54 protein-coding genes (1 of these 54 running past the window's edge) are annotated in these 57,671 nt (G+C 35.6%); 16 read left to right on the forward strand and 38 right to left on the reverse strand.

From position 1 onward, the window contains the following. Positions 1-111: 111 nt before the first annotated feature. From DRF57_RS19690 to DRF57_RS19710, 5 genes are all read right to left on the reverse strand, one after another. A complete protein-coding gene (locus DRF57_RS19690; protein ID WP_047489261.1) occupies positions 112-1,629 on the reverse strand; it encodes an FMN-binding glutamate synthase family protein in 1,518 nt (505 codons plus the stop codon). 52 nt (positions 1,630-1,681) lie between these two features. Further along, the gene (mtaB, locus tag DRF57_RS19695) at positions 1,682-3,028 is read right to left on the reverse strand and encodes a tRNA (N(6)-L-threonylcarbamoyladenosine(37)-C(2))-methylthiotransferase MtaB (protein ID WP_047489264.1); all 1,347 of its coding nucleotides are present in this window, start codon (positions 3,026-3,028) and stop codon (positions 1,682-1,684) included. 67 nt (positions 3,029-3,095) lie between these two features. Then, positions 3,096-3,686, reverse strand: a complete 591-nt coding sequence (locus DRF57_RS19700) for a DUF1572 domain-containing protein (protein ID WP_047489545.1) — start codon at positions 3,684-3,686, stop codon at positions 3,096-3,098. Between the two features lie 98 nt (positions 3,687-3,784). Further along, positions 3,785-5,890: a T9SS type B sorting domain-containing protein gene (locus DRF57_RS19705; protein ID WP_115920441.1), complete on the reverse strand. Its 2,106-nt coding sequence runs from the start codon at positions 5,888-5,890 to the stop codon at positions 3,785-3,787. Between the two features lie 158 nt (positions 5,891-6,048). Next, complete coding sequence (locus DRF57_RS19710; RefSeq protein WP_047489269.1) at positions 6,049-6,846, reverse strand: hypothetical protein; 798 nt, start codon at positions 6,844-6,846, stop codon at positions 6,049-6,051. A 204-nt stretch (positions 6,847-7,050) separates the two neighbouring features. On the opposite strand from DRF57_RS19710, the gene glgP reads away from it, so the two are divergent. After that, on the forward strand, positions 7,051-8,715 hold the full coding sequence (gene glgP / locus DRF57_RS19715) for an alpha-glucan family phosphorylase (protein ID WP_047489272.1): 1,665 nt from the start codon (positions 7,051-7,053) through the stop codon (positions 8,713-8,715). A gap of 77 nt (positions 8,716-8,792) precedes the next feature. Here glgP and DRF57_RS19720 read toward each other — a convergent pair whose 3' ends face one another. Next, complete coding sequence (locus tag DRF57_RS19720) at positions 8,793-8,981, reverse strand: DUF6496 domain-containing protein (protein WP_047489275.1); 189 nt, start codon at positions 8,979-8,981, stop codon at positions 8,793-8,795. An 11-nt stretch (positions 8,982-8,992) separates the two neighbouring features. Next, positions 8,993-9,466, reverse strand: coding sequence for a hypothetical protein (locus DRF57_RS19725; RefSeq protein WP_047489278.1), 474 nt, complete (start codon positions 9,464-9,466; stop codon positions 8,993-8,995). Positions 9,467-9,588: 122 nt separating this feature from the next. Here DRF57_RS19725 and DRF57_RS19730 point away from each other — a divergent pair, with 122 nt between their 5' ends. Beyond that, positions 9,589-11,718, forward strand: a complete 2,130-nt coding sequence (locus tag DRF57_RS19730; RefSeq protein WP_047489549.1) for a S9 family peptidase — start codon at positions 9,589-9,591, stop codon at positions 11,716-11,718. A 69-nt stretch (positions 11,719-11,787) separates the two neighbouring features. Here the strand turns inward: DRF57_RS19730 and DRF57_RS19735 are convergent, their stop codons facing one another. From DRF57_RS19735 to DRF57_RS19750, 4 genes are all read right to left on the reverse strand, one after another. Continuing rightward, positions 11,788-12,612: a GLPGLI family protein gene (locus DRF57_RS19735; protein ID WP_047489281.1), complete on the reverse strand. Its 825-nt coding sequence runs from the start codon at positions 12,610-12,612 to the stop codon at positions 11,788-11,790. Positions 12,613-12,620: 8 nt separating this feature from the next. Continuing rightward, positions 12,621-14,183 carry a vitamin K epoxide reductase family protein gene (locus DRF57_RS19740; protein ID WP_115920443.1) on the reverse strand — a complete coding sequence of 521 codons (1,563 nt, stop codon included), beginning with the start codon at positions 14,181-14,183 and terminating at the stop codon, positions 12,621-12,623. 70 nt (positions 14,184-14,253) lie between these two features. Further along, the gene (locus tag DRF57_RS19745) at positions 14,254-14,442 is read right to left on the reverse strand and encodes a hypothetical protein (protein WP_047489288.1); all 189 of its coding nucleotides are present in this window, start codon (positions 14,440-14,442) and stop codon (positions 14,254-14,256) included. Positions 14,443-14,573: 131 nt separating this feature from the next. Next, a complete protein-coding gene (locus DRF57_RS19750; RefSeq protein ID WP_123863361.1) occupies positions 14,574-14,756 on the reverse strand; it encodes a hypothetical protein in 183 nt (60 codons plus the stop codon). Between the two features lie 152 nt (positions 14,757-14,908). Here DRF57_RS19750 and DRF57_RS19755 point away from each other — a divergent pair, with 152 nt between their 5' ends. From DRF57_RS19755 to recG, 7 genes are all read left to right on the forward strand, one after another. Then, on the forward strand, positions 14,909-15,271 hold the full coding sequence (locus DRF57_RS19755) for a helix-turn-helix domain-containing protein (protein ID WP_047489296.1): 363 nt from the start codon (positions 14,909-14,911) through the stop codon (positions 15,269-15,271). A 189-nt stretch (positions 15,272-15,460) separates the two neighbouring features. Further along, a complete protein-coding gene (locus DRF57_RS19760) occupies positions 15,461-17,116 on the forward strand; it encodes a peptide MFS transporter (protein ID WP_047489299.1) in 1,656 nt (551 codons plus the stop codon). A gap of 133 nt (positions 17,117-17,249) precedes the next feature. Further along, on the forward strand, positions 17,250-19,004 hold the full coding sequence (locus DRF57_RS19765; RefSeq protein WP_047489302.1) for a peptide MFS transporter: 1,755 nt from the start codon (positions 17,250-17,252) through the stop codon (positions 19,002-19,004). Between the two features lie 62 nt (positions 19,005-19,066). Continuing rightward, the gene (locus tag DRF57_RS24150) at positions 19,067-19,435 is read left to right on the forward strand and encodes a DUF1016 N-terminal domain-containing protein (protein ID WP_115920445.1); all 369 of its coding nucleotides are present in this window, start codon (positions 19,067-19,069) and stop codon (positions 19,433-19,435) included. A 120-nt stretch (positions 19,436-19,555) separates the two neighbouring features. Next, the gene (locus tag DRF57_RS19775) at positions 19,556-21,031 is read left to right on the forward strand and encodes a peptide MFS transporter (RefSeq protein WP_115920446.1); all 1,476 of its coding nucleotides are present in this window, start codon (positions 19,556-19,558) and stop codon (positions 21,029-21,031) included. A 46-nt stretch (positions 21,032-21,077) separates the two neighbouring features. Beyond that, on the forward strand, positions 21,078-21,611 hold the full coding sequence (locus DRF57_RS19780) for a thioredoxin family protein (RefSeq protein ID WP_047489311.1): 534 nt from the start codon (positions 21,078-21,080) through the stop codon (positions 21,609-21,611). Positions 21,612-21,726: 115 nt separating this feature from the next. Beyond that, positions 21,727-23,811 carry an ATP-dependent DNA helicase RecG gene (recG, locus tag DRF57_RS19785; RefSeq protein ID WP_047489314.1) on the forward strand — a complete coding sequence of 695 codons (2,085 nt, stop codon included), beginning with the start codon at positions 21,727-21,729 and terminating at the stop codon, positions 23,809-23,811. Positions 23,812-24,415: 604 nt separating this feature from the next. Here the strand turns inward: recG and DRF57_RS19790 are convergent. The 4 genes from DRF57_RS19790 to dapA all read right to left on the reverse strand — a co-directional run bounded on the left by DRF57_RS19790 (position 24,416) and on the right by dapA (position 27,234). Continuing rightward, the gene (locus DRF57_RS19790; protein ID WP_084086741.1) at positions 24,416-24,862 is read right to left on the reverse strand and encodes a response regulator; all 447 of its coding nucleotides are present in this window, start codon (positions 24,860-24,862) and stop codon (positions 24,416-24,418) included. Then, the gene (locus DRF57_RS19795; RefSeq protein ID WP_084086742.1) at positions 24,855-25,436 is read right to left on the reverse strand and encodes a helix-turn-helix domain-containing protein; all 582 of its coding nucleotides are present in this window, start codon (positions 25,434-25,436) and stop codon (positions 24,855-24,857) included. Before DRF57_RS19795 ends, DRF57_RS19790 begins: the two co-directional genes overlap by 8 nt. Positions 25,437-25,725: 289 nt before the next feature. Beyond that, positions 25,726-26,229: a GNAT family N-acetyltransferase gene (locus tag DRF57_RS19800; RefSeq protein WP_084086743.1), complete on the reverse strand. Its 504-nt coding sequence runs from the start codon at positions 26,227-26,229 to the stop codon at positions 25,726-25,728. A 132-nt stretch (positions 26,230-26,361) separates the two neighbouring features. Further along, positions 26,362-27,234 (reverse strand): 4-hydroxy-tetrahydrodipicolinate synthase, encoded by an 873-nt coding sequence (gene dapA, locus DRF57_RS19805; RefSeq protein ID WP_084086744.1) that lies wholly within the window; start codon positions 27,232-27,234, stop codon positions 26,362-26,364. Between the two features lie 107 nt (positions 27,235-27,341). Between dapA and DRF57_RS19810 the strand changes: the two genes are divergently transcribed. From DRF57_RS19810 to recO, 4 genes are read left to right on the forward strand one after another with little or no spacing between them, the layout of a single operon-like run. After that, positions 27,342-28,100, forward strand: a complete 759-nt coding sequence (locus tag DRF57_RS19810; RefSeq protein WP_115920447.1) for a 5'-nucleotidase C-terminal domain-containing protein — start codon at positions 27,342-27,344, stop codon at positions 28,098-28,100. Continuing rightward, positions 28,100-29,050 carry a bifunctional metallophosphatase/5'-nucleotidase gene (locus DRF57_RS19815; RefSeq protein ID WP_115920448.1) on the forward strand — a complete coding sequence of 317 codons (951 nt, stop codon included), beginning with the start codon at positions 28,100-28,102 and terminating at the stop codon, positions 29,048-29,050. The genes DRF57_RS19810 and DRF57_RS19815 overlap by 1 nt, the downstream gene beginning before the upstream one ends. Position 29,051: 1 nt before the next feature. Next, positions 29,052-31,307 carry a type IX secretion system anionic LPS delivery protein PorZ gene (gene porZ, locus DRF57_RS19820; protein WP_047489334.1) on the forward strand — a complete coding sequence of 752 codons (2,256 nt, stop codon included), beginning with the start codon at positions 29,052-29,054 and terminating at the stop codon, positions 31,305-31,307. Beyond that, positions 31,307-31,993, forward strand: a complete 687-nt coding sequence (gene recO / locus DRF57_RS19825; RefSeq protein ID WP_115920450.1) for a DNA repair protein RecO — start codon at positions 31,307-31,309, stop codon at positions 31,991-31,993. Before porZ ends, recO begins: the two co-directional genes overlap by 1 nt. A gap of 29 nt (positions 31,994-32,022) precedes the next feature. Here the strand turns inward: recO and DRF57_RS19830 are convergent, their stop codons facing one another. From DRF57_RS19830 to DRF57_RS19845, 4 genes are all read right to left on the reverse strand, one after another. Beyond that, on the reverse strand, positions 32,023-34,677 hold the full coding sequence (locus tag DRF57_RS19830) for an MGH1-like glycoside hydrolase domain-containing protein (RefSeq protein ID WP_115920452.1): 2,655 nt from the start codon (positions 34,675-34,677) through the stop codon (positions 32,023-32,025). Between the two features lie 75 nt (positions 34,678-34,752). Continuing rightward, complete coding sequence (locus DRF57_RS19835; protein WP_047489343.1) at positions 34,753-35,562, reverse strand: glucose 1-dehydrogenase; 810 nt, start codon at positions 35,560-35,562, stop codon at positions 34,753-34,755. A gap of 73 nt (positions 35,563-35,635) precedes the next feature. Further along, entirely contained in the window at positions 35,636-36,109 is a 474-nt protein-coding gene (locus tag DRF57_RS19840) for a GNAT family N-acetyltransferase (RefSeq protein ID WP_115920454.1), read from the reverse strand. A gap of 8 nt (positions 36,110-36,117) precedes the next feature. Beyond that, positions 36,118-36,735: a DUF1684 domain-containing protein gene (locus tag DRF57_RS19845; protein WP_115920456.1), complete on the reverse strand. Its 618-nt coding sequence runs from the start codon at positions 36,733-36,735 to the stop codon at positions 36,118-36,120. Between the two features lie 133 nt (positions 36,736-36,868). On the opposite strand from DRF57_RS19845, the gene DRF57_RS19850 reads away from it, so the two are divergent. Next, positions 36,869-38,449 (forward strand): GMC family oxidoreductase N-terminal domain-containing protein, encoded by a 1,581-nt coding sequence (locus DRF57_RS19850; protein WP_115920458.1) that lies wholly within the window; start codon positions 36,869-36,871, stop codon positions 38,447-38,449. A 1-nt stretch (position 38,450) separates the two neighbouring features. Here the strand turns inward: DRF57_RS19850 and DRF57_RS19855 are convergent, their stop codons facing one another. The 4 genes from DRF57_RS19855 to DRF57_RS19870 all read right to left on the reverse strand — a co-directional run bounded on the left by DRF57_RS19855 (position 38,451) and on the right by DRF57_RS19870 (position 42,624). Further along, positions 38,451-39,317 (reverse strand): AadS family aminoglycoside 6-adenylyltransferase, encoded by an 867-nt coding sequence (locus DRF57_RS19855; RefSeq protein WP_115920472.1) that lies wholly within the window; start codon positions 39,315-39,317, stop codon positions 38,451-38,453. Positions 39,318-39,322: 5 nt separating this feature from the next. Continuing rightward, positions 39,323-39,721 (reverse strand): hypothetical protein, encoded by a 399-nt coding sequence (locus DRF57_RS19860; RefSeq protein WP_115920460.1) that lies wholly within the window; start codon positions 39,719-39,721, stop codon positions 39,323-39,325. Between the two features lie 76 nt (positions 39,722-39,797). Next, positions 39,798-41,303 (reverse strand): malate dehydrogenase (quinone), encoded by a 1,506-nt coding sequence (mqo, locus tag DRF57_RS19865; RefSeq protein WP_115920462.1) that lies wholly within the window; start codon positions 41,301-41,303, stop codon positions 39,798-39,800. Positions 41,304-41,601: 298 nt separating this feature from the next. Continuing rightward, complete coding sequence (locus tag DRF57_RS19870; protein WP_052188629.1) at positions 41,602-42,624, reverse strand: NAD(P)H-dependent glycerol-3-phosphate dehydrogenase; 1,023 nt, start codon at positions 42,622-42,624, stop codon at positions 41,602-41,604. Positions 42,625-42,868: 244 nt separating this feature from the next. On the opposite strand from DRF57_RS19870, the gene DRF57_RS19875 reads away from it, so the two are divergent. Continuing rightward, complete coding sequence (locus DRF57_RS19875; RefSeq protein ID WP_047489554.1) at positions 42,869-43,903, forward strand: M23 family metallopeptidase; 1,035 nt, start codon at positions 42,869-42,871, stop codon at positions 43,901-43,903. A gap of 154 nt (positions 43,904-44,057) precedes the next feature. On the opposite strand, the gene DRF57_RS19880 is transcribed toward DRF57_RS19875, so the two are convergent. The 5 genes from DRF57_RS19880 to DRF57_RS19900 form a co-directional block, all read right to left on the reverse strand. Continuing rightward, positions 44,058-45,233 carry an MBL fold metallo-hydrolase gene (locus DRF57_RS19880; RefSeq protein WP_084086752.1) on the reverse strand — a complete coding sequence of 392 codons (1,176 nt, stop codon included), beginning with the start codon at positions 45,231-45,233 and terminating at the stop codon, positions 44,058-44,060. 18 nt (positions 45,234-45,251) lie between these two features. After that, entirely contained in the window at positions 45,252-45,905 is a 654-nt protein-coding gene (locus tag DRF57_RS19885) for an NAD(P)-dependent oxidoreductase (RefSeq protein ID WP_047489365.1), read from the reverse strand. A gap of 59 nt (positions 45,906-45,964) precedes the next feature. Beyond that, positions 45,965-46,375, reverse strand: coding sequence for an Rrf2 family transcriptional regulator (locus DRF57_RS19890; protein ID WP_047489369.1), 411 nt, complete (start codon positions 46,373-46,375; stop codon positions 45,965-45,967). Positions 46,376-46,441: 66 nt separating this feature from the next. Next, on the reverse strand, positions 46,442-47,392 hold the full coding sequence (locus tag DRF57_RS19895; RefSeq protein WP_047489373.1) for a hypothetical protein: 951 nt from the start codon (positions 47,390-47,392) through the stop codon (positions 46,442-46,444). Positions 47,393-47,549: 157 nt separating this feature from the next. Beyond that, positions 47,550-47,984 (reverse strand): FKBP-type peptidyl-prolyl cis-trans isomerase, encoded by a 435-nt coding sequence (locus DRF57_RS19900; RefSeq protein ID WP_115920464.1) that lies wholly within the window; start codon positions 47,982-47,984, stop codon positions 47,550-47,552. A gap of 223 nt (positions 47,985-48,207) precedes the next feature. Here DRF57_RS19900 and DRF57_RS19905 point away from each other — a divergent pair, with 223 nt between their 5' ends. Beyond that, complete coding sequence (locus tag DRF57_RS19905) at positions 48,208-49,218, forward strand: catalase family protein (protein WP_115920466.1); 1,011 nt, start codon at positions 48,208-48,210, stop codon at positions 49,216-49,218. Between the two features lie 47 nt (positions 49,219-49,265). Here the strand turns inward: DRF57_RS19905 and DRF57_RS19910 are convergent, their stop codons facing one another. The 10 genes from DRF57_RS19910 to DRF57_RS19955 all read right to left on the reverse strand — a co-directional run. After that, positions 49,266-49,679: a nuclear transport factor 2 family protein gene (locus DRF57_RS19910; protein ID WP_084086755.1), complete on the reverse strand. Its 414-nt coding sequence runs from the start codon at positions 49,677-49,679 to the stop codon at positions 49,266-49,268. Between the two features lie 3 nt (positions 49,680-49,682). Beyond that, positions 49,683-50,210: a TetR/AcrR family transcriptional regulator gene (locus tag DRF57_RS19915; RefSeq protein WP_084086756.1), complete on the reverse strand. Its 528-nt coding sequence runs from the start codon at positions 50,208-50,210 to the stop codon at positions 49,683-49,685. 131 nt (positions 50,211-50,341) lie between these two features. Continuing rightward, positions 50,342-51,382, reverse strand: a complete 1,041-nt coding sequence (locus tag DRF57_RS19920) for a TerC/Alx family metal homeostasis membrane protein (protein ID WP_047489384.1) — start codon at positions 51,380-51,382, stop codon at positions 50,342-50,344. 87 nt (positions 51,383-51,469) lie between these two features. Continuing rightward, the gene (locus tag DRF57_RS19925) at positions 51,470-52,078 is read right to left on the reverse strand and encodes a TerD family protein (RefSeq protein ID WP_047489388.1); all 609 of its coding nucleotides are present in this window, start codon (positions 52,076-52,078) and stop codon (positions 51,470-51,472) included. 73 nt (positions 52,079-52,151) lie between these two features. Next, complete coding sequence (locus DRF57_RS19930) at positions 52,152-53,099, reverse strand: hypothetical protein (protein ID WP_084086757.1); 948 nt, start codon at positions 53,097-53,099, stop codon at positions 52,152-52,154. Between the two features lie 16 nt (positions 53,100-53,115). Beyond that, positions 53,116-54,285 (reverse strand): toxic anion resistance protein, encoded by a 1,170-nt coding sequence (locus DRF57_RS19935; protein ID WP_174772382.1) that lies wholly within the window; start codon positions 54,283-54,285, stop codon positions 53,116-53,118. A gap of 2 nt (positions 54,286-54,287) precedes the next feature. Further along, positions 54,288-54,845, reverse strand: coding sequence for a TerD family protein (locus DRF57_RS19940; RefSeq protein WP_047489391.1), 558 nt, complete (start codon positions 54,843-54,845; stop codon positions 54,288-54,290). Continuing rightward, positions 54,835-55,659 (reverse strand): phosphoribosyltransferase family protein, encoded by an 825-nt coding sequence (locus DRF57_RS19945; RefSeq protein WP_084086758.1) that lies wholly within the window; start codon positions 55,657-55,659, stop codon positions 54,835-54,837. The genes DRF57_RS19940 and DRF57_RS19945 overlap by 11 nt, the downstream gene beginning before the upstream one ends. Before the next feature lie 7 nt (positions 55,660-55,666). Beyond that, positions 55,667-56,335: an HAD family hydrolase gene (locus tag DRF57_RS19950; RefSeq protein ID WP_115920468.1), complete on the reverse strand. Its 669-nt coding sequence runs from the start codon at positions 56,333-56,335 to the stop codon at positions 55,667-55,669. A 330-nt stretch (positions 56,336-56,665) separates the two neighbouring features. After that, positions 56,666-57,671: the 3' portion of a SulP family inorganic anion transporter gene (locus DRF57_RS19955; RefSeq protein ID WP_115920470.1), read on the reverse strand. It continues 533 nt past the right edge of the window; the window shows 1,006 of its 1,539 coding nt (coding positions 534-1,539); its start codon lies beyond the right edge, outside the window; the stop codon is at positions 56,666-56,668.

Below are 57,671 nucleotides of genomic sequence, written 5' to 3' on the forward strand. Positions count from 1 at the left end.
AAAACCTATAAAAACAAAAACCAAAGCAAAAACAAATTTGCTCTGGTTTAATTATTTATTTTTGTCCTTTAATCTGTATCGGATTTTCAGGACTAGTCATCTGTTTTACATTTAAGATCTGGCTTTTTGCTTTACATTACCCAGAATATCCGGGAAATATAAGTCGGCAAGATGGTCAAATTCATCACCTCTCATAAACATGGTAGCATCTACTTCTTCATAAGAACTTCTTCCGGCAGCAGCAATCAATTCATTGCAGGTATGAAGTGTATTTTTGTGGAAGTGATATACCCTCTCGCTTTTATCGGTAACATCCAATCCTTTAATCAGCATTTTATCCTGAGTAGCCACTCCGGTAGGACAGTTATTGGAATTACAACGTAAGGCCTGAATACATCCTAAAGAGAACATAAAACCTCTGGCGTTGTTACACATATCAGCTCCCATAGCAACAGCTCTTAAAATATCCAGACTGGTAAGTACTTTACCACTGGCAATTACTCTTAATTTATTTCTTACGTTGTAGCTATTCAGTGTTCTGTTTACAAAGATCAGTGCCGGCTCCAAAGGCATTCCTACACCATCTGAAAATTCCGGCGGAGCAGCTCCTGTTCCCCCTTCTGCTCCATCAATAGTGATAAAGTCAGGATAGATTTTCAGTACGTTCATTTGTACACAGATATCTTCAAATTCTTTAGTATCTCCTATACAAAGCTTAAACCCGATCGGCTTACCTCCGGAAAGCTCTCTCAGATGCTGTACAAATTTCAGCAATCCTGCTGCATCATGAAAAGAAGAGTGTGATGGTGGCGAAATAACAGTCATCCCCGGTGTGACGTGGCGGATTGCTGCAATTTCCGGAGTATTTTTCACTCCCGGAAGCACCCCTCCATGTCCTGGTTTAGCACCTTGAGACAATTTGATCTCAATCATTTTCACATTCGGCAAGTTTGAGTATTTCGTGAATAACTCAGGATTAAATTTTCCTTCTTCATCACGGCATCCAAAATAACCTGTCCCAATCTGCCAGCATAAATCGCCTCCTTCCATATGGTGGGGAGATATTCCTCCTTCTCCAGTATTGTGGTAAAAATTACCTTTTTTAGCACCTCTATTTAAAGAGATCTGAGCTCTGTCGCTTAATGCACCAAAACTCATTGCTGAAATATTAAATAAAGAAGCATGGTAAGGCTGTGTACATTGTTCTCCACCTACCCAAACTCTTGGAAGCTCTTCTGATGGTGACTTTGCATAAATAGAATGCTTAATTCCTTCATATTTTCTATGATTAACCTCCAGCTGTGTACCAAAAGCAACAGTATCACTTAAATTTTTGGCACGTCTGTATACTGCAGAACGCTGATTTCTTGGAAATGGCTTCCCATCTGTCTCCCTCTCGATGAAGTACTGCTGCATTTCCGGTGAAATACTTTCAAAGAAGTACCTGAAGTACCCTAATACAGGAAAGTTCCTCAGAATAGCATGTTTAGACTGGTACGCATTGTAAACACCTAATGCATAGATGGCGGACAGCAGGATGGGTATCCAATAGTGCGCTCTGATCAGTAACGCTACAATCCACGTAGCAGTTACTAATACAATTCCCCAAGATAAAAACTTATCTCTCATGAATGTAGTATTTAAAGTTAAAAATAAATTTAGTAGAATTTTTGCAAAGAGCCTATGCTTTTGCTAAAAAATTTTGGTAAGAAGATTGCACAGAAACCGTGCCATCTGACAGGATTTTTTCTAAATTTAGAAATTCTATTTGATTTACAAAGGCAGGATCAAAGTCTTTCTGGACTCTCACATAGTTTTCTGTGAAGCCAAACATTTTTCCGTCTTTATTTTCATGCTCCCAAAGTACAGGAAGCGTTTTACCCAATTGAGTCTGATAAAATGCCATTTTCTTCTTTTCAGAAAGAATTCTCAACATTTTATTACGTTTTTTTCTTTCAGCTACAGGAACTACTCCTTCCATGTCAGCCGCTTCTGTATTTTCTCTTTCAGAATAAGTAAATACATGAAGATAAGTAATGGGAAGTTCATTCAGGAAATTATACGTTTCCATAAATCTTTCCTCAGTTTCGCCCGGGAATCCAACGATAACGTCCACTCCGATAGCAGCATCAGGCATTACTTCGCGAATCTTATTCACCCTGTCATTATAGAGCTTGGTAAGATAACGGCGTTTCATTTTTTTCAACAAATCATCACTTCCGGATTGCAATGGAATATGGAAATGCGGAACAAAACTTTTACTTTTCGAAACCAGTTCTATACTTTCATCTTTTAAAAGATTAGGCTCAATAGATGAGATACGGATTCTTTCTATTCCTTCCACTTTATTAAGTTCGGAAATAAGATCCAGGAACGTATGTTCATGTTTTTTGTTTCCAAACTCTCCTTTTCCGTAATCCCCAATATTTACTCCTGTAAGAACAATTTCTTTAATATCTTTTGCCGCAATTTCTGTAGCATTTTTAAGGACATTTCCAATAGTATCGGAACGTGAAATCCCTCTTGCTAATGGAATGGTACAGTAAGTACATTTGTAATCACATCCGTCCTGAACTTTAAGAAAGGCTCTGGTCCTGTCCCCAATTGAATAACTTCCGATAAAAAAGTCGGTTTCTTCAATTTCACATGAGTGAACAATTCCTTCGTTTTCTGTTTTCTCCAGATCATCCAGGTAACTTAGGATATTGAATTTTTCTTTCGCTCCCAATACCAAATCTACTCCGTCAATCTGTGAAATCTCTTCGGGTTTCAGCTGTGCATAACATCCTACAATAACAACCAGCCCTTCCGGGTTAGCCTTCATTGCTCTTTTTACGTGAAGTTTACATTCACGGTCTGCATTTTCTGTTACCGAACATGTATTGATTACATACACATTAGCCTTATCATCAAAGCTTACCTTATCATAACCTGCATCTGTTAATTGACGGGCAATAGTAGATGTTTCTGCAAAGTTTAATTTGCAGCCAAGTGTGTGAAACGCGGCAGTTCTGTGAAAAGTAGACATTTGTTACTCCTGAATTTTATGGGTGCAAAGATAGTAATTTTTAATAAGAACTAAATATTGATTCAATCTATTGCTTGTATTCATCCCTTACTTCGGGGCTATTTTGAAAACATACAGGAGATGAATTGGGATCGGATTCTTCCCTTGAAACTTTATTTTTCATCTCTGTATTAAACTCCTGTGACTTATTCCTTGCAATAGAAAGGGTCTTCCACTCTTCATTTTTCATCATTTTTGCCAGGTATACAATTTGTCCTACGTGATAAGGATAATGAGCCAGCTGCCTGAAGACAGCATCAACCACAGAATGAGCTTCTCCTCTAATATAAATCGTAGAATAGATATTGTCATCAGTAATCTGGTTTAAAGCATCAAAGAGGCATGCCCACCCTTTTTCCCAATATTCAGTAACTTCTTGCTTTGTTTTGAAAGTGTTCTTAAACTCCTCATCACGGTGACGCCATGATTTTTCGCCGTCTTCAGTCAAAAAATGAGTCCATCTCGAAAGCATATTTCCTGCAATATGTTTTACAATGACAGCAATAGAATTACTTTCTTCGTTATACTGCCAGAAAATCTGTTCCTCGGACAATTGTCCGAATGTCTTATCACCGAGAGATTTATAATATTCGAAACGCTTAATAAAGAGTTGCTTCATGCTTTTAATTTTGATATCTAAAATAAGACTTTTTAAGAAAAAAACCACTTCAAATGAAGTGGTTTTATCTATGTATTGTATTTAATAATTCATGTCTATTACTCTCTGTTTTTCACCAGTACCCATCCGAAAAATTTGATAGGCGTGTTGTTTTTATCACTTTCATTCCAGGTTACAGAATACCAATACGTTCCTGTGGATACTTTTTTTCCTCCTTCTGTGCCGTCCCATTTGTAACCATTAGTTCTGTCGGCCTTGAAAATTCTATTTCCATACCTGTCAAAAATATCCATGACAAAGTTCTGTTTACCGGCCAATGCAGAGTAATCAATAACATCATTCACACCATCCTGATTGGGAGTAATCACATTTACTAAGTTTGGAACAACAATATCAACTTCAATAGGGTCACAATTGTAAGCATCTTTTACAAATACTTTATGATCACCTCTTGATACATTTTTGAAGGTATTGGAATCCTGCCAGTTTATGTTATCCATAGAATATTTATATGGAGGATTTCCACCCGTTACAGATACGGTAATGGTATTATTCGTAATATCAATTCCTGAAACTACTGGCTGATCAGATGGCAATACTTTTACATTCTGTATGGCAGTACAGTCTCCAGTCTTAAGTTTCACCCAGTAGGTTCCCATTCCTACATTGGTAATGCTTTGAGTAGTGGCTCCTGTACTCCACTCATAACTTTTAAATCCAGGTCCTGCATCTAAAGTAGTGGTATCTTCTGCACAAATGGTTTTGTCTTTAAGGATATCCGAATATACCGGTGGGATAACGGCCAGTGTAATTCTGGCAATATTATAACAACCCTGTGCATTATAAACCCTTACATATACATATCCGCTTGGAGCAATATAATTGGAAGAATTAGAAATTTCATTGGTTTGATTGATCGCGTCTGTAAGTGATGGATAATATTTTTTCCCGACACCCGGCTGTGTAGTTACACTAGCTCCTGTAAGATTAAATAATGCCGTAGAAGGGTTTGTTTCAATAAAACATGATCTTATCGTAGCATCAGTGACAATGATTTGTGGATAAAATTTCAAAGTAATTTGAGCAACAGCACTACATCCGAACTCAGAAATTACTTTTACATAAATTGTAGCTTCAGCAGATAGAAATGCCATTGGTGTAGTAATCTCATTAATTCCGGCATTGAGATCAGCCATAGAATGATAGTATTTCTTAACCACAGTAGTACTCGCAATAATGTCTGCTGATGTCAGATCAAACAATGCCGTACCCATATTATTATTGTTACATGCTGTCAATGTAGCATTTTTCACTTTGATAGAACCATCTTTGAATTTAAATTTCCCGATCTGTTTACATTTGTTAAGTGGATTATTTGGGTTTGTCGCATCTGTATAACTAATACTATAATAAAAAACGGTAGTGGTATTCACTGTTCTTGGAGCAGTAATAGGGTTAGTTCCTGTTAGCGCTTCATTCTGACTGGTATGATAACTCACGCTAAAGCTTTGGTTTCCATTAAGTATTCCTGCAGATAAAATAGAAAAATCAAATAATTCAGTACTTCCACATATAATAACTTCCCTTGGATCAGCCGGATTTACCGGAGCAATTCCTGGGGGAATAAAAGGATACGTCTGAATATTCGGATCTGTAAACGGCGATGCCAGTGTAGCCGTACCACCCCAAGTCAAAGAAAATGGAGCTGTCGTACTGCTGGTGCTGCTCACCCAGTTGTCGATAAACAAATAATAAGTTTGTCCGGGTAAAACATCCATATATTTACAGTAAGGAGTGGTAGAACCTCCTACAGCGCTTAGAAGTGTACTTGTCATATTTAATCCTGTAGAGGGGCCTACTCCAATCACTGTTGCTGCATTACAACGTATGGGTGCTCCCAGACTTCCGCAGGTTACATTGGGTCCAAAAATAGCCCAGTCATAATCGGCATCCGGATTATTGGGAACCAGATCAAAGGTAAGTGTTCCCCCTGTGGCAATCGTGATTTTATACCAAATTGAATTATGCTCACCCGTTGCATCCAAACAACTTCCAGAATTTACCAATTCTTTTATATTACCATATCCTGTAGGACTGTAGGTAATATCTGAGTTTCCACAAACAGCTAATGCCGTTGCACAATCGGCCTGGGAATAAAAAGTTTGAGATATACAAAAAAGAATGAAAAGTAAAAGTTTCCTCATAGATATATGTTTTTATGGTTAAATCAGTTTAAATCAGGCTGATACCAACCTATACCAAATATACCTATAATTTAATTACAAACAATAAAATTCAAATAATTTTGAAATATTACAAATTAAAACAATGAATCTTTGTAAAATCCAAGCATTACATTAATTTATTTTATACTTGTAATATTTCCACAGAGATTTTCAAGGTGAAAGATTTTATGAAAAGGACTTTTCACTTCGTTCAGATGTTCTTTGTCCTGAATAAAAGTATATCGGGAAGCAATAGAATTCATATCTGAAACTATGACCAGCCAGCACTCATCTACAGAAGTGTCATAGTATGGAAATTTTTCATTTTTCTTTTCAATAAGTTCCAAAATCTTTTCCGAGCAGAGCTCATCAAAAAGGTTCATACTATATTCATGGGTGATAAAGACATTCCTGCGGTGGAAAGATTTCCGAAGACTTTTCACACAGCCGACTGCTTTATTTTTTTTAATGCTTTTGTAAATACTGATAATATTTTCTTCCTGATGTTCAAGATTATCAAATCTTACATTGGTATGGAATTCTAAAAAATAAACACCACGATATTTCGTAGTGTCTTCCTGTTCCAATAATATTTCTGCCTGACGGAATATCTTATTCAAGGTACTTTCCACCTTCTTCATTTCCAGATGATTGATGACTTCAGTCAGCTCTATTCCAATTTTTTTATCATTTAATTTCGCAATAAAATCGGGACTTTCACAAGTGAAATCCTCAAACTTCACCTCGGGAAAATGATGCATAAAAGAGTTGAGAAGTAATATTTCGGACTTCTTTCTATATTTTTCACGGTCATGCAGCTGAGATTCATCTATTGTACGGTGATACTTTTCTATGGGCTTTTTTTTCAAATGCCTGTTCAGGTAATATAAACTTAGATTCTTTATCAGATCTTCTTCAGAAAATGTCTTTTTCATGTGTGATTTTTTTATTGAATTAAAGAACACATGCAATCATCGGTTTTCACCACTAAAAGTTTTTGATAATCAAAATTTTACACTCTTAAAGGTAAGTAAAAAAACAATCCGATATTTACTTTCCAGGTTTATTTATCAAATAATTAATGTAGAGTTTATTTTCATAATCAATACCTTTGCTCCTTCTAACACAAATCAGCATTTATGGATTTCAGGAATTTCAAAATACCTTACAGCGTTAATCCCCAATATTCAAAAAAAACCGCCTATTTCTCAATGGAATTTGCCCTTGAGCAGGTGTTGAAAATATATTCCGGAGGACTCGGATTTTTAGCAGGCTCCCATATGAGGAGTGCATATAACCTGAAGCAGGACCTTATCGGAATCGGAATCCTTTGGAAATTTGGTTATTATGATCAGGCAAGAAATCACGATCAAACACTACAACCGGTATGGACAAGAAAAATGTACAGCTTTCTTGTAGACACCGGGATAAAATTTCAGATCGAAATCCACAGTGCTCCGGTTTGGGTAAAAGTATGGTATCTTGATCCTGAGACTTTCAATACAGCTCCTATGTTCTTTCTTTCAACGGATGTTCCGGAAAATGATCATGTTTCCAAAACAATCTGTCACAAACTTTACGATGCCAACGAATCTACCAAGCTTGCTCAGTATATTTTACTGGGAAAAGGTGGCGCTAAACTACTGGAAGAGATGAACGTTGAAAGAGAGGTATATCATCTGAATGAAGCCCATGGACTTCCTGCGGCATTCCACCTGTTGAAAAAATACAATGGAGACCTCAATAAAGTCAGAGAAAAACTAGTATTTACCACCCACACTCCGGAAGAGGCAGGAAACGAAAAGCACAATCTCAAATTGTGCTATGATATGTCTTATTTTTCCGGTTACAGTATGGAAGAAATAAAAAGTATAGAAGGAACGGATGATGAACGATTTAATCATTCTCTTTGTGCTTTAAAAATGGCTAGAAAGGCCAATGGGGTTTCTCAGCTTCATGGAACAGTTTCCAGAACAATGTGGAGTAAATATCCGGGAATCTGTGAAATCACATCCATTACCAATGCTCAGGAATTCAAATATTGGGCAGATAAGCCTCTTTACCATGCTAAAGATGAAAATGATGCAACTGCTTTCGATTATAGAAAAAAGCATTTAAAGAAAAAGCTCTTCAGCATTGTTGCTGATCAAACAGGAAATTTATTTAATCCTGATATTTTCACCATTGTATGGGCCAGAAGGTTTGCAGGATACAAACGTGCAGAACTTCTTTTACATGATAAAGACAGGTTTTACAGACTTCTGAATAATCCTAAATATCCTGTACAGATCATATGGGCGGGTAAGCCTTATCCCATGGATTATTCTGCTATTTCTATCTTCAATACATTGGTTGAGGAGAGTAAAAATCATAAAAGTATAGCCGTGCTTACAGGGTATGAGCTTTCTTTAAGTAAATCTTTAAAGCAAGGTTCGGATCTATGGTTAAACAATCCGAGAGTTCCCAGAGAAGCTTCCGGAACCTCCGGAATGACGGCCGCTATGAATGGTTCTGTGAATTTATCCACAGATGACGGCTGGATTCCTGAATTCGCCAAGCATGGAGAAAATTCTTTTGTGGTTCCTAAGGCAGATTATCTGAATATGAGCATCTATGAGCAGGATAATTATGATTTACATAAACTATATGAAATCCTTGAAAACGAAATTCTTCCGACATATTATGACCATCCTGATCAATGGAGAAAAATCCAGCATAATGCAATGAATGATGTAAAGGATCAGTTCAACAGTGATCGCATGGCGGATGAATATTACAGGATACTTTATAACGGTCAGCAATAAAAAGATTACAAGGAAAATCCTAAATATTAAAATATAAAAATCCGTGAAGAAGTTCTCCACGGATTTTTCATTAAAGATTATTTGCTTTTCTTTTTTGCAGGCACTTTTAAGCCTTTTTCTCTTGCTTCAGAAATACCGATTGCTACGGCTTGTTTTCTGTTGGTCACCTTTTCTCCGGAAGAAGATTTCAATTTCCCTTCCTTGAATTCGTGCATTACTTTTCCTACTTTGTCCTGAGCTTTATCTGAATATTTTGTCTTGCTCATGATCGTTTTTTTTAAGATTTTACCAGGGATACCCCTAATTCATAAACACAGGCATGTTTCATATATTTTGAACGTTCTCGTGAAGTTACTGACTCAAAGTGATCATTTTTCAGGATAATAATCGGGTCTTCTGCATTTTCGATCTCAAAATTGGCAAAATACCGTTCATCCGGACTTGTTTTATCATTTCTTGCTTTTATTTTCTGCAACTCATCAGCATATTTTCTAAATCCGGGATCAGATGAATGGATAAATTTATATTCATCGCCTGCATACACATAGTAATGAAGTTTTTTTTCTATTAAACCGGCTTCATCTGTAATCTGAGGGTTATCATTTCCATCTTTAAAACTCACTTCCACTAATGTTCCTCCTTTTTTTTGGGCACATTCTTCAGCGTCTTTAAAACTGGAAAAACCTGTATAAACAATTCTGTCATTCAATACATAACGGTTTAGTTTCTGGTTGTATGCATTTGTTTCCATAATTATTATTTGATTTGATTATACTTAATGATATTCAATTTTTCTGCCAAAAGTCTTATTTGAAAAGCTTTTTTTACACATTTTAATAAAATTATTATCTTTGAAATCCATTAATGCTAGAAATGAAAAAACTATTTTTAACGCTTACGATTGCTGCGGCATTCCAAACTGTATCGGCACAGGAAATTACTTTAGATAAAATATATTCAGGATATTACCGTGGTAAGGGTATTGCCGGGATTACATCTATGAAAAACGGCGAAAACTATCTGGTTATAGAACCAGCAGGAATCGCAAAATATTCTTACAAAACTTCTCAGAAAGAAGGAAACCTTGTAGATGGAAAATTTGAAAGCTATGAATTTTCTGATGACGAGTCTAAAATTCTCTTACAAGTAGGAAGCCAGCCTATTTACAGGCATTCTTTTCTTGGAAAATTTGATGTAAAAGATTTAAAATCAGGAAAAGTAATCAGCTTAAATGAAGGCAAAACTGTTCAGGAGCCTAGATTTTCCCCTGATGCTACGAAAATAGCTTTTATCTCTGATAATAATTTATTCTATCAGGATCTGACTTCCGGAAAGATCACACAAATAACCAATGATGGTAAGAAGAATTCTATTATCAATGGATTGGCAGACTGGGTATATGAAGAAGAATTCGGGCATGCAAGACAATATGAATGGACAAAAAATTCTGATGCTATTGTATTTGTAAAATCTGATGAGAGCCAGGTTCCGGAAATTTATATTCCTATCTATGGAAAAAATCTTTACCCTGCTGAAATGCGTTACAAATATCCTAAGGCTGGTGAAAAGAATTCTGTAGTTTCTGCACAATTATACCGTCTGGACAGTGGAAAAACAATGCCATTGAATTTAGGATCTTTTAAAAACTATTATATTCCAAACGTTTTTCAAACGGCAAAAGCTGATGAAATTGTTTTGATTACTTCCGAAAGAATTCAAAACGCTTCAGATATTTTAAAGGTCAATACTAAAACCGGAGCTGTTCAGAAATTATTTACTGAAACGGATGACAAATGGATTGATACGGATAGTCCTACTTTAGAATTTTTAGAAGACAATTCTTTCCTTTGGGCTTCTGAAAGAGATGGAAACCGTCATTTATACTGGTATGACAAAGATGGTAAGCTTAAGAAGCAAATCACTAAAGGAAACTGGGAGGTAACGGATTATTATGGTTTCAATCCAAAATCTAAAGAAATCTATGTTCAGACTACTGAAAAAGGAAGTATCAACAAGGTAATTTCTAAAGTAAATATTGAAAACGGAAAATCTCAGCTTATCTCTAATACGGAAGGAAACAATTCTGCCAACTTCAGCAAAAATTATAATTATTTCATTGAGACCTCTTCTACGGCTTCAAAACCTTATACTTATGTTTTAAAAGACGGAAATGGAAAGGCTGTAAAAGAACTTCAGAACAATAATGATCAGTTACAAAAATTAAAAACTGATAATTTTGCTGAAAAGGAATTCATTACCATTCCCAATGCAGTAGGTGATCAGATGAATGCATGGATCATGAAACCTAAAAACTTTGATCCTACTAAGAAATATCCTTTATTCATGTTCCAATATTCAGGACCGGGATCTCAGCAGGTTTCCAATTCCTGGGATAACGGAAATGCCATGTGGTTCAATCATTTGGTGCAGAAAGGGTATATCGTTGCTTGTGTAGATGGACGTGGAACAGGCTATAAAGGAGCTAAATATAAGAAAGTAACGTATATGAATTTAGGTAAATATGAGATTGAAGATCAGATTACTGCAGCTAAATGGTTCGGTACCCAATCTTATATTGACAAGAGCAGAATCGGAATGTTCGGATGGAGCTTCGGAGGCTATATGACAAGTTTGGCAATGACTAAAGGAGCAGATGTTTTCAAGATGGGAATTGCTGTTGCACCGGTAACCAACTGGAGATATTATGACTCTGTATACACTGAAAGATTTATGAGAACCCCTCAGGAAAATGCTGATGGATATGATAAAAACTCACCTACAGAATATGCTAATTTATTGAAAGGCAAATTCCTGTTGATCCACGGAACAGCTGATGACAACGTACATTTCCAGAATTCCATGGAATTTTCCGAAGCTTTAATTCAAAATAAAAAACAGTTTGATTTCATGGCTTATCCAGATAAAAATCACGGAATTTATGGAGGACAGACAAGACCACAGCTTTATCAGAAAATGACTGATTTTATCTTAAACAATTTATAAGAAAGTACTTCTTACAAATAAAACTTACTATAGATCCCTTTCAAAATTTGAAAGGGATTTTTATTTTGTTTATGGATATTTCATCGCCTTATCCAATTCTATGGGGTTATTAAAAGCCTTTATTTTTTTTCTCTCATTACCTTCGGCAGGTTTCAACTGTTCTTTAGAGAGAACGGTTCCGTCTTCCAACAACAATTTCTGTCCTTCGCGCATGGTCAAATTTCCATTCAATACATATTTAAAGGGATTGGAGTAGAGGTCCAACCTTAGTTTATTTAAATCTTTCTGGGTAATGGGAATCGCTCTGGATATAGAGGCATTTAATGAATTACGTTTATAATCATCCGGAATCTTTTCACTCTTAATCACATTAAAATAGTAATTCTTTTGGGTATCATACAATTCCATAATCAATCCCGGTAATCCGTTAAACTTATAAGGTCCGTAGGGTATTGGGATATCTTTAGTAAACCATGCGATCCAGTTTCTTCCTCCGAATTGAGTACTAGCTTTTTGAAGCCGGAAATTATTAGAAATTTTTACACTGTCCATAATAGTCCATTGTTGTTTGGATTCTTCAGATAATTTATAGAAGGTCGCATCACCGATATATTCATAGTTTTGAAAGATATTGCTATCATTTTTTTTGATAAGGAAAGAGGTCAGCCTGTTTCCTTTAAATGCATATTGCCCAGTAGCAACAAATAATGAATCACTAATATAATTCAGTCTGTTATAATAGGCTATATCCTCTTTTGTAATGTCCAGATAATAATTTTCCCGGGTGATCTCTTTTGAGGTTGAATCTTTCTTGTATTTCACCTCATAGATGAACCTGTTATTCTGAGAAAAAAACATCACAGTTCCTAGTAGTATAAATAATAAATTTTTCATAATTAATTTTAATTTTCTGATAAAAACTCGGGGATAAAATACTCAAGATCCGCTCTTTCATACTGAATGGGGTATTCCGTATCATTGAGAAAAATATCAGGTGTAAAGTGAACGCTATTGTTGATGCACCATTTTTCATGATCTTTTAAAACATTAAGTGCCGCTTCTGAACTTCCAAAATATTTAGAATACCTTTTATACCATCCGTTTTTATTTTCAGTATACCCCTGAACCGCATACCAGCTGTTTAAGCCTTCTAAAAACTCAGTTTTATTTTCACTGTTGAGGTATATATTGGTAAGGTTGACATGAACTGTTTTATTATCCTCGTCATCTCTGTTAAGGTCTATATCGAAGAAAATATTGATTCTCAGTTCAGCAGAATACATCTTAACCAACTTTAGAAAAGTAGGATAAAATTCTTTGCAATGCTTACAAAAAGGGTTGGTAATAAAGGTCAAACTTTGATCGGCATGTTTATTCCCAAATACAAAAGCACCCGAAACATCTGTATCAATTAATTTTTTCTGAAAGGACAGGTTATTTTTAAAAAACAAATAGTTTCTCCTGAATTTCAGGTTTCTCTTAATGGTATTTTCATTTTTCTGTGCAATCTCGTTTTTCATCCTTAGATTCAAGAGAACGATTAAGGAACCAAAAATTCCAATTAAAAATAAAATTATAGAACCCAGATTTATTTTCTTGGAATCAAAAGGTATAAGATTAGCTGCAAGTAATTGGATACATACACAGGTTATAATGATCATACACACCGGACAATATTTCCTGACCACAAAGACCTGATAATATAAAGATAAGCAAGCTATGGGTATAAAGGCAAATAAAGCATATTGATAGACAGCAAAAAAGAATCCGATGTCTTTTACCAGGGAAAATAAAATGAAACACGTTATTTGGCTGGTAAAAAACAACATTGATATCTCAGATAAATCTATTTTATTGAAAATTTTCCATTTTTTTGAATTAAAAACCAAGTCGCAATCCGTATTCAAGTAATTACTTTTGCACACTCCCACCGGAATAAATGTTCCCTTACCATGGGTTTTCTTATAAGCTTCATAAGCAAAAACAAACCCCAATAAAGAAGTAAGTGCAAAAGCTAATTGTAAAATTATACTGGAAGAATTAGATCCCAAAAGAAATAAAAACAATAGTATAAGGATTCCCCAATTGATATAAGAATAATTTAGTTTTGATTTTGTAGTTGCAAGTTCGCCTTCTTTTTCAATAACAAGTATTATATTTTCCCATTTTGAAAAAAAATCATTCATTGGGGAACCATTAATTATCAATTTATCATTCTTATTTTTCACAGCAGCCAGCTCTCCTTCTACTAAAGCCAGAAAATTTTCAGGTAAAATATCTTTTTCATCATTATCTATTCTGTAGCTGTAGTTTTCAATATTGAAAAAGTGTAATGCATCAGAAAATGCTAAAAGACTAGGAAAATCCGGATGCCCTTCCAACTGAAGCTCAAATTCATCCCGATCAACATATATTTTATTATCATCTAAATAATTGATAACAGCAGTGTAGCTTTTGTGTGTCATTTTTTTACATCATTTGCGTTTCAAAAAACGGCAACAGTTTCCTGTTGCCATTTTAAAGAATGAGTCTTAATTATCCGCAACAAAAAGTTCCATTGCAATAAGAATCTCCATTACCATTATGGGTATTCGCACAAGCTGCATTCGTACATGCACATCCCAGCTCAGTATATGGATCTTCTTTTATAAGTCCTCCTTTAATTGTTCTCTGCTCCTCTCTGGATAAGCTTCCTTTCATTTTTTTTAAATCGATTTTTTTCATGTTGTTTTTTAATTAAATTGTTTTGTGTCATTATTGACCTTTCAAAGCTAAAAATAAAATTCAAATGATTGTGAAATAATTCTTGTTATTTCCTTGCAATTTTCTTGCAGAACATGTACCTATTGTGCATGTTATCTACAGCAAAAGCCAGCAGTGCAGTGAGCGTCTCCAGTATTATTCCAAAAATAACAAGCTGCGCTTACACACCCACAACTCAACACGTCTGGATCCTCTTTTATGAGTCCTCCTTTAATTGTTCTCTGCTCCTCTCTGGATAGGCTTCCTTTCAATTTTTTTAAATCGATTTTTTTCATGTTGTTTTTTATAAAATTGTTCTGTGCCACTATTGACATTTCAAAGCTAAAAATAAAATTCAAACAGGAGTGATATATTTATTGTAATTTCCTTGTAATTTTCTTGCAAAATAGGCACCTATTTTGCATATTTGTATAAAACATTAGAAATGATGGTCCAGGAAAAACTCAGAAACCTACGTAAACAAAAAGGCATGTCACAAGAAAAAATGGCTAAAGCAATATCTACAGACCCTTCGAATTATTCTCGCAAAGAGCGTGGAGAAGTAAAAATTCATGATGATGAATGGCAAAAACTAGCCGAGGCTCTTGATGTTCCTGTTGAAGACATTAAAGAGTCTGAAAGTAAATTTTCTATCAATAATGACAATTCTACATTCCATGATAATTCCGGAAATTATAATCAATATTTCAGTATCTCTAACTCTATTGTAGAAAACCTTCAAGATTATATAAGTCTTTTAAAGAAAGAAATCCATGAACTAAAAGAAGAAATTAAGATTTTAAAATCTTAACTTCATTCAATAAAACCACAAAATCTGGTTAAAAAAGATTGAATATCTTTTTCATTTTATAAACATATTAAAATCTCCTGATCGAGTCAGGAGATTTTCTATTTATTTCATTAATCATTTCGCTCAGTATTATTTATTTTATCAATTGAAATTAAAAACTTATTTTTGGGAAATTTGAAAATTGATTATATGAAGACTAAACATCCTAAAGGGCTACCCTTCCTCTTTTTCACTGAAATGTGGGAGCGTTTCGGATACTACCTGATTCTTGGAATCTTTGTACTATATGTTATTGAGCCCACAGGTATGAAGGGAGGCCTTGGACTGCCAGACAAAACAGCTGATGATATTTTCGGGACTTATATTGCCCTGACATACCTTACCCCTTTCATTGGCGGATTTTTAGCAGACAGGGTTTTAGGATATATCAGATCTATTTATATCGGTGGATTTTTAATGGCTGCAGGATATATTGGGATGGGAGTTTTCAAAGACCTGCCGCTATTTTATTCGTCTTTAGCTTTAATTATCATTGGAAATGGTTTTTTTAAGCCTACAATTTCTACTCTTTTAGGAAACCTGTATTCTGAAGAACCCTATAAAGCCAATAAAGATTCCGGATATAATATTTTCTATATGGGAATCAATATCGGTGCATTTATCTGTAATATTATTGCTGCCTTCATGCGTAATAAATTCGGATGGGGTGAAGCATTCATCACTGCCGGAGTAGGAATGCTGATCGGTATGGTAATTTTCACGATCGGAAGAAAACACTATATCCATGCTGCACAGATGAAACCGGTGCAGGAAGGAGACACCAAACTTTCTGAAATTATGCTTAAAGTATTTGTTCCCGCTATTATTGCCGGAGCAATCGGTTGGTTTATTCCTAACAATATTTTTGGGAGTGACAGCACAGATGCCTTTATATTTGCATGTGTTCCTGTTATTTACTTTTATGCCTCTCTTTATTTCAAAGCTAAACCGGATGAAAAAGCTTCTATTGGCGCCCTATTATCCGTATTCCTGATCAGTATGTTTTTCTGGGCTGTATTTAAGCAAAACGGTACTGCCTTGACAAGATGGGCCAATTATTATACAGACAGAAGTGTTCCGGCATCTTTAGAAAAGCCGCTGGAAGGAATTTACATGGTGGATGGGAAGAGCTATGAAGATAAAGAAACCCCTGTATATGACAACCAGTTCAGATCTCAAAAAGATGAAAAGGGAGATACCAGGAAAGAAACAGGAAAAGATGTTTATTTTAAAAATATTTCTCCCGAACAGCGGGCTGCTCTTGAAAAGAATCCTGAAAACAAAGTATATCTGTACAATACTGAATTATTCCAGTCTATTAATCCGTTTTGGGTAATTGCTCTGACCCCTGTCATAGTTGGCTTTTGGGCCCTTTTAAGACGAAAAGGTAAAGAGCCGTTAACCCCTACTAAAATAGTTTTAGGACTATTTATTTCAGGACTATCCTGTCTGGTGATGGTATTAGCAGTAATGGCCGGAGATAACGGAGCTGTAAAAGTTTCTCCTTTATGGCTGGTAGCCAGTTATGGTGTGATTACTATTGGGGAATTATGCCTTTCGCCTATGGGACTTTCTTTTGTCTCAAAACTTTCACCGGCAAGAATTACAGCCCTGATGATGGGAGGATTTTTCCTTGCCAACTCTGTAGGAAACAAGCTTTCAGGGATCCTTGCCAGCACCTGGTATAACTACGAAAACAAGACGAATTATTTTCTTGTTAATTTCGGTTTGTTAATATTTGCTACGCTTTTAGGCCTTTCTATGTTAAAAAGATTAAATAAAATTATGAAGGAAAAAGGGCACTAATCCTTAGTATTTATAAAGAATATAAAGCTGCAGAATGGTTCTGCAGCTTTTTTATTTAAAAATAAAATTAAAACCTTGCCAAAAACCCAAAATAAACTATATTTGTCAGTCTTAACAAAAATTAACAATAGAAATGGATAATATTGAAGCAATAAGTCCGAAACCGGATGAATTTGTAGAGAATAAGAATTCCAGACATCCGAAAGGATTGTGGGTTCTGTTCGGAACGGAAATGTGGGAGCGTTTCAACTTTTACGGAATGAGAGCTCTTTTGACGCTCTTTATGGTAAATTCCTTATTGATAAAAGAAGCTGATGCAGCTATTATCTATGGTGGATTTTTAGCTTTATGTTATTTAACTCCCCTTTTAGGAGGATTTATTGCAGATAAATATATCGGAAACAGATTTGCTATTATCATTGGAGGATCATTAATGGCCATTGGTCAGTTTTTATTATTCATCAGTGCTTCAACTTTTTCCGCAGATATTGGAAGCGCTAAGCTTATCATGTGGCTGGCTTTATTCGTTATTATTTTTGGTAATGGATTTTTCAAACCGAACATCTCATCCATGGTGGGAAGTCTTTATCCAAAACAAGAGAAGTCTAAACTGGATTCTGCTTTCACCATTTTCTATATGGGGATCAACATTGGAGCGTTTTTAGGTCAGTTTATCTGCCCTTATGTAGGAGACGTAAAAGACGCTGCAACAGGAGTAAGAGATATTTTCGCCTTTAAATGGGGATTCTTAGCAGCTTCAATTGCTATGGTTATTGGAACTATTACATTCTTTATCCTTAAAAATAAATATGTAGTAACGCCGGAAGGAAGACCTATCGGTGGATTACCAAAAAACAATACCAGTGCAGATTTTGAAGAAGGGGAAACTCAAACAGCAAAATTCTCGGGAATGGCTTTAGGTATTACCGGACTTATATTTGTTGTTTTATTCTTTGTTTTCCGATATGCATTGGTAGGAGAAATTGGATTTAAAGCTGTAGAAATGGGTCAACTGATCAAAGGAGTTATTTATCCTTTCATTTATTCAGCAGGTATTTCTTTGGCCTTCCTTATTATGAGCTCTGCAGAAAACAAAATTGAAAGACAGAGAATCTGGGTAATTTATATTGTTTCATTCTTTATTATCTTTTTCTGGGCAGCTTTCGAACAGGCAGGTTCTTCATTAACATTTATTGCAGATAATCAAACCGATAGAAACATTTTGGGGTGGAATATGCCACCATCAATGGTTCAGATCTTTAATGGTATTTTCGTTGTGCTGTTAGCCGTTCCTTTCAGTTTGTGTTGGGATAAACTAAGAGCAAAAGGAAAAGAGCCGGTATCACCATTCAAACAAGCAATGGGACTTGCATTAATAGCTTTAAGCTACTTTATCATAGCACATAATGTAAAAGATCTAGGAAACTCAGGTCTACTGGCAATAAAATGGTTAATGCTTCTATACTTCATCCAAACTTGTGGAGAGCTTTGTTTATCTCCAATCGGGTTATCACTGGTAGGTAAACTGGCACCAAAAAGATTCGCCTCATTATTATATGGTGTTTTCTTTATTTCCAATGCAGCAGGATATGCTTTGGCAGGTTCATTAGGAGCTTTGATCCCTGCAACAGGTGATAAATTTACAAAAGCGCAGGAAATAGGAGTAAACCTTCAGGATGTTTTAGATAAAAAAGTAACATTAACCGCTGATCAGACAGCTGCATTTGAAAAAGCTCAGTTACCATTACATAACCCTACTTTTGTAGGATTTGAGATTCACAATTTATTTGAATTCTTCATGGTATTTGTGGTACTTTGTGGTATTGCTTCAGTAATTTTAGCTTTACTTTCACCTATCTTAAAGAAAATGATGCACGGTGTAAACTAAGTGTGTTAACAAAATATGAATAAAACCTCTGCTAAGTCAGAGGTTTTTTTTAATTTCGTACGATGGAAATTTCCGAAGAATCTTTATTCCAATCCGTAAAGGAGATCATTAGACAGTCGCGCGAAAAGGTTTTTCGAATAGCGAATTCTACACTACTGCTTACTTATTGGCAGATTGGAAAACTTATTGTTGAAGATGTACAAAACAATTGGAATGTAAGAGATCTAAAAAGGCAGATGAACTCCCTTGCCTACGAAAGAGTTTTAAAACATAAAGAGTCTTCACCGGAAAACATCCACAGAGTTTTAAAAGATCCCTACATTTTTGAATTTCTTGGCATAAAGGCAGACGAACGGTTTTCTGAAAAAGATGAAACTATTGTAAAATACTCTGTGCTCAATGATAAAAATAATTTATTTGCCAGCAAATAACTGCCGTACCTCCCAAAAGAAGAAGAAGAAGAATTAAAACAAATCATCGATCAGGACAGAATTCGTTTTGAACTAGATCAGGATAATAAAAACCCCTAATTAAAACAATCATATATCATTATGAGCTTAACTCTAGAAGAAATACAAAACTTTAAAGGAAAGTATCCAAAGCAACTTTGGACCTTATTCACTGTAGAAATGTGGGAACGCTTTTGTTTTTACGGAATGCGCGGAGTTCTTACAATTTTTATGGTAGACCAGCTGGGACTGCTGGAAGACAAGGCTAATTTACAATATGGAGCCATACAGGCTTTTATTTATGCCTTTACCTTTATAGGAGGTATTTTTGCGGATAAAATCTTAGGATTTAAAAAGTCTCTGGTTTTTGGGGGACTTATTATGGCAGTTGGAAATCTTATTATTGCACTGTCACCTCATGACTTCTTTTATTTTGGGATTACCTGCTCTATTATTGGAACCGGATTTTTCAAACCGAATATTTCCTCAATGGTAGGAGAACTCTACAAGGAAGATGATGCCCGAAGAGATGCGGGATATGGTCTTTTTTATGCCGGAATTAATATTGGAGGGTTACTGGGAGGAGCACTTTGTGTATATCTTGGAAAATACCACTCCTGGTCATGGTGTTTCCTGGCAGCGGCAATAGTGATGATTTTAGGATTAATTACTTTTTTTGCTACCAAAAAATCATTGGGACCAATTGGTGATTCTCCCCTACAAATTCTTCCCCAATCTAAAAGAACCCTACGTGAGGTTTTAGTTTATATTGGAGCTTTATTAAGCATGCCTCTTATTTTTATTATGGTTAAAAATACCGATTATACAGACTATTTTATGTATTTGATTGGTATCGCTGCCGTAGGATATTTTATCCTAGAAACACTGAAACAGACAACACCTTATCAAAAGAAGCTTATTGCTGCTTTTGTTTTTATTTTCATGTACTTCCTATTTAATTCCATTTATGAGCAAAGTGGTGGTTCATTGTCTTTATTTGCAAAGGACAACCTTGTTCACAACTTATTGGGATTTGGTATGGATCCTAATGTTATCAACAACAGTGCGAATTCATTTTTCATTATTATTTTCAGTCCTCTAATCGGGTTAGCTTGGGTAGGTTTAAACAAAAAGAAACTTGAGCCCAATACTATTAATAAATTTGGAATTGGATTTTTATTTCTCGCTGCCGGATTTTTCTTATTCTACAGTTTAAGATATTTTGCAGGTGCAGATGGTAAATCATCTCTTAATTTATTTACCTTTACGTGGCTTGTTATCACATTCGGAGAATTGTGTTTAGGTCCTATTGGAATGTCTATTATTACAAAACTATCTCCTAAAAAGATGTTTGGTATGATGATGGGGCTTTGGTTTCTAGCCAGTGCATTCGGGCAGTTTGCAGCAGGGAAAATTGGAGCGAGTTTATCTGAATCAAATACAGGGAATACCAATATGAGCAAACTGATCGCCTATACTGATGGATACAAAACTCTGGGAATCTACGCATTAATTGCTGGTGTGGTATTGATTTTGCTATCATCCTTCGTGAAAAAATTAATGCAAGATGTAAAATAAAGAATAAACTATTATGCTTATTTTTACATAAATATCACAAATCATTATGAAGAAAATTTTAAGCATAGTACTCTTATTATTATTGAATTTTAGTTTTGCACAAATAAAGTGGATGACTATTGAGGAAGCTTTAAAAGCTCAGAAAACGCATCCTAAAAAAATTCTTATTGATTTTTATGCAGACTGGTGCGGACCGTGTAAGATTATGGATAAAAAAACATACGGCCATGCCGTGATTTCCCAGATCTTAAATGAGAATTACTATCCTGTAAAATTTAATGCTGAAGAAAAAAATAGTGTTGAAATCTTTGGAAGAACATTCTCAAATCCAAATACAGAGCATAAAAAAGGAAAAAATTCTCTGCATGAGTTTACACAATATATGAATGTAGGGGCTGTACCAAGTACTGTTTTCCTGGATGAGCATGGAGATCCAATCACTATTCTACAGGGAGAATTATCCGCCAAAGAGCTGGAGCCCTATCTGGAACTCATCTCAAAAGATTTATTTAAAAAGATCCGTACCAGAGAACAGTGGGAAGATTACCAGAAAAAGTTCAAATCTAAAATCAAAGACTAATATAAATCAAAGGCTTTCAGAATCTGAGAGCCTTTTTTAGATATTTACACCAATATTTTGGTGCTAAAAATTTTAAATCCCAGCTATTTTACCGAAATTAGGGCTCGTTTTTTAAATGACTTTAGATACTTCAATAGAATATGTAAAAGGAATAGGTCCTGAAAGAGCCAAACTCATCAAAAGTGTGCTGGGCCTTTCCACCGTGGAAGATCTTCTGAACTTCTACCCTATCCGCTATCTGGATAAAAGTAAAATTTATACAGTCTCTCAGCTTGAGGAAAGCAATCTTGATATCCAGCTGAAAGGGAAAATCACCCAGATACAGGAAATCCAGACCGGAAAAACAAAAAGACTTTCCGCCAAATTTAATGACCATACTGGCAGTATAGATCTTGTATGGTTTCAATATTCAAAATGGCTGAAGGAACAGATTCCTATCAACCGTGATGTGTATATCTTTGGAAAGATCAATGTTTTCAACAGGCAGTTTTCTATGCCACATCCGGAAATAGAAGCTGAGGAAAGTAAAGACAGTGACGTCCGCCTGAAACCTATTTATCCAAGTTCTGAAAAACTTACCAAAAGGGGGCTGGGCCAAAAATTCTTTCAAAATGCTCTCAGGAATATCTGTAAAGAGATTCCTCAACTTATTGAGGAAAATTTCCCGGAATATTTAATGAAAACCTTCAAGTTTATCTCAAGGCAGCATGCTTTTCTGAATGTGCATTTCCCAAAAGATATGGAGCATTTTGATAAGGCTGACTTCAGACTTAAATTTGAAGAGTCATTCTTTTTCCAATTGGGCTATGGCTTAAAAAAGCTTCATCATAAAACCCAGTCTCACGGCAATCCTTTTCCCATTATTGGGGATCATTTCAATGATTTTTATGAAAATCACCTTCCTTTTGATCTTACAAATGCTCAGAAAAGGGTTTTAAAAGAAATCCGTATGGATATGAAAAAGCCTATTCAGATGAACAGGCTTTTACAGGGTGATGTAGGATCCGGAAAAACAATGGTAGGATTACTTACCATGCTGATTGCAATGGATAACGGTTTTCAGAGCTGTATGATGGCTCCTACAGAAATTCTTGCCCAGCAGCATTATAACGGAATGAAGGATTTATTACAGGAAACAAATATCAATATCCGGCTTCTCACCGGCTCTACCAAAGCTTCTGAAAGGAAAATTATTCACGCAGAGCTTGAAAGTGGCAGTCTTTCTATTCTGGTTGGCACTCATGCTGTATTAGAAGATAAGGTTAAATTTAAAAATTTAGGACTCGCTATTATTGATGAGCAGCATAGATTCGGAGTAGCACAACGAGCAAAACTTTGGGCAAAAAATAAAATTCCACCTCACATTCTTGTGATGACCGCAACTCCTATTCCAAGAACATTGGCAATGAGTTTTTATTCAGATCTTGATGTGTCTGTGATTGATGAAATGCCAGTGGGAAGAAAACCTATAATTACTGCTCACAGGCGTGAAAAAGACAGGGCGTATGTGTACAATTTCTGTAAAGATGAGATCAAGAAAGGAAGACAAATTTATTTTGTTTATCCACTTATTGAAGAGTCTGAAACTTTAGATTACAAAAATCTGATGGAGGGGCTAGAACATGTCATGGAATACTTCTCAGATTATAATGTCACCATGCTTCATGGAAAAATGAAACCTGATGAAAAAGATGCTGCCATGACTTATTTTGCTTCAGGAAAAGCAGAAATTATGGTAGCTACAACGGTTATTGAAGTGGGAGTCAACGTTCCTAATGCATCTGTAATGGTTATTGAAAGTGCAGAAAGATTTGGTCTTTCACAACTTCACCAGCTTAGAGGACGTGTAGGAAGAGGAGCAGAACAAAGCTATTGTATTTTGATGACTTCAGATAAATTATCTAAGGAAAGCAGGACCCGTATCAGAACAATGACAGAGACCAATGATGGTTTTAAAATCTCGGAAGTCGACATGCAACTTCGAGGTCCCGGAGATATCCTGGGAACTCAGCAGAGCGGTGTCGTAGATTTCAAAAGATTAGACCTTATCAATGATTCGGCAATCATTAAGACTACAAAAAATACTGTAGACAGAATTCTGGAGGCTGATCCAATGCTGGCAAGACCTGATAATCTCATCATCAAAAATTATTACATCAGGTATTACAAAGGAAAGAATAAGTGGAGCAAAATTTCATAAAAAAAACCGCAGAAAATCTTTCCTGCGGTCCCCTTATAAAACTGTTATTTAGAAGAAATTACTTCTTGTCTGCCTAAAGAAAATTTATTTTAATAGTTTAGGTTTAATATTTTGTGATGTGGTGTGAAAATATTTATGCATTATTTGAATAGATTTCAAACCATAACTATTAAAATAAATTATAAAAAAACAAAATGAATTATTTTTCCAACTTGCTTATTATAAAAACTAACTGAATATAGAGGGAGACGAGGGAATGAAACGAATAAATATGTCTCCAACTACTTTTGAGTTTTCATGATTGTACCGTTTTGTTTAAAGATCTTCTATGCTTTATAATTGGAAATTAATATAATTCATTTTGTTAAATAACATCGTGATTTATATAAATACTTGTTGTGAAACAATTACTCTTCATTCATCTGTATCTTTTATTTATATCAAATTTGTGTCACTGATTCTATACTACAAAAGTCTGCATTTTTATTGAAAACCTTTTTATATTATTTCAGCTATTAATTATAAAATTTTCACCTATTTGTGAATACTATGTGATAAATATCGTTAAATAATCAAAAAATGGAATTAAAAAAACTATCACTACTTACACTTTCAGAATAAAATTCTCTTTATTTAAACCTGAAGTATGATACTGCCAATTGATCGTAATAACTTCTGTGAGTACTTTTTTCAGCTGATCAAATGCCTCCGGTTTTTTGATATACACATTTCCTCCTTTTACAAAGATATCTTCCACTTCATTTTCGGGAATTGATTCAGAATATATGGCTATTACCATATTGTTAAACTTCTGGTTATCCCTAATCTCCTCAATCCATTCTAAACTATTTTTCTCAGGAATTTCATACCTCATAAAGACAATTTCAGGAATAACAGCCTCTTCATTATTCAGATACTTCATTAAGGATATTCCACTGTTAAAACATTGAACTTTTATAGAAATTTTTAGCTCTTTAAATATATTTTTAAAAAAAATTAGAGTGTTTTCATTATCATCTGCTACGATTACGTTCAGAAATTCTTTATTCATACTGCATTTTATGGTTTATGGCCGTATTTTGGGCTCTGCGTCTTTTCCCTAGTATTTTTTGAAACTGGGAGGGGGTGATTCCGGTTGTATTTTTAAACTGAGTACTTAGATGGGCTACACTGGAGTAATTCAATTTGTGGGCGATTTCTGTGAGGCTTTGCTTATTTCTTATAATTAACACTTTAGCATGTTCTATTTTTTGCAAAATAATAAAGTTCTCAATAGAAGTAAAAGCAACTTCTGAAAAAAGATTGGAAAGATATCCATAGCTATGATTCAGCTTTTCAGAAATATAAATAGATGCTTTTACAGGGATAATCTCTTCAGAAAAAACAAGTTCTACGATAGCATCTTTTATCTTTTGTACCAAAGCCGTTTTCTGGCTTTCAATAATTTCGATACCATACTCTCCAAGATGTGTCTTAAAAAGATGATGTTGTTCCTGCGTTAGGGGTTCGTAAAACTCTACCTCTCCAAAGTTCAGCAACCTGTATTTCAGCCCGTGTTCTTTAAGTTTTTCATCTAACACTTTCTTACAGAGAGTGTTGAAATCAAATTTTACATACATTTTCATCCTATTATAGTAAGTCAAATTTTCAGTAAATATAATGATTTATTTCAATTAAATGTGAAATAGGTTTCTTTTTTTCGACAATGTATCCACAAAAAAATTCCTGCATTCAAGAATACAGGAATTTAAACACTAAGGATGAAAAAAATATACTGATAAAAAGCTAAATCAGCTCAAAACCAAGCATATGAATGTATTATTAAAAGTGATTTGGTTCTGAAGCAAAGATGAATCAAAAAAAGAAATCACTTGTTATAGAATTACAAGAGAAAGTTACAAGATTTTAAGTCAATCATTTGTGAATTAGAAACTCCATCAAAAAATCGTCCATTACAAACCCTCTTCCAATATCAAAAGTTCCTTCCCCAAACACCTTGTATCCCTGGGATTCATAAAAATTTCTGGCAGAATTATATTTATTAACATTCAAAATAATTCTTTCATTTCCATTTTCAGCTACTTTAAGATTCAAAAATTGAAGTGCTTCTTTTCCAAAGCCTTTCCCTTTACTTTCCGGAACCAGATAAATACGGTGGAGCTTTGTGGTCTGGGGTTCATAATCGTGTTCATATCCGATAAAACCTTCAAAAGAACTGTTATTCTCATCCTGAATCAGATAATAATGATAATCCGGATTTTGGAGATGATTTTCAATCTCAGTCTCAGAATACATTTCTGCAAGCATATACTCCATCTGTTCAGCCGAAAGAATATCTGCATAAGCATTTTCCCAGGATCTTCTTGCTAAATCCTGAATCAAAGGAATGTCCTTTACCATCGCTTCTATTAATTTCATTATTTTTATTTTATGATTAAAAAAAAGTGAAAAGTCTGAACTTTTCACTTTATGAGATTATATCAATGATCTGTTTTCAACAATGAATCGGTCTATATTAATCTCTATTCATTGCTGACGGTTGATATTCTATTAAATATTTGCCATTTCAGCTTTAATCTTTGCATAAAGTCCTTCTGAAGCAGGAACCAAAGGAAGTCTAAGGTGGTTTTTAATAATTCCTTTTTCAGCAAGAATTACTTTAATCCCGCAAGGATTCCCTTCAGCAAAGATTAAACGTGTGATTTCAACCAGCTTATTATGAATTTCATAAGCTTCTTTTACCTTTCCTTCAAAAGCCAGCTGTACCATTGTGGAAAACTCCTTAGGGTATCCCTGTCCAATCACAGAAATTACACCATTTCCACCAGCCAACGTCACAGGAAGTGTATACTCATCATCTCCGGAAACCAATGAAAACCCTTCAGGTTTTTTTCTTAAAATATCAAAATACTGAAGAATATTGGGTGCTGCTTCCTTGATCATAAAGAGATTAGGAAATTCCTTTGCAATACGAATAGTAGTATCTGCATCAATATTCTGCCCTGTTCTTGAAGGAACATTGTAGATGATGATTTTTTTCCCTGTGGAAGCCAATACCTTGTAATGTTGGTAAAGTCCTTCCTGGTTAGGCTTATTGTAATATGGAGATACAGAAAGCACTGCTTCAAATGCAGAAAGATCTGCTTCTTCAATCTGTTTCTTTACTTCAAGAGTATTGTTACCGCCAATTCCTAATACCAAAGGAAGACGTTTATTATTTACATTAATGATATGCTCAATTACCTGTTTCTTTTCTTCATCAGAAAGCGTAGCGGCTTCTGCCGTAGTTCCCAATACTACCAAATAATTGGTTCCGTTTTCAATATTGTATTCAACAAGTTTGGTTAAACTGTCGAAGTCAACGGATAAATCTTCATTAAAGGGTGTTACCAATGCAACACCTACTCCTTTTAAAATGCTCATCTGTTCGAATTATTTTTGTCAAATTTAATAATTTACAATAAGAATTTGTAATAAATAATAATGTTTTATTATTCATATGGTTATATTTGCATATACTAAAAGATATTATGAAAAATAAATTCTTGTTACTAGGAATTGCTCTGGCATCGCTTACCGCCTGCAAAACAGCATCCACGCTGCAGCTTGCAAACGTACAGCCCCAGCAGAATATTTCTATTAATAACGAGCTAAAGAATGATGAGGAATTTGTAAAGGTAATTGAACCTTATAAAGAGAAACTGGACCGGGAAATGAATCAGAAAATTTCTCATACAAGTGTAGACCTTACAAAGCAGGGAGACAACAGTAATCTCGGTAATCTTTTAGCGGATTATACATTTGAAGGAGGGAATGAGTGGGCAAAAATAAATCTTAAGAAAAATGTAGATGCTGCCTTGATCAATATCGGAGGAATCCGTACAACCATTGGAAAGGGTGATATTATGCTGAAAAACATTTTTGAAGTAATGCCTTTTGAAAATGAGGTGATTATTGTTAAAATGAAAGGGACTGATCTTCAGGGTCTTTTTGATTATTATGCAAAAACTCAAGTCAACAACCCTGTTTCCCATTTGTATATTGAAACAAAAAACGGACAACTTAATCAATCGTTAATTAACGGGCAAAAAATAGACACTGATAAAGACTATTATATCGCTACCTCAGACTATCTTGCTTTGGGTGGAGATAATATGAAATTCTTTGCCAAAGGAGAATCAATTCCGACAGGAATAAAACTTAGAGATTTATTTATTGAATATTTCAAGAAAACTCCGGAAGTAGTGCCTAATACAGATGTTCGTTTAAATTTTATTGGTAAAAAGTAATGGATAGAAAAAGTTTTTTAAAAGCAATAGGTGGTGGAACTTTAGCAATGGCTTTAGCTCCTAATATGATGAAGGCGGAAGGATTAGCTATTCCTGGATTACAATCCGCAACTAAACTGACTATTCTTCATACCAATGATCAGCATAGCAGAATAGAGCCTTTTGATGCAAGTTATACCAAAAATCCAAATCAGGGAGGTTTTGCCAGAAGAGCTAGCTTAATTCAACAGATCAGAAATCAGGAATCTAATGTATTACTTCTTGATTCCGGAGATATTTTTCAGGGAACTCCCTATTTTAATTTCTTTGGGGGTGAGCTGGAATTTAAATTAATGTCCATGATGAAGTATGATGCTTCTACCATGGGAAATCACGATTTTGATAATGGTTTAGATGGATTTTCAAAGGTTCTTCCTACTGCAAAGTTCCCATTTATCTGTTCTAATTATGATTTCAAGAATACAATACTTGACGGGAAAACTTCTCCTTATAAGATCTTTAATAAAAACGGTATTAAAGTAGGAATTTTTGGAGTAGGCATCCAGCTGGATGGTCTTGTGGGTAAAAAGCAATATGGAGAAACTGTATACTCTAGCCCCATTGATGTAGCACAGCATTATTCAAACTTTCTGAAAAAAGACCAAAAATGTGATCTTGTAATCTGTCTTTCCCACATTGGGTATGATTACAAAGACGAACCTAATAAAATAAGTGATAAAATTTTAGCTGCCAGTACAGAAAATATTGATATTATTTTAGGCGGCCATACCCACACTTTCCTTCCTGAACCTCAAACTTTCACCAACAGACAAGGTAAGAAGGTCTTGGTTAACCAGGTTGGATGGGCAGGGCTCCTTTTGGGAAGAATAGATTTTCACTTTGATACAAATAAAAACGTACAGCATATCTCCTGGAACAATCAGGTAATAGACAGCAGCATAATAGCATAATATGAAAAAACTCTCTTTAATTTCTCTTGGTATTTTAGCATCCCTGCAGTTTACAAAAGCGCAGGTCATTTCATCAAAAAAATGGTCAGATCTTTTTTCCTACAATAATGTCCTGGCCATGAAAGAAGACAATGGAAAAATAATAGCCGCAACAGAAAACGGATTATTCTATTATACTATAGGAAGTGGAGAGATTACAAAACTGTCTAAAGCTAACGGACTCCATAATATCGGAATCACCGCTTTCGATTATAATTCACAAACCAAGACAGGTCTTATTGGGTATTCCGATGGATCTATGGATGTGATTACTCCTCAGGAAATTAAATACATCGTTGATATTCCAATTGCCACAGGTTACAACGGAAATAAAAAAGTTAACCATATTTCTATCACAGGAGATAAGGCGGTTATTTCTGTAGGGTATGGAGTCTCTATATTTGATCTTAAAAAGAAAGAGTTTGGAGATTCTGCATTTTTCCTTAGCGGAGGGATATATGAAGCCAGTAATGAAGCGACCATATTCGGAAACAAAATTTATTCTGTAACCAATACAGGATTGAAAAGCCATGAGATCAATACTACATTTCCTGTATTTTCTACATGGACAACAGAAGTTCCGGGAGCATTCAAAAATATAGATGCTGAGTCTGAATTGGTGTTTTCATCCGCCACCTCTGCATTCATGTATAATAATGGTACTCCCACTCCACTTCCTGCCAGTTTTGCAAATATTCAGGATGTGGTGATCACCCAAAATAATATTGTAGTAACCGATAACAGAATCTATACCTTTGGACTCAACGGCATTTCTTTAAATGCTATAAGTCTTGGAGAAGATTGTAATACAGCTACAATAGCGGGTGGAAAAGTGTTTGGAGGAACTGTATTATCAGGAATAAAAGATGAAGGTAACAATACTTATAAACCTTCTGGTCCGTATTTTAATTTTGCCTATAAATTAAATCTGTACGATAACAATCAGATGCTTGTCTCCAGTGGGGCAAGAGCAGATATTTATAACTTCCCGGTAGAAAATCCTAAAAAACCAGGGTTCTATTATTTCAATGGTACCGAATGGATATACCCTTCCTATTTTAATAAGACGAATATAGGACAAGTCAATGTACTTGATGCAGTCATGAGCCCTATCAGCAACAATGAAGTATTCTTTACCAATTATACCATGTTTAACAATGGAGTCTATAAAATGAAATACAATGCAAGCAGCAAAGACTTTGAATTGGTAAAATATTATAATGTAGGGGGAGAGCCTTTTTACCGACGTCCTGTAGGTTTTGCTACAGATGCTCAAAGCAATATTTTTGTATCTATTGGATTTACAGATAATGGGCTTCCTTCAATGGGAATTTACGATAAAGCAGCAGATGATTTTATCATAAAAAAATATACTATTGCAAGTTCAGGCGTGCAAAAACCTATTCTATATGAAAATATGCTTTGGACACCCCTACCAAGAACAAATAATTTCTGGGTATATGACTATAAAAATGCAACCAATCTTTCTGACGATACCGATTATTTATTAAAGGAATCTAATGGAATTGCAGGTGAAGGAACTTTATCTGTAGCATTTGATAAATCCGGAGATGCATGGATTGGCAGTGATAATGGGTTAAGAATTCTTCCTAACGCAGCTTCTGAGATAAAAACGCCAAGTCCTACAGCATCCCCTATTATTATAGAACAAAACGGTCTTCCGGAAGAACTTTTCAGAGACTCACAGATTCTTCAGATTGAAGTGGATGCAGGGGATTATAAGTGGGTATCTGTAGAAGGTGGTGGTGTATACTATCTTTCTTCTAATGGAGAAAAGACAATAAAACATTTTACAAAAGAAAACTCCCCCCTTCCTACCAATAGTATAACAGATATCAAGGTAGATAAAAAGACCGGTAAGGTATATTTCGTCACTTATAACGGTATTGTCACTTATCAGGGAGATGTTGCAGATGTAAATTCAAATTTTGGAGATGTATTAGTTTACCCGAATCCTGTAGTATATTCTAACTTTAAGGGAAAGGTTACCATTAAAGGTTTGGCAGAAAAAACGAACATAAGAATTGTAGATGCAGCAGGAAATGTAGTACATTCTGCTGTGGCAAGAGGAGGCTACTATGAGTGGGATCTTAACAATCAGAGAGGAACAAGAGTAGCTTCAGGTATTTATTTTGTATTAATGACTAATGAAGACGGTTCTGATAAAGCTACAGCCAAAATAGGGGTAGTCAATTAATGAATTCACAAAACGGATTTTTACTTTCATTTATAAAGTACGGAGAAAATGATGCTGTACTGCATTGTTTTACAGAAGAGGAGGGTTTTCAGACTTATTTTCTTAAAGGGGTTTACTCCAAGAGAAATAAAAAGAAAGCCCTGCTGCAGCCGTTGAGCAAACTCAGCTTTTCCATAAACCCAATAAGAGGTAACGGCATAGCATCAGTATCAAAGTTTGAACTGGTAAAAAACAATGATATTTATAATGATATAAAAGTAAATACCATTATTTTTTTTATTTCGGATTTCCTTAGTCAGATTCTTAAATTTGAAAATAAAAACCTCACTATATTTTTTAGTATTGATGAATTTATTGATCAGCTTATCAACAAAAATTATCAATCACATCTTCTTTTTTTACTCGCTGTTTTAAAAATTCAGGGAGTTACTCCCTTAATTGGTGAAGGAAGATTTTTAGATCCGGAAACGGGCACTTTTTCAGCCAGTTCCACCCACCATATCTTCAGTGAAGAAATCTCATTACTATGGAGAACAGCTCTCACTGCCGAAAACTTTTACACGACTAAAATCCATTCTTCCATGAGGAAAGATTTCCTGGATAGTCTTTTAGTCTATTACCATTATCATATCACCGATTTTAAAACACCTCCTTCATTGGAAATTATACAGCAGATATTCGAATAGAGTAAAGATAACCAGAAATTTATTTTTCGCTATTTCGCTTCCTCCGGCATTTCAGTTTCAGATTCTGCAATTTCTTTTTTGGTGAATCTTGGCTGCAGAATTTTTGCGATCAATCCCGTCCAGCCTGTTTGATGAGAAGCACCTACCCCACGGCCATTATCACCATGAAAATATTCATAAAATAAAATATAATCTTTAAAATCCGGATCCGTCTGGAATCTTTCGTACTGACCATTCACTGGGCGTTTCCCATTTTCGTCTTTTAAAAATATTTTTGAGAGTCTTTTACTTAAAGAATCCGCTATCTGATCCAGATTAGAATAATTTCCACTTCCTGTAGGGTATTCTACCATAAAATCCGGGCTGTAGTAGAAGAAAAAACGCTGAAGGCTTTCAATAATAAGAAAATTAATAGGAAACCAAATGGGTCCACGCCAATTGCTATTTCCGCCAAAGAGCCCGCTATCACTTTCTGCAGGGGTGTATTTCACACAATAATCCGTTTCATTAAGCTGTAAAGTATATGGATTTTGTTCATATTCTTTCGACAAAGCTCTGACTCCGTAATCACTTAAAAATTCCTCCGTATTCAGCATCCTGCTCAACAGTCTTTTTAAACGGTGTCCCCGAAGCAAAGATAAAAGGTGCTTAGAATCCTGTCCTTTAACTTCCCATCTGGAAACCAGAGAAGCGAGTTCCGGTTTATTTTCCAGTACCCATTTCATTCTCTTCTTAAAATTGGGAAGATTTTCAATCATTTCGTCATCTATGACCTCAACGGCAAACATTGGTATCAACCCTACAATTGTCCTTAACCTTAAGTACATATGGGTATTGTCACTGGAGGCAATCGCATCATAAAAAAATTCATCTTCCTCATCCCAAAGGCTGAAATTTTCATCCCCCATATTATCCAATGAATGGGCAATAGACAAGAAGTGTTCAAAAAACTTCATAGCCATTTCTTCGTACACCTTGTTATATAATGCCAGTTCGAGTGCTATTCTCATCATATTCAGGGCAAACATGGCCATCCAGCTTGTCCCGTCAGCCTGTTCGAGCTGCTCACCATTGGGAAGTGCAGAATTCCTGTCGAAAACACCAATATTATCAAGCCCTAAAAATCCTCCTTCAAAAATATTATTCCCGTTACTGTCTTTTTTGTTCACCCACCAGGTAAAGTTCATCAGCAGTTTCTGAAATGCACTTTCAAGAAATTCAAGGTCCGGTTTACCTCGTATATATTCATCAATTTTAAACACCCTGAAAACAGCCCACGCATGTACCGGAGGGTTAACATCGCTGAAATTCCATTCGTAGGCAGGAAGCTGGCCGTTAGGATGCATATACCATTCAAACAGGAAAAGTTTAAGCTGATGTTTGGCAAAATCAGGATCAATTAATGAAAAGCTGATAGTATGGAAAGCCAGATCCCAGGTTGCATACCATGGATATTCCCATTTATCAGGCATGGAGATAATATGGGCATTGTTTAGATGCTTCCAGTCATAATTTCTTATTTTATCCCTGGATTTTGGTGGTGATATTTCTGCAGGATCTCCTTTCAGCCATTTTTCAACATTATAATGATAGAACATTTTATTCCAAAGCATTCCTGCAAATGCCTGTCTCTGCACCATTTTTTCATCTTCTGACTGAATCCCCTTCTGGACTTCAGCATAAAATTCATCTGCTTCTTTCTGTCTCAGATTAAAAATAGGATCAAAATCATTAAAGGGTTCTTTCAATTCTTTATCCGTCATCCTGAATTCAAAGGTTTTTGACTCTTTACCTTTAAAATCTTCATCAATAAAGAACGAGGCTTTTGTGCCTACATTTTGGGAGTTAACCGACTGAGCATTCCCTGTCAGTATAAAATTATTAATCCCGTCTTTGCAGTATTCTGATGTATTAGGTGACTGATAAAGTCTTTTGTTATTGGTTTCATTATCACAAAACAAGGTTTTTATAGATTGTTTTGCATAGATATTTTTTATTTCAAGGTCTTTATGACTTAGTCTGATATGATCTGCTTCATGGGCACTCATCTCCGGTTGATATTCATCATACCCCCAATTCCATGTATTTCTGAACCAGACGGTAGGCAGTATAACAAGAGAAGATTCTTTTTCAGCCTTGTTGATAATGGTAAGTCTTATTAAAATATCATTTGGACCTTCTTTAGCATATTCAATGAAAATATCAAAGTATTCATTAGTATCAAAAATTCCTGTATCAATGAGCTCATATTCAGGTTCTGTTTTACCTCTTTCTGCATTGGTTTTCACAAGATCTGCATATGGGAAAGCATTTTGCGGATATTTGTACAACATCTTCATATAAGAATGGGTAGGGGTAGAATCCAGGTAATAAAAGTATTCCTTCACATCCTCACCATGATTTCCCTGTCCGTTGGTAAGACCAAAGAACCGTTCTTTCACCATTTCATCCTTTTTATTCCAGAATCCGACAGAAAAGACCAATTGCTGAAGGTCATCACAGATGCCACATATCCCTTCTTCACCCCATCTGTATGTTTTAGCTTCTGCAGTATTATGACTGGTATAATTCCAGGCATCCCCGTTCTCACTGTAATCCTCACGTACAAGTCCCCATTCACGGTTACTTACATAGGGGCCCCATTTTTTCCATAAAATATCTGAAATTCTCTGTTTTTCTGACATAATGAAATCATTAATAATTCAACATCCTCTACTTTGAAATTTTAAAACCTGCCAAACCCAACTTATAACTCTCACCTATCCTCCGGTTGAAAAGCTCTCAAACGTAGTCATTCCCCCATCAACAAAAATGCTGGTTCCGGTTATATAATCAGCAAGGTCACTGGCGAGAAATGCTGCTAAGTTTCCTATATCTTGCGGCTGTCCGATTCTGTTGTAAGGGATAAGGGTAAGAAGGGCATTAAGTGCTTCAGGAGTTTCCCAGGCCCCTTTATTTATTGGAGTCTGGATCGCTCCCGGACAAATAGAATTGACCCGGATCCTATCCGCTCCGTATTCCTGTGCTAAGGTCTGCATCAGCATTCTGACAGCCCCTTTACTCGATGCATAGTTGGCATGTCCTGCCCAGGGAATAATTTCATGAACGGAACTGATGTGAATAATTTTACCACAGGCAATAGATCGGGATGGATCAATACCCCGACGGAGAAATTCTTTGACAGCTTCTCTTGCACAGAGGAATTGCCCCGTCAGGTTGACACCAATCACGGCATTCCATTGATCTATTGTCATCTCTGTAAATTGGGCATCTTTTTGAATTCCTGCATTATTAACCAGTATATCCACGGTACCCAATTGAGAGACAACATCCTGAAACATGGCAATGACCTGGTCTTCTTTAGAAACATCGCACTGGTAGGTAATACCTTTCCCTCCTGCATCGGTAATTTCTTTTAAAACAGCCTGTGCCTCTTCTAAAGATCTTTGTGAAGAGTGATTGACAACAACGGCAGCGCCTGCGGCAGCCAAAGATTTTGCAATTCCTGAACCTATTCCACTGGAGGCTCCTGTAACGATAGCCACCTGATTACGAAGTGATATTTCCATGTTTTGTCATTTGGTGATACTCAAAGTTATGGAAAGAAATCAGGAGGATGGGAATTTTGAATTTAAAATTTTCTTAAAGTTTCTTGTACATAAGATATTGAGGTCCACTTCTTCCGATTCTCGTTTTCCCTTCATAGGAATATCCCGCTTTAAGGTAAATATGATAGGCTGACTCATTTTTCTGATTCACAGCAAGAACAATTTCATGGCAATCTTTGAAATGATTTCTGATAAAATCATCCACTTTCATCATGGCTGTTTTTCCTATTCCTTTTCCCTGCATTTCAGGATTTACAGATAATGATCTCACCAGAACAGAATTTTTATTATCAGTCAGTTCCAACTTATCTTGACCAAAATCAAGTACGAAAAAGCCGACAGGATTTCCATCCTCAAAAATGGTAACAGGAAATGCATCATGATCATCCCTTTCTTCTATTCTCTGCAAAGCTTCTTCTGCTAATGCTGTAAATTGTGATTGCTTTTCGTCCAGCGTATATGTAATGGCTGAAAGATGTTCCGGAGTATAAAATTCTAAGCTTACCATAGTCAAATTTAGTGATGATAGATATCTTCATACATTACCCCTGCACGTATTTCCACAGGAAGTTTATTTTCTTCAGGCACAATAGGACAGTTATAATCGTAGGCATTATAAGCACAATAAGGGTGGTAGGACTGATTAAAATCCAGTACTATTGTATTTCCTTTTGGAATTTTCAGATCCAAATACTTTCCCCCACCATAGGTTTCTTTTTCATTGGTAGCATCCCGGAATGGAAGAAAAAGATAGTCCTGATATTTCTTCTGCTTAATTAAATCCAGGCTTTGGTATAAAGTAAGGGTATAAGGATTTCCATCCAGCTCAAAGCTTGCCTTTCCATATTCCTGATAAGACTTTGTTTTCCCTGAAGAAGTGGGAAGATCAAAAGGTTTTGTATCTTTTGATTTAACAAATTTTGCCGTAATTCTATATTTCATATCGATTGGAAAGAAAGGATGTTCTTTAAAATTTTTAAAGTTATCTCCCCGCAAAGGCGTTTCTTTCGGATTCAGATATTCAGCATTGAGTTCTTTCTGAAATTTTTTCACATCCATCACTTCTTTAGAAGTCGTTTTTTGGGAAAAAGCCCAGAGAGGAAGGATCAGAAAAAGCCATATAATTTTTTTCATAAATGCTATAAATTATAAGTAAAACTATGAATTTTTCAGGGTATAAACAGTTAAAATTATAATAAAAAGTATAATCTGTTTTAAATAAAAAACACTTTTGTGAAGTTAGCATACTTTTTGAGAAGCAAAACTCATGGACAGGAAAAAATTCATTAAGACAAGTGTGTTAGCAGTATCAGGCTTTTATTTTCTTCAATCTAATCTATTCCGGGCTGCAGAGCGGACAAGCGATAAGCAAAACAAAATTATAGAAGCTCCGATTGTTATCATTGGTAGTGGGTATGGAGGGGCTGTATCTGCTTTACGTCTTTGTGAAGCCGGAAAAAAAGTAGTGTTGCTGGAAATGGGGCTCAACTGGGAAAAGTCAAGAATTCCTTTTTCTAACCTGCTGAAACCGGGAAAAAGTTCTGCTTGGCTTAAAAAGAAAAGCATTGCCCCATTTATGAATATTTTTTCTTTAACTCCTTTTACCGGAACCCTGGACCGTTTAGATTTTGATCATATTAATATCTGGGTTGGACGGGGTGTTGGCGGTGGATCGCTCGTTAACGGAGGAATGGCAGTAACTCCTAAAGAAAGTTATTTCAAAGAAGTTTTCCCTCAGCTGGATGCAGAGAAGTTTTATCATCACTATTTCCCTTTGGTTCACGAAGAGCTTAAGGTAAATATCATTGATGAGGAGTTTTTAAAAGACTGTCCTTATTACAAATTTACACGGGTGGGAGAAGAGGAAGCTCATCAGGCTGGTTTTAAAACGATGAGAGTTCCCAATGTATATGATTTTAAATATATGGAGAAAGAATTTCGAAATGAAGTTCCCCGCTCTGCTCTTAATACTGAAGTGATCTATGGAAACAATCATGGTAAAAACAGTTTAGACAAAACCTATCTTAAGAAAGCACTGGAAACGGGAAATCTTGAAATTCTTGATCTTCACCGGGTAGATGATATAAAACTGAATGATGATAAAACCTATAGTGTAAACGTACAACAGACTGATACATCAGGCGCTCTAATTGCTGATAAAATATTCCATTGTAAAAAGCTTATTCTTGCTGCAGGTACAATGGGAACTTTACAGCTTCTGTTGCGATCCAATGCTGTAAACGGATTACCTCTTCACGAAGGCATCGGAAAAAACTGGGGTAACAATGGGAACTTTATGACCGGAAGGAATTGGGTAAAGCCTCTGTCCGGAGGAACAGGAGCAAAGCAATCTACCATTCCGGTAGGTGGTATTGATAACTGGGATGATAAGGAACATCCCTTCTTTACTGAGATTGCACCTTTACCTATGGGAATGGATGTAGCCACTGCCTTGTATTTATTAATTAACAGAGTTGATAAAAAAGGAGAAGTGACGTATGATACCATCAATCGGTCTCTGAAGTTGAATTGGGATGAAAGCCATACGGTCAAAATGAAGGAAAATGCCAAATACTTTGTCAGAAAAATGAATAAAGCCAATGGAGGAACCAGAAGTCATTTCCTGTTCAATAATGGTTTTGGAGCAGATATCTGCTATCATCCGCTCGGAGGATGTGTACTGGGTGAAACCACTAATGAATATGGTAAATTAAAGGAACATGAAAATCTCTATGTTTTAGATGGGTCATTAATCCCCGGAACAATTGGAGTAAATCCTTTTGTTACCATTACTGCCATTGCAGAATACTGTATTGAAAACCTGATCAAAGGGAGTGAATTTGCTTAAATTACGGCATTGATTTTACTTCAAGAAGATAAGTTCTGATGTCACTTTCAAGTTTAGAAGGATATGTAAAGTTCAGTTTTTGAGCTAAAGCAGTTCCCAGTTCTTGAATCAGGTCAGCGAAAGCAAACAGAGCAGTCCAGTTTTCTTCAATGGAGCTTCCGGAAAATGTAGCCTCCACTCTACTCCATAAATCTTCAGGCAGGTATTTTTTAAAAAGCCTTCCATGCTTATTGGTAGTCATGTTATCCCAGTTATGGTCGTTACCAATATGCCATTCAACCAGACTAACCAAATATTCTGCTCTCAGGATATTCTCAGACATGAATTTAGCATAAAAAATATCACCCCGTTTCAGACATTTTGCCACATAGGTGGTATCCCACCAGAAATCATTCATCAGCTGTTGAAATTCTTTTTCATCAGGCTTATGAATCATGATAGACTGATAAGTGGGAGGTTTCAGATCTTTTGTCAGGCCATCTTTATCAATCAGCACTTTATATCCTACATCCCAATCTTCTGGAAGTGCTCCTTTTTGTACTTCTTCCATAAATTCAGACACCTGATACAGCTTAAAATCAACTTTTACATGATCTCTGTACAAAACCATTTTCATGGCATGTCTTCCTTCAAAGACAGTATCATCTTCCTCAATCATAGAAATAGGATCTCCAAAAAGCTGAAGCCAGCTATTTCCGGATTCATAGTCTTTTCGGCTTTCAAAAACCAGTTCTACATCAAGATCACTCAGGTCATCTACCGGAGCATAAGGATTCACCAATGAGCTGGTCAGAAGAACAGCCCGGATATCGGGATTATTTTCAGCCCACTGAATAATTTGTTTCAGCTTTTCCTCTCTTATTTTCATATCATTCAGAATTCTGATATTTTTACACAATACACATCTGAAGAATTTCTCTTAATAGATTCTACAAAGAACCCTCCTTCTTCAGGAATCACTTCTTTTAAATCAAAACTTTTACAGTCTTTCGGAAGCCCCGAGAATATCAGGGTAAACCAAAAATCTTTCATGAAGGGAACCGGTGTCCAATAAGGGGAAATTGAGATATTTTCTGCATGAATAAGCTTACTTCTATGCTCAGACTGATTATCAAAAAGATACGTGGAATGCCAGATCCTGATCAGATTTCCCAGGAATGGTGATGCCGGAAAACAACAATGTATAATCACCTGTTTCTCCTCTTCTATTTTCGTTTGAAGGGACTCCAGGAGTTCTTTTGCTATGAGCGGCTTTACAACTACTTCTTCCACCTTTTTATAAGTAATAAGTAGTAAGCAATGAGTAATTCTGCTTGTATTGCTTACTACCCATTGCTTACTGCTGATGTTAATATTCTAATTCTAATTTTTCTTTTGTATAATTTCTCACCTCTTCAGTAAGTTCCGGATGTTCTGCCAATTTCTTCCCGTAAGAAGGAACCATCTCAAGCAATTTACCTTTCCATTCTCCCTGAATTTTTTCCGGGAAACATTTTTCAAGAACATTCAGCATAGCATATACCGCTGTGGAAGCTCCTGGTGAAGCCCCCAACAAAGAAGCAATAGTACCACTCTTGTTTACAACCACTTCAGTTCCAAATTCCAGTTTTCCTCCTTCTTTTTCGTCTTTTTTAATAACCTGAACTCTCTGTCCTGCTACTTTCAGTTCCCAGTCTTCCTCTTTGGCGTCTTTTACAAATTCTCTCAAATGCTGCATTCTCTGGGATTTTGTCATGGCAACCTGCTGAATAAGGTATTTTGTCAACGGGATATTATGCCACCAGGCACCAAATAATGACTTTAAATTTTTTGTATTAACACTTTCAGGCAGATCAAGGTAACTTCCTTCTTTCAGGAATTTTGTTGAAAACCCTGCGAAAGGTCCGAAAAGAAGAGCTTTCTCGCCATCGATAATTCTAAGGTCAAGGTGCGGAACAGACATTGGTGGGGCATCCACTGTTGCCTGTGTATATACTTTAGCCTGATGTTTTTTTACCAGCTCCTGATTATGGCTTACCAACCACTGTCCGGAAACAGGGAAACCTCCATAGCCTTCGCTTTCTTTAATATCCGAACTCTCTAATAACTGAAGTGCATATCCTCCGGCTCCGATAAATACAAAATCAGCAACAACCTCCTGTTTGTGGCTATGAATTCTGTCTTTTACCTTCATTTCCCATTTACCGTCTTCTCTTGGGTCAATATCTTTCACTTCATGGTATAAGAAAACCTCTACATTAGAATCTTCAAGCAGGTGTCTTCCCATTTTTCGGGTTAACGTTCCAAAGTTGACATCCGTCCCCATATCCATTTTCGTAGCTGCCATTATTTCAGATTGATTCCTTTTGCTCATTACCAAAGGAATCCATTCTTTCAGTTTCTCATGATCGGAAGAAAATTCCATTCCCGAAAAAAGAACAGAATCAACCATTTTATCATGACGCTTTCTAAGATATTCCGCATCTTTTTCACCAAATACCAAACTCATATGTGGACATGAATTGATAAACTCTTTAGGCTCTTTGATATATCCCTTTGTAATCAGATAAGACCAAAATTGTTTTGAAATTTCAAATTGTTCAGCAATACTTTCTGCTTTTGTTATATCAATGCTGCCATCTGGTTTTTCAGGGGTATAGTTTAGCTCACAAAATGCAGAATGTCCTGTTCCGGCATTGTTCCATGCGGCTGTACTTTCTTTAGCAAATCTTCCGAGTCTTTCGAAGATCGCAATTTCAAGACTGGGATCAAATTCATGGAGCATTGTTGCTAAAGTGGCGCTCATAATTCCGCCACCTATCAGTACAACGTCATATCTAGGTTTCGGCGTTCTGCTTGTAAGCGATTGTGACATAATTTTAAATTTTACTTCAAATTTCGGGAAAAGTTTTAAAAAGAGAAACGATTTTAACACGTTAATTTTTCTGGAAATAGACTTCTTTAGTAAACAACAAAAAATCATGGAAAATTTCAATACGTCTTCATTGAAATGATTGATAATAGCAACATATCAAATAGTAAAAACTCAAAAATACAGTTCCGGGGCTCAGCTACTATCTTTGATCATCACAGAAATAAATCCATAAAAAAACCCAAGCTGGGAGGCTTAGGTTAAAATATATTAAAACAAGGTTTATGCAAACCTTCTTTTTTTAATTCAGTTTCGCTGTCAGTTTTTTAAATTGCTTTTCAGCATTTTTGCCTTCATAAAGAATGGCATACACTGTATCAATAATTGGTAATTTAAGTTTTTTCTGCTTTGCTGTTTTATAGATGGAATCTGCGGCGTAATATCCTTCTGCCACCATATTCATCGATTGGATTGCCGATTTTACGGTATATCCTTTCCCGATAAGGTTTCCTAAGTTTCTGTTTCTTGAGAAAAGTGAATAAGCGGTTACCAAAAGGTCTCCCAGATAGGCACTTTCATTCACATCTCTTGGTGCTTCATAAATGGCTTCCAGGAAGGTTTCCATTTCACGAATCGCATTGGATACAAAAACTGCTGTAAAGTTATCTCCATATCCTAACCCACTTGCTATTCCGGCTCCAATGGCAAAAATATTTTTAAGAATAGCACTGTATTCATTTCCTAAAATATCTTTACTGGTTTGAACTTTGATAAAATCTGAACTGAAAATTTCTTTTAGCTTTTCAGAAGTTTCATCCTCTACCGTTGCAATTGTAAGATAAGAAAGCCTTTCCATTGCTACTTCCTCTGCATGACATGGTCCTGCTATAACCGCCTGATTTCTGAAACCAATTTTAAATTCATCACGTAAATAGTGGGCTACCACATCATTTACTTTAGGAATAATTCCTTTAATAGCAGAGATAAAGATTTTATCTGAATACTCACACGTCATTTTATCTAACGTATCAGACAGGTAAATGGATGGCGTTGCCAAAACAATAACATCACAGGCAGAAACCAATTCATTAATATCCGTGGTCAGTTTTAAACTTTTAAGATTAAAATGAGCCGCTGTAAGATAGGTGGGGTTATGTCCACGAAGCTCAATCGCTCCTTTTACAAACTCACTTCTTACACACCAGTGTACAACTTTACAGTTTTCAACAAGCATTTTTACGATAGCGGTTGCAAAACTTCCGCTTCCTACTACCCCTACAGAAATATCTTTTTTATTCTTTTTTGGATGAGAAGATTCTGACATTATTTTCTTTTTAGCCATAAATTGGAATGTGAACTGCAAAGATATTAAAACATAGACGTAACAAAGCTTTTGAAACAATGATAAAAGCCATTTTCTGAAAAAATTAACACTTAAACACAATTAAATATCTAATTATACGTTAAATACAGAAAATCATGAATTTTAATTAAAAATAAGTCACAAAGACTAATTTTAATTAAATTTGCAGTTTCAAAACCGTTTTAAACTTACTAAGAGAGGAAATATGAAAAAATTTCTAAACAGCAAGAAGAACGTAAACATTCTCCTCGGAGGGCTTTTACTAGTAGTTTTTGCACAAGGGATATGTATTGCCAAGTTATTCTCAGAGAAGGATGACAAAAATTACGAAGTAAACCTTGTAAAAATAAACACTGAAAGGGACAGTGTAGATTATTTGAAAATGAAAACAGATCTTAATCTTGTAGATCAGACTGTTTCACAGCTCAATTCTTTCCTGAAATCTAAGGACATTTCTAATGAAAAACTGATGGTTCTCAGCCAGGACAGCATTTCAAATTCTATTTATCTCGCCAAACAGGCCAACCGATATAGTCAGTATTTAATGGATCTGCAGAAAAAACTAATGCAGGTTCCCCTGGGAATGCCTACTGACGGATATATTTCATCAAATTTCGGGATTAGAAAAAATCCTATTCCATATAAAACTGTTTATGCTTCTGTAAAAACAAGTGCTGCCACAGAGTCTAAGCCTGTAGTGGCAGCAGCTCCAAAGCCGGAAGTAAAAGCTGAACCTGTGGAAAAAATTATTGAAGTGACAGACAGCTATGGTATTAAAAGGGAAATCAAGGTAATGGTAACTCCAAAAGCGGCTCCTGTGGCTGCTGCTCCCGCTCCCACTGCTGCAAAAGCTGTTGCCGGTACCACTTCTTCTTCTAAGACCATCGCAACTGCTGAAAAAAACAACCCACCTGCTGAAGCTGATCAGATGCAGTTTCATAAAGGATTAGATATTGCTGTTGCATATGGTTCTGATGTAAGAGCTGCCGCTGCAGGAACAATCATTTTTTCCGGACAGAAAGGAGGTTATGGAAACTGTGTTATTGTTTCCCACGGAAATGGATTAGCAACTCTATATGGACATTTATCACAGCTTGTTTCAAAAGTAAATGATAAGGTAAAAGTAGGCCAGGTAATTGCAAAATCCGGAAATTCAGGCCGTTCTACAGGCCCTCACCTTCACTATGAAGTACACAAAAACAATACTCCGGTTAATCCGAAGCTGTTTATGAATTTATAAAAAAAGGCTGTCCCATCGGACAGCCTTTTTCTTGTTATATCCAATTAAAAACTTTGTGAGTTATGAAATTGATATGTATTTCATACTAAGTTTTATTGTTTATATCTTGATCTTAAAGATGCTAAAAAATAGAATCAATAGGCAGATTCTTTTTTTATTTTAAAATCTTCAGAGTTCCTTTCGGATGAGTAAATGTACCGTCAGGTCCTGCAATATTTGAATATATTATATTTTTATTATAATCCTGAATATGGGTTACATTAAAACCCAGATGAGGTTCATGCCAATATACCATAAAAACATTCTTAGCCACTTCTACTGCAGTATATTGCACCGTATCTGTGGTATCTTTCGAAGGTCCGGCTGTTCCAAGGAATGACATGGTTTTATTATCTTTAAAATCAAGGATGAATTTTGTTGTTCCAAAATCTACCTCTACTTTATTTCCAATCGCCGGATAAGGTGATTTTAAATCCCAGGCCATTTCTCCCATAAACACTTTCACACCCATTTCCAATTCCTCTTTTCCGGGAAGAGTGGTATATTTTTTCACCATAAAATCTACAATGGCAGAGCTTGTTTTATTTTCTGTAACTGCTTTTTTATAGTTTTCAAGATAACCTTTAACAAAATCCAGGGACTGAGGAGAAAGTGACTGTTCTGAAAAATGGGAAGGAATCACCTGCTGAGGTTGTAAAGCTTTCATAGCATCAATCTGTGCTATCCACTGATCAATAGCTTTTACATTTTGAGTATCGGCCATCCAAAGATGTGAACCTGTAGAAACTGAAATTCCTCCAGCCACTGTTTTTAAAGACGGGATCCAGAGAAAACTATGGGCAGGATCTTCAGGATTCTGTCTGATCTCAATTTTATTTCCTTCAAGATCAGGAATGGCAGTAACAGCTTCCGGAACTATGATTTCTGAAGGAGCATCTCCTTTCATCTGTGGTTTCCAAACGGCCATCTTATCATCTTTTGAAGCAGCTATCAAATAGGCAGTCTGAGCTGTTGAAATAATCCTAGCATTTGGAAAGGCTTTTTTGATCACATCCAATCCAAAATAAAAATCTGGGTCACTATGTGAAATATAAACGGTTTTCAGATTTTTACCTGTTGCTTTTATTTCTTTCACCAATTGTTCCGCATATTGTTTCTGAAACTGAGCATCAACAAGCATGGCATCTTTATCCCCATAAATGATTGTTGAGGTAATGGAAAAAATTGCTTTAGATCCTGGATTATAGACTTTTACTTTAAGGTTACCAGCCCATACAAGACTTGCAAAACCAAGCATTACAGCCAAGGATAATAATTTCTTTTTAAACATATTTGTTATTTTTTATAATTAGTAAGCGGCTGTAAAACGTTCACGGATGTGATTATTCTGTTCCAATTCATCTACTAAAACTACGGCTACATCTTCAACAGAAAGACGGCTTCTTCCGTTGTCGTCAAATACGGGAGTTTCCAATGATGTCCTATACTGTGCAGTTCTTGCTCCTACATTAGCCTGATTCATTTCTACTGCCGGGCTGAAGAAAGTCCAATCCAATGTATTATTTTCTTTGATTTTGTTTAAATAATCTCTTGCTGCCGTTGCTCCCGGTTTGTATGCTTCCGGGAAATCAGGAGTATCCACAATCTGTACGTTGTCCGGAGTATATAGGCTTCCTGCTCCTCCTACTACGATAAGTCTTTTTACGCCTGCCTGTCCTACTGCTTTTTCAATGTTTACAGAACCATTTAAGAAATCATTGTAAAGGTTTGGATTCGTCCATCCGGCATTGAAAGCACTGATTACAGCATCACTTCCTTTTAGAGCATCTGCCAATTCATCTACATTGTTTACGTCAACACTTTTTGCCGTTACATTCTCTTGTGTTTTCACCTTCGATGCATCTCTTACCAAAGCCTCTACCGAATACCCTCTTTCAGTTAATTCTGTTACCACGTGTGCTCCTACAAATCCTGTTGCACCTATTACTGCTACTTTTTTCATAATGTTATATTTTAAATTAAATTGTAATAAAATTTGTTACATTTATAGTTAAAAAAATTTTATTCGAACTGATCAGCGAATTCTCTCAATGATTTATCTCCTAAAAAGTTAACTACCAATTGATCTGTTTCTTCAAATAATGTATTTAAATGAACATTGATTTCCTTTCCAACGCTACATGCAGGATTGGGGTTCTGATTTTTTTTGCCCAATACTTCTGTATTTTTTACCGCTTTATAGATCTCAGAAATTGTAATCAATTCTTCATTCTTTGCCAGCTGGCTCCCTCCTTCTTTTCCTTGTCTGCTAGCAATAAGACCCGCTTCTCTCAATACACTCATCTCCTTTCGGACAATTACCGGATTTACATTGATACTACCGGCAATCCATTCTGAAGTGAGCCACTCCTGAGGACTTTTTGCCAATAAGGTCATAATATGTACTGCCGTAGCAAATCTTGTATTGTTCATTATAATTACATGGCAAAGGTAAGCATTTTTTTAATTGTAACAAATTTTATTACAATTATTTTTTTCTTACAGTATAAGACGGTCCAGATCCAATAAGAGATAACTTATATTTTGATTGATCTTTCGGGTAGCAGACTGCATCTGATTGAGCATCGATGCACGACTGTGAAGATCTCCGGCCCTGTAGATCCCCCCGTCACTGAAAATCACCGAATGATCAGCAGCGTCTTTATTACCGTCGAACTGATAATGCAGCCATATTTCTTTTATGTTGGCAATAATAGATTTTTTTTCCATGCTTGAAAACCTTTTCTCGGTATACATATACCAAATAAACGGAGGAAAATTCGATGATCCCAATTTTTCTGTCCAGATATCCCTCAGCAGATTTCTATTATGGATAAATTCCACTTTTCTTCCTTTCGGGTTAAGTGTTGCCAACCCAAAGCCGGCTCCTAAAGCTCCCCCGCCAATATCAATTGCATTACTCCATCCATCACTTTTTACAATACCACCGGCTATGGAAGCTGCTGCCCCTGCAATGATAGAATATAAAATCAGTTTATTATTTCTGGAACTGTTAAGATCATTCACATAATTTTCAATTTGCTCTACCCTTTCTCCTTCACAATCAAATTCTGCGGCAACAGCATCCAATTCCGTTAAGGAAATAGCAATCTTGTTATTGATCTTTCCTTTAAGCTGCAAAACTTTAAGCTGGGAAGTAATAGAAGAGTCTTTTTTAAGCTCTATAATTTTATATACCTCATCCAGATTATTCAAGGCATTCAGGATCAGAATACTTTGCTCAGAAAGTACATTTTTAAGTTCTTTATTAGCTGTCAGAATGGAGTCAGAATTATACGAAGGCAGTTTGTTAATAAAGTTGTATTTAAAGGGTGCCTTACAATAGCTATCCTTCAGGGTCAATATATTCTGTTGAATAGCCTGAGTTTTTCTGGAAACACAAGATATCATTAAGCTAAAAATAGCCAAAAGGTAGAATAGATTTTTCATTCATTTATAAAATTTGTGCAGTATCTGAATGACCATAATCATGATTGACTGTTTCCAGACAACTATGTTTTTATAATGATTCATTTATACGAATATAATACAAATAAAAAAATTTACCTGAGTTCAGGTAAATTTTTTAATCTATTTTTAAGAAGAATTATTTAATATCCAGTAATTCAACTTCAAAAACAAGCGTACTGTTAGGTCCGATTTCTTTGCTGATTTCCTGATCTCCATAGGCTAAATGCGGAGGAATAATCAATCTCCATTTGCTTCCCACCGACATAAGCTGAAGAGCTTCTGTCCATCCTGAAATTACTCTGTTTAAAGGAAAAGATGCAGGAGTACCTCTTTTTACAGAGCTATCGAAAACTTTACCTGAAATAGTAGTTCCATGATAGTGGCATTTTACAGTAGACTTAGGTCCTGGCTTGGCACCATCTCCTTCAGTAATGATTTCATACTGCAAACCGCTTGGCAATTGTACAACACTTTCTCTCTTACCGTACTCTACCATATATTCCTTACCATCATTAAGGTTTTTTTCTGCCAATTCTTTTTTACGTTTAAATAACAAATCTGCTACTCCCATACTTTAATTTTTTACAAAGATAAGATTTGTTGCCGGAAATTGGAAGTCAGAAACAGAGAGTATTATTAATCAATCACTTAAAAAATATTTATTCTGATCCTATTTCTTAATACCGTTTAATATTTCAGCTTTCGGTGCGTCATCTCAGTAAAATTCAAACATTTGTAATACTCAGTTAACACAGATTCCGAAACTTGGCGTTATAATTGAATTTAAAAACTAAATGCCAACACCACTAAAATATAATAAGAAATTCGATGAACTCAATGAAGAGGAAAAGAAGCTTTTGGAGATCAATAAAAAATCGATTGCAGATTTTGTTGAGCAATCCTCTTCTATCAGTGATGTCAATTATGCCACAAGAAATGCTCATGCAAAAACCTATGCTGTAGCTGAAGGAACATTATGGGTGAATCCCAATATTCCTGAATCGCTGCATGCTTTTTTTGATAAAGAGAAATTTGATCTTATCATCAGGTTCTCCAATGCTCAGCCCACCATTAATAATGCTAAAAAAGATATTCCTGCGTATGGAATGGCAGTACAGATTAAAGATGAAAATGGAGGCCTTCTTGCCAATTTTCCATTGGCCAATTTTCCTTTATTCCCTGTTAATTCTGTTTCCACTTTTTTAAAGCTATTTACTGCTATCAACAGATCGTATATGAAAAAATGGAGTGGTCTATTTCCTATACTCGCTCAGGCAGTTAAAATAATCCCTGCAGTTTTAACGGGTTCTTTCTTAAAAAATATGGTAAAGCTTATGCGCAAGAAAAATGATTTTATTCTGTCCTTTGATTATCATTCAGTAGGAGCCTATCGTTTTGGGGATTATATGATCAAGATAAAATTAAGCCCAAAATCTGTAGATAAGAATATGGGTAAGAATCAAAAAATAAAAGATACCTTAAAAACTTATTTTCAGACTCATGACTTCACAGCTGATGTTTTGATCCAGTTCTGCTATGACTTAAAAGATCAGCCTATCAATAAGCTGAATGTGGAATGGAAAAACTCACCTTATGTTAAAATTGGTGAACTGAAGATCAATAAAGGTTCTTTACTTAACGCACAAACCTGCACGAATGAACTTCTTTCATTCAATCCTTTTGAAAGCAAAACTATTTTTCAGCCCGTAGGAAAAATACAGAAGCTTCGGGACGAAGCATACAAGGTTTCTGTACAGACCAGAAGGAAAATAAATAAACTCTTACATGGAAAAGGAGCTTTATAAATCAGCCTGACACTAAGAAAGACTGTCATGATAACAGTCTCTTGGTTTTATCTGAACTTCCTGTCTTTTTCAGTAATCGACAGATCATTGATGCTTGCATACCTTTTCTGCATGAGTCCGTTTTCATCAAATTCCCAGTTCTCATTTCCATAGGCCCTGAACCAGTTGCCATCTTTTGTTTGATATTCATATTCAAAACGAACCGCAATACGGTTGTCAGTATGTGCCCAGTATTCTTTTTTGAGTTTATAATGGAGTTCTCTTTCCCATTTCTTACGAAGAAATATAACAATCTCTTCTCTTCCATTGATAAAGGTATCCCTATTTCTCCACTCACTGTTTATTGTATATGCTTTAGATACTTTTTCGGGGTCCTGACTGTTCCAGGCATCTTCTGCCATTTGAATTTTTTCCAACGCCGTTTCAAGAGTGAAAGGGGGAAGCGGATGTTTCTGTTCCATTGTTTATTGTATTAAATTGGTGACTATTCTTTTTGTTTTCTCAATCAATTCATTAGACTTGAAAAGCTGACTTTCAATGATACTGCTCTCAAAAAGCATATACATATGATCGGAAAGTACATCATCCGCCAACAATTCTAAAAAGTAGTTTCTAAGGTCCGCTTTATGTGACTGAATTACGCTGAGTATTTTGACATTATCCATTGGGATTTCTGATAAAATATTCAGAAAGCTGCATCCTCTGAAGTTTTCCTTCTGATTCATATAGATTAAAAAATCAAAAGCACTGATGATTTTAGACTGATGATCTTTTGCCTGTGATGAAAAATGATGAAGTTCGCTGAACCAAAACTGATGTCTTACCTTCAAAAATTCTACACATAGGTCTTCTTTGGATTTAAAGTGCAGATAAAAACTTGCTTTAGCAACTCCTGCATCGGAAATGATCTGATTGATACCCGTGGAATTATATCCCTGTTTTACAAACAAATCAAATGTTGTTTCAATTATTCTGTCTCTTGGAGAATTCATCTCTTTTTGTTTTGTATGACAAATGTATGATAAAAAAACAAAACAGACAAACTTGTCTGTCTGTTTTAATATGAGGCCATAAGAAAACCCTGAGGTTTACTTCTCAGGGCTTTTTTTTATTTTAAAAACGTTTAGTCTTCTAATTTTTCTTTTTCCGCTTCTTCTTTTTCAGGGAATATAATGGATAAAAGAACCGAGATTACCAATACGCCTCCTACAATTCCTAAAGAAACAGGAGATGGAATGTGAATCCACGGTGCAATAAGCATTTTAACTCCAATAAATGAAAGGATAATGGCCAGACCGTATGGAAGTTTGCTGAACATGTGAATAAAGTTTGCCAGTAGGAAATATAATGATCTAAGACCTAAGATAGCAAAGATGTTCGATGTGTAAAGAATGAAAGGATCATTTGAGATCGCAAAGATTGCCGGAATAGAATCCACAGCAAAAAGAACGTCTGTAAATTCAATAACCCCCACCACTACTAAAAGAGGTGTTGCCATCTTAATTCCATTCTGAATGGTGAAGAATTTGTCACCATCATAATTGTCAGAAACTTTCCAGAAGCTTTTAATCAGTCTTGCTCCTGCTGTATTGCTGTAGTCTTCATCGTCATCATCGCCTCCGTCACCCCAGGATTTGATTCCTGCGTACACAAGAAACAGTCCGAACAGGGCCATCACTACATTGATCTGTACTGGTTTTCCGAAAACATTCATTTCAGGAAGATAAGTAAGGTTAATAAGTCCTACCCCAGCAAAGATAAATATAGCTCTGAATATCAGTGCACCGATAATTCCCCAGAACAACACTTTATGATGAAGGTATTTCGGAACTTTAAAGAAGCCGAAAACAAGAATAAACACGAATAAGTTATCCACAGAAAGGGCTTTCTCGATCCAGTAGGCGGCCTGATACTGTGTAAATTTCTCTACCGCAATAGCATGACTTTCCGGTGTTCCGTCTGTATTGAAAACCCAATACACTACGCCTGAAAAGATCATAGAAAGTGAGATCCACACGATAGACCAGATGGTCGCTTCTTTGGACGAGACTTCGTGACTTTTTTTATTGAATACCCCTAAATCCAGGAGCAGCATGATAACAACCGTTATCGCGAATCCCCAGACCAGGCCAGGGTGCAGTTCTAAAATACTTTGATGTTCCACTTGAGTTATATGTTATTATATGATAAAAGCAATAAGTGTACAAGGTACAAATACTGCTAATTTATTTATCTATTGATTGATAATTGTTTATAAGTAATTCATCTGTACAGTCTGAATTGTCTGTTCCAGTTTTCTATCTGCTGTAGGATCTCCGATCGCATTGAACTTCCATTCTCCGTTTCTCTTATAGAATACTCCCATTACCATAGCAACATGTCCTCTGAAAGAGGCATCGTTTGCGATATCATATTTAGCAAAAACTTCTCTTACGTTGGTAGGAGATCCTTCATAAATACGGATAGAAGCAAAAGGAATTGTTCCGAAATCCTGACCTTGGTAACTGTTTAGAACCATGGCAACATGTTCGATATTGGGTTCCAGTTGGCTGAAATCTACTGTAATTACTTCATTATCCAAACCATCATCTCCATTTATATCCCCTGTAAGGTCATCTCCACTGTGCTTTACAGATCCGTTTCTGGACTTTAGGTTTCCGAAATAAATGACTTCTGTTACATTTTTGTTTGAATCATATAAAATACAGCTTCCATCTAAGTCTACTGCTTCTTTTTTAGTTCCAAAAAGACCTTTTTTTTCAATTGCTCCCCAGTTGATTCCTACACAAGCTTGGGAAAGTTCTGCGCCGTTTTCTTTTTTAAGGTTAATTCTTTGACCTTTTTGTAAGTTGATAGCCATCTTTTTATGTTTAGTTGTTATTTACTTTTTTTGTGAAAGAGCGGATTGGCTTTTTCACTTTTCAAATTTCGTATCAGTTATTATTCAAATTCAAATTAAGCATTGCCCTCAGGATATTTGTTTCTTCATCAAAATCAAATATTTTGCTCATAATATCTATATTTTCCAGGTTTTTTAAATAGTCTTTCAAAACACCTTCCACTTCTGTGGGTATACTGCGTTTTCTTTCGTTCATACTATTTTCCAGGTATTCATTTTTCCTTTTCAACTGATCGATAATAGTGCCCTGATTCGATTGATTTTCAGAAATATCGAGTTGATCCAGTTCTTTGTCAAAAAGATAAAGTTTCTTTTCGTCTACACTGAAAATAAAATAATCATCAGACTGAAAGATCTTGAAAAGTTCATACTCATGAATTCCAAAAAGGTAGCCACAAACAAAACGTACTTTAAATCCCTGTATATTAAGTCTCCCCAACAGTTTTCTTTCAATGGAATAATCCAGATACTGATAGGCAGGAAAAGATTCAGACTTCAGCAGCGATTCATCAGCTTCGGTTCTGTAAAATTCCTGAGCATACTTCTTATGGAAATAGAGTACATTATCCCAATTGGCGGTAAAAACATCTTCCGTAAGATCTTTATACAATGTTTTCAAATGTTGTGAAAATACACCACTGTACATTTTCCTGTCCGTCTGAAAACTGTCTACCCGTCTTTCTTCAAAACCTGAAATATATTTTTTATTAATACCAATTTCATTGATGACAGTCAGCATATCATTTTCCTTCTGTCTTTTGATTTTGGTCAGCAATTCTATAAGGCTGTCGGTATATTGAAGGTGAAAAAGCTCCAGTTTGCTATAATCCAAAGCAGTATTCTCCTGGAACAGATTGTGGATAATATCTGTTTTGATGTAAATGGATATTATGTCAATATGTTCAAAAAAATTAGCCAGAAGTTTAAGCTTTGTTAACCTTCTTTTGCTTTGCGACAATATGGTTGCTGCATCATCCCCCACCTTGGTACCCTGTTAATTAACCTCTGACATTAGCTTTTAATTCATGCTCCAATGTCTGAAGATCCTGATCCAGTTTTCTTCGGTTATCAGCACCTTGCTTCTGGATCTGTTTCACTTCGTTTAGCGTATTGATAAGCATTGAAGTTGTTTCTCTTAGTGTTTCTACAGATACAATAGTCTGTTCATTGGCTCTGGCTACATTCACTGAATTCTGACCAAGACGTTCTGCATTCTTTTTTAAGATAGCCTCAGTAGTGGAAGATACTTTCTGCTGAATTTCAATATTCTGTTGCTGTCTGTACATGGCAACAGCCAGAGAAAGCTGGTTTTTCCATACCGGAAGTGTCGTGGTAAGAATTGTTTGTGCTTTTTCAGCAATAGAAACATTATTATTCTGTACTAATCTGATCTGTGGCAGCGACTGCATCATGATGACACGTACCACCTTAAGATCAGCCATTCTTCTGTCTAATCTTGCAATGAAATCTCTTTTATCTGCAATCTGATAGTCCTGATAGCTTTCAGGGCTGGCTTCCATCAAGGCAAGCTCTCCTGCAGCTCTTTCCATTCTTACATTTCCAGCAATTACCAGCTCTTCTATTTGCTTAATGGAATTTACATTACTTTCAAAAATAGTCTGCAATACAGCATTATCTTTTGTAGAAGTAATGATCCCCGCATTTACTTTATAAGAGATCTGCTCAATATTATTGATGATCTTATCATATTTTGTAAATAGGTTTTCCACCTGAGTCATGATCTTTTTCATGAAAGGCAATTTGCTTAGGAAACTCTTTACTTTATTTCCATTAAGCTCTTCTACGTCTACATAATTAAGCTCTACCAAAAGATCATTGATAAGTACACCTACTTCTCCTGAGTTTGATCTTCTTACATTTCCTAAGAAACTGTCACTCTGGTTCGATAATGTTTTCTGAAGCTCAGCTCCAAAATTCACAATAGATCCCGGATTAGCTTCGTCAATGGAGTTGGCAAGAAGCTCGTACTTCTGGCGTTCTTCCGGCTGCAACTGACTAAGGCTTACATTTCCCTCTCTGTCTACAAGAACTGCCGGTGCTGCATTTTGAACAGGCTGACTCGGCGGAGCCATTGGCGTAGGTTCAAATGTTTTAAGAGGTTCAATTGATCCTAGTGGATCTATGGGTTGATTTTCCTGATTATCCATACTTATTTCTGATAAATTGATACAAACTTCTCAAGGCCGTCTCTTTGTCCTGCTCCTACAGCCTCAAATTTCCATTCTCCGTTTCTGTTGTAGATTCTTCCAAACTCTACAGCGGTTTCGATTGAGAAATCTTCATCCAGTTCATATTTTAAGATTTCTTCATTCGTATCTGAATTAAAAATTCTAATGAAAGAATTTCTTACCTGTCCAAAGTTTTGCTTTCTAGCATCTGCATCGTGAATAGTAACGACTACTGTAATTTCCTGAATGGCAGCATCAATTTTTGTAAGATCGATTTTAATCTGCTCATCATCACCTGAACCTTCTCCTGTAAGGTTATCCCCGGTATGAATTACTGATTTATCCGGCGACTCAAGGTTGTTATAAAAAATAAAGTGGCTGTCTGACACTAATTTTTTGTCTTCACCCAATAAAAATAAAGAAGCGTCAAGGTCAAATGCTGTTCCTGTAGAAGTATTATTGATATCCCATCCTAAACCTACAGTAAATTTAGGTGCGTTAATGTTTTCTCTTTGTCCTTTTTGTAAGTTAATAGCCATAATATAATTCCGTTTGTGTTAAAGTATTGATGTTATTTTCGTATTCTTTTATTAAATGATAATTGTTACTGATGGCCAGCTCCAAAAGAAGGTCCATCTGTTCTTTTTTTACTTTAGACGTAAGATAATCAAAATTACTTGAATTAAGGCCTAAAATATATTTCACGATCCTTGTATTGAATTCAAAACTTGATTTTCCCATCACTTCAGCAACATGATGTACATTTTGTACTGCATAGTAATTGAAATAGTTTTCAATCTTAGGATCAAGGTCAAAATTCATCAGTTCAGCGTAGTACAGGAACATAAAATCAGCTTCTACCTTATATTCATTCAGGATTCTGTTCACTGTATATTCATGACTTCCGGTAATTTTTATATCGTCTATAAAAATACAAAGTTTTCCTCTTAAAAAATCCTTATCTATATAATAAGTATCATTGGCAATCAGATTTTTACGATCTTCAAAATTAAGGTTCCCATAATCTGTAATATAGGTATGGTTTCTATTGATTTTAGATAAAACACTTGATTTTTTTCCTTTTTGAAACAGATAAAAATCCAGGTATTTTTTAAAGAAAAAACATAAAAAGTTGGAAGCGGTAGGAATTGCCATATATGGACTTGGAAGTACCACAATTTCTTTATCTGTATCTAAAATCTCTTTATTCTGAGAGATAAACCCCTCGAATAATTCCTTTGCAAATTTTTCAGCATACGACTTATCGCCATATTTGAAATAGCTGTATTCTGCCGGTGAGAAAGTGAACTCATCTGCAGAATGAATGTGGTGTAAGCTGTATCTTGTATTCATGTTTATTTTAGTGTTTAAGTAAATATGCACTGAAACCGAAGTCTTTCGCTCCTTTATAATCTGCCACAGGATTGTCTCCGATATGCAGAATCTGATGCATTGGAATATCCTGATCTTTAATCTTATTCTTCACTTCCTGAAAAATAAGTGGGTTCGGTTTGGAACAGTTTATCTCATCGGAGTAGATATGAAAATCTATATACTGATCCAGATTTTCATGAATCAGAAATTTCCTCATCGTTTTACCTTTGATAAATCCGGTATTGCTTAGAACATTAATGGTTTTACCCTGGTTTTTGATATCGTCAAAAAAATCATGGATATTTTCAAAAATAATTACCGGTTTGTATTCTAAAAAAAGCGCTTCGCTTTTAATATAAAATTCGTTCAGTTTTTCTTTATTTAAAAGCTTTATATCAATATTCAATGCGCCCAAGATCATCAGATAGATTTCAAAGGTATCTATATTACCTCCTGTTACCTCATTAATTGTATTGCAAAGATCATCGTAATATTTTACAGTTTTGGCAACGTCTTCTATGGGTTTGTCAACATTAAAAAACGAGGAGAACAGCTCAACTCTTTTTGTTTTAAATTCAGGATGAGATTTGATTAATGTGAGCCACAAGTCAAAGGAAAAATGACAGTGGTTATGAATGTCGATATCTGTTTTCAATATGTTTTAGTTAAAAGTTTTATTTAGCTTTTTTGAAAAAGATTTAAATTTTATTAATCATCAAAAAGTGTTTAGTTTTCTACTTATTCCCAAAGATAAAATATTTATCAGAAATGCATTACTTTAGTTCCCTGTTTTAAGATATTTTATGATTTATGGAACGAAATAAAAGCAAAACAAGGACCGTAATTTTCTTTTTACGGTCCTTGTTTAATTTATGAATACCTATTTTAAGAGTCGTGAACGGTCAATACGCTACGCTTGTCAATCTCTTCATTTACACTCATAGCACCGCTAGCTTGCGAAGCAAAATTCACGGTTGACAATCACCTATTTTTCAGGCATTACTTTATATGTGGGATCTTCCTGAATATTAACTTCAATCATGGCTTCAGCATTTTTAAGCATTTTGTGGCAATCTTCACTAAGATGGCGAAGGTATAATGTTTTATTTTCCTGTTTATACCGCTTTGACAGCTTATCAAGAGCATCCAGGGCGCTCATATCTACTACCCTGCTTTCTTTGAAATCGATGATCACCTCATCAGGATCATTTATTGGGTCAAATTTATCCAAAAATGTGGTGACAGAACCGAAAAATAACGGGCCATATATTTCATAATGCCTTACCCCGTTTTCATCCGTATATTTTTTCGCCCGTATTCTTTTAGCATTATCCCAGGCAAAAACCAATGCAGAAATAATGACCCCCACCAAAACTGCCAATGCAAGATTATGCAGAATGACCGTTATCAGAGCCACCGTAATTCCTACCACGATATCTGATTTCGGCATTTTATTAATAATTCTGATAGAAACCCACTGAAAAGTACTTATAGCCACCATCATCATTACTCCTACCAACGCAGCCATAGGGATTTTTTCAATAACAGGAGCTCCAAACAGGATAATCATCAGAATCATCAAAGAAGCGATAATCCCTGATAACCTGGCTCTTGATCCTGCATTGAGATTTACCAGTGTCTGTGCCACCATTGCACAGCCACCCATTCCACCAAAAAAGCCGTTGGTCATATTGGCAAGACCCTGCGCAACAGATTCTTTGTTGGCATTTCCTTTTGAATTTGTAATTTCATCCACCATAGACAATGTCAGTAGTGACTCTATCAGTCCTACTCCGGCCATAATAAGGGCATACGGAAAAATAATCTGTAATGTTTCCAAAGAGAAAGGAATCTGCGGAATATGAAAACTGGGAAGATTTCCACTTATGTGGGCAATATCAGCCACTGTTTTTGTGGGAATATTAAAGCCCAGAACCACTGCAAATACTACGATAATAGCAACCAAAGAAGCGGGTACAACTTTTGTGATC

Source organism: Chryseobacterium rhizosphaerae, from assembly GCF_003385455.1.
Classification (GTDB): domain Bacteria; phylum Bacteroidota; class Bacteroidia; order Flavobacteriales; family Weeksellaceae; genus Chryseobacterium; species Chryseobacterium rhizosphaerae.

Coding starts and splice junctions, on each gene's coding strand:
- DRF57_RS19740 (WP_115920443.1), bottom strand. CDS start 14,183: ATGACACACAAAAGCTACACTGCTGTTATCAATTATTTAGATGATAAT.
- DRF57_RS19760 (WP_047489299.1), top strand. CDS start 15,461: ATGAAGACTAAACATCCTAAAGGGCTACCCTTCCTCTTTTTCACTGAA.
- DRF57_RS19900 (WP_115920464.1), bottom strand. CDS start 47,984: ATGGGAGTAGCAGATTTGTTATTTAAACGTAAAAAAGAATTGGCAGAA.
- mqo (WP_115920462.1), bottom strand. CDS start 41,303: ATGTCACAATCGCTTACAAGCAGAACGCCGAAACCTAGATATGACGTT.
- DRF57_RS19875 (WP_047489554.1), top strand. CDS start 42,869: ATGAAAAAATTTCTAAACAGCAAGAAGAACGTAAACATTCTCCTCGGA.
- DRF57_RS19845 (WP_115920456.1), bottom strand. CDS start 36,735: ATGAAAAAAATTATATGGCTTTTTCTGATCCTTCCTCTCTGGGCTTTT.
- DRF57_RS19705 (WP_115920441.1), bottom strand. CDS start 5,890: ATGAGGAAACTTTTACTTTTCATTCTTTTTTGTATATCTCAAACTTTT.
- DRF57_RS19895 (WP_047489373.1), bottom strand. CDS start 47,392: ATGAAAAATCTATTCTACCTTTTGGCTATTTTTAGCTTAATGATATCT.
- DRF57_RS19925 (WP_047489388.1), bottom strand. CDS start 52,078: ATGGCTATCAACTTACAAAAAGGTCAAAGAATTAACCTTAAAAAAGAA.
- DRF57_RS19850 (WP_115920458.1), top strand. CDS start 36,869: ATGGACAGGAAAAAATTCATTAAGACAAGTGTGTTAGCAGTATCAGGC.
- DRF57_RS19840 (WP_115920454.1), bottom strand. CDS start 36,109: ATGGTAAGCTTAGAATTTTATACTCCGGAACATCTTTCAGCCATTACA.
- DRF57_RS19690 (WP_047489261.1), bottom strand. CDS start 1,629: ATGAGAGATAAGTTTTTATCTTGGGGAATTGTATTAGTAACTGCTACG.
- DRF57_RS19775 (WP_115920446.1), top strand. CDS start 19,556: ATGAGCTTAACTCTAGAAGAAATACAAAACTTTAAAGGAAAGTATCCA.
- DRF57_RS19830 (WP_115920452.1), bottom strand. CDS start 34,677: ATGTCAGAAAAACAGAGAATTTCAGATATTTTATGGAAAAAATGGGGC.
- glgP (WP_047489272.1), top strand. CDS start 7,051: ATGGATTTCAGGAATTTCAAAATACCTTACAGCGTTAATCCCCAATAT.
- DRF57_RS19915 (WP_084086756.1), bottom strand. CDS start 50,210: ATGAATTCTCCAAGAGACAGAATAATTGAAACAACATTTGATTTGTTT.
- DRF57_RS19940 (WP_047489391.1), bottom strand. CDS start 54,845: ATGGCTATTAACTTACAAAAAGGACAAAGAGAAAACATTAACGCACCT.
- DRF57_RS19835 (WP_047489343.1), bottom strand. CDS start 35,562: ATGGAAATATCACTTCGTAATCAGGTGGCTATCGTTACAGGAGCCTCC.
- DRF57_RS19720 (WP_047489275.1), bottom strand. CDS start 8,981: ATGAGCAAGACAAAATATTCAGATAAAGCTCAGGACAAAGTAGGAAAA.
- DRF57_RS19700 (WP_047489545.1), bottom strand. CDS start 3,686: ATGAAGCAACTCTTTATTAAGCGTTTCGAATATTATAAATCTCTCGGT.
- DRF57_RS19935 (WP_174772382.1), bottom strand. CDS start 54,285: ATGGATAATCAGGAAAATCAACCCATAGATCCACTAGGATCAATTGAA.
- DRF57_RS19795 (WP_084086742.1), bottom strand. CDS start 25,436: ATGAAAATGTATGTAAAATTTGATTTCAACACTCTCTGTAAGAAAGTG.
- DRF57_RS19880 (WP_084086752.1), bottom strand. CDS start 45,233: ATGTTTAAAAAGAAATTATTATCCTTGGCTGTAATGCTTGGTTTTGCA.
- DRF57_RS19725 (WP_047489278.1), bottom strand. CDS start 9,466: ATGGAAACAAATGCATACAACCAGAAACTAAACCGTTATGTATTGAAT.
- DRF57_RS19765 (WP_047489302.1), top strand. CDS start 17,250: ATGGATAATATTGAAGCAATAAGTCCGAAACCGGATGAATTTGTAGAG.
- porZ (WP_047489334.1), top strand. CDS start 29,052: ATGAAAAAACTCTCTTTAATTTCTCTTGGTATTTTAGCATCCCTGCAG.
- dapA (WP_084086744.1), bottom strand. CDS start 27,234: ATGAGCATTTTAAAAGGAGTAGGTGTTGCATTGGTAACACCCTTTAAT.
- DRF57_RS19790 (WP_084086741.1), bottom strand. CDS start 24,862: ATGAATAAAGAATTTCTGAACGTAATCGTAGCAGATGATAATGAAAAC.
- DRF57_RS19800 (WP_084086743.1), bottom strand. CDS start 26,229: ATGAAATTAATAGAAGCGATGGTAAAGGACATTCCTTTGATTCAGGAT.
- DRF57_RS19890 (WP_047489369.1), bottom strand. CDS start 46,375: ATGAACAATACAAGATTTGCTACGGCAGTACATATTATGACCTTATTG.
- DRF57_RS19810 (WP_115920447.1), top strand. CDS start 27,342: ATGAAAAATAAATTCTTGTTACTAGGAATTGCTCTGGCATCGCTTACC.
- DRF57_RS19870 (WP_052188629.1), bottom strand. CDS start 42,624: ATGTCAGAATCTTCTCATCCAAAAAAGAATAAAAAAGATATTTCTGTA.
- DRF57_RS19710 (WP_047489269.1), bottom strand. CDS start 6,846: ATGAAAAAGACATTTTCTGAAGAAGATCTGATAAAGAATCTAAGTTTA.
- DRF57_RS19885 (WP_047489365.1), bottom strand. CDS start 45,905: ATGAAAAAAGTAGCAGTAATAGGTGCAACAGGATTTGTAGGAGCACAC.
- DRF57_RS19855 (WP_115920472.1), bottom strand. CDS start 39,317: ATGAAAATAAGAGAGGAAAAGCTGAAACAAATTATTCAGTGGGCTGAA.
- DRF57_RS19750 (WP_123863361.1), bottom strand. CDS start 14,756: ATGAAAAAAATCGATTTAAAAAAATTGAAAGGAAGCCTATCCAGAGAG.
- DRF57_RS19815 (WP_115920448.1), top strand. CDS start 28,100: ATGGATAGAAAAAGTTTTTTAAAAGCAATAGGTGGTGGAACTTTAGCA.
- DRF57_RS19910 (WP_084086755.1), bottom strand. CDS start 49,679: ATGGAACAGAAACATCCGCTTCCCCCTTTCACTCTTGAAACGGCGTTG.
- DRF57_RS19745 (WP_047489288.1), bottom strand. CDS start 14,442: ATGAAAAAAATCGATTTAAAAAAAATGAAAGGAAGCTTATCCAGAGAG.
- DRF57_RS19945 (WP_084086758.1), bottom strand. CDS start 55,659: ATGAATACAAGATACAGCTTACACCACATTCATTCTGCAGATGAGTTC.
- DRF57_RS19905 (WP_115920466.1), top strand. CDS start 48,208: ATGCCAACACCACTAAAATATAATAAGAAATTCGATGAACTCAATGAA.
- recG (WP_047489314.1), top strand. CDS start 21,727: ATGACTTTAGATACTTCAATAGAATATGTAAAAGGAATAGGTCCTGAA.
- DRF57_RS19730 (WP_047489549.1), top strand. CDS start 9,589: ATGAAAAAACTATTTTTAACGCTTACGATTGCTGCGGCATTCCAAACT.
- DRF57_RS19735 (WP_047489281.1), bottom strand. CDS start 12,612: ATGAAAAATTTATTATTTATACTACTAGGAACTGTGATGTTTTTTTCT.
- DRF57_RS19755 (WP_047489296.1), top strand. CDS start 14,909: ATGGTCCAGGAAAAACTCAGAAACCTACGTAAACAAAAAGGCATGTCA.
- mtaB (WP_047489264.1), bottom strand. CDS start 3,028: ATGTCTACTTTTCACAGAACTGCCGCGTTTCACACACTTGGCTGCAAA.
- recO (WP_115920450.1), top strand. CDS start 31,307: ATGAATTCACAAAACGGATTTTTACTTTCATTTATAAAGTACGGAGAA.
- DRF57_RS19780 (WP_047489311.1), top strand. CDS start 21,078: ATGAAGAAAATTTTAAGCATAGTACTCTTATTATTATTGAATTTTAGT.
- DRF57_RS24150 (WP_115920445.1), top strand. CDS start 19,067: ATGGAAATTTCCGAAGAATCTTTATTCCAATCCGTAAAGGAGATCATT.